The 57,671-nt window shown below is 52.1% G+C and carries 55 protein-coding genes and 1 tRNA gene; 27 read left to right on the forward strand and 29 right to left on the reverse strand.

Annotated elements, in window-relative coordinates; all coding sequences use genetic code 11:
• A partial coding sequence (locus tag VB741_RS06295; RefSeq protein WP_323364302.1) for a DUF6398 domain-containing protein occupies window positions 1–274 on the reverse strand: 274 nt, incomplete at its 3' end.
• A gap of 169 nt (window positions 275–443) precedes the next feature.
• On the reverse strand, window positions 444–1,010 hold the full coding sequence (locus VB741_RS06300) for a Uma2 family endonuclease (protein ID WP_323364303.1): 567 nt from the start codon (window positions 1,008–1,010) through the stop codon (window positions 444–446).
• Between the two features lie 246 nt (window positions 1,011–1,256).
• On the opposite strand from VB741_RS06300, the gene VB741_RS06305 reads away from it, so the two are divergent.
• The 3 genes from VB741_RS06305 to VB741_RS06315 all read left to right on the forward strand — a co-directional run bounded on the left by VB741_RS06305 (window position 1,257) and on the right by VB741_RS06315 (window position 4,485).
• Complete coding sequence (locus tag VB741_RS06305) at window positions 1,257–1,388, forward strand: hypothetical protein (protein WP_323364304.1); 132 nt, start codon at window positions 1,257–1,259, stop codon at window positions 1,386–1,388.
• Between the two features lie 190 nt (window positions 1,389–1,578).
• The gene (locus VB741_RS06310) at window positions 1,579–2,730 is read left to right on the forward strand and encodes an HNH endonuclease domain-containing protein (protein WP_323364305.1); all 1,152 of its coding nucleotides are present in this window, start codon (window positions 1,579–1,581) and stop codon (window positions 2,728–2,730) included.
• Between the two features lie 273 nt (window positions 2,731–3,003).
• A complete protein-coding gene (locus tag VB741_RS06315) occupies window positions 3,004–4,485 on the forward strand; it encodes a restriction endonuclease (RefSeq protein ID WP_323364306.1) in 1,482 nt (493 codons plus the stop codon).
• A gap of 28 nt (window positions 4,486–4,513) precedes the next feature.
• Here the strand turns inward: VB741_RS06315 and VB741_RS06320 are convergent, their stop codons facing one another.
• A complete protein-coding gene (locus tag VB741_RS06320; RefSeq protein ID WP_323364307.1) occupies window positions 4,514–4,999 on the reverse strand; it encodes a hypothetical protein in 486 nt (161 codons plus the stop codon).
• 709 nt (window positions 5,000–5,708) lie between these two features.
• Here VB741_RS06320 and VB741_RS06325 point away from each other — a divergent pair.
• On the forward strand, window positions 5,709–6,008 hold the full coding sequence (locus tag VB741_RS06325; protein ID WP_323364308.1) for a hypothetical protein: 300 nt from the start codon (window positions 5,709–5,711) through the stop codon (window positions 6,006–6,008).
• Window positions 6,009–6,131: 123 nt separating this feature from the next.
• Window positions 6,132–6,818 carry a Uma2 family endonuclease gene (locus tag VB741_RS06330; RefSeq protein ID WP_323364309.1) on the forward strand — a complete coding sequence of 229 codons (687 nt, stop codon included), beginning with the start codon at window positions 6,132–6,134 and terminating at the stop codon, window positions 6,816–6,818.
• A 345-nt stretch (window positions 6,819–7,163) separates the two neighbouring features.
• Here the strand turns inward: VB741_RS06330 and VB741_RS06335 are convergent, their stop codons facing one another.
• The 5 genes from VB741_RS06335 to VB741_RS06355 all read right to left on the reverse strand — a co-directional run bounded on the left by VB741_RS06335 (window position 7,164) and on the right by VB741_RS06355 (window position 10,670).
• Window positions 7,164–7,898, reverse strand: a complete 735-nt coding sequence (locus tag VB741_RS06335) for a hypothetical protein (protein WP_323364310.1) — start codon at window positions 7,896–7,898, stop codon at window positions 7,164–7,166.
• A 9-nt stretch (window positions 7,899–7,907) separates the two neighbouring features.
• On the reverse strand, window positions 7,908–8,321 hold the full coding sequence (locus VB741_RS06340) for a hypothetical protein (protein WP_323364311.1): 414 nt from the start codon (window positions 8,319–8,321) through the stop codon (window positions 7,908–7,910).
• A 576-nt stretch (window positions 8,322–8,897) separates the two neighbouring features.
• Entirely contained in the window at window positions 8,898–9,707 is an 810-nt protein-coding gene (locus VB741_RS06345) for a hypothetical protein (RefSeq protein ID WP_323364312.1), read from the reverse strand.
• Window positions 9,708–9,891: 184 nt separating this feature from the next.
• Window positions 9,892–10,221: a DUF4926 domain-containing protein gene (locus VB741_RS06350; RefSeq protein ID WP_323364313.1), complete on the reverse strand. Its 330-nt coding sequence runs from the start codon at window positions 10,219–10,221 to the stop codon at window positions 9,892–9,894.
• Window positions 10,222–10,597: 376 nt separating this feature from the next.
• Window positions 10,598–10,670 (reverse strand) — tRNA-Val (locus tag VB741_RS06355).
• Window positions 10,671–10,962: 292 nt separating this feature from the next.
• Here VB741_RS06355 and VB741_RS06360 point away from each other — a divergent pair.
• From VB741_RS06360 to VB741_RS06370, 3 genes are all read left to right on the forward strand, one after another.
• Window positions 10,963–11,487 carry a metal-binding protein gene (locus VB741_RS06360; RefSeq protein WP_323364314.1) on the forward strand — a complete coding sequence of 175 codons (525 nt, stop codon included), beginning with the start codon at window positions 10,963–10,965 and terminating at the stop codon, window positions 11,485–11,487.
• 98 nt (window positions 11,488–11,585) lie between these two features.
• Window positions 11,586–12,425 (forward strand): nucleoside triphosphate pyrophosphohydrolase, encoded by an 840-nt coding sequence (gene mazG / locus VB741_RS06365; protein WP_323364315.1) that lies wholly within the window; start codon window positions 11,586–11,588, stop codon window positions 12,423–12,425.
• A 90-nt stretch (window positions 12,426–12,515) separates the two neighbouring features.
• A complete protein-coding gene (locus tag VB741_RS06370; protein ID WP_323364316.1) occupies window positions 12,516–13,832 on the forward strand; it encodes a glutamate-5-semialdehyde dehydrogenase in 1,317 nt (438 codons plus the stop codon).
• A gap of 49 nt (window positions 13,833–13,881) precedes the next feature.
• Here VB741_RS06370 and VB741_RS06375 read toward each other — a convergent pair whose 3' ends face one another.
• Window positions 13,882–14,211 (reverse strand): hypothetical protein, encoded by a 330-nt coding sequence (locus VB741_RS06375; RefSeq protein ID WP_323364317.1) that lies wholly within the window; start codon window positions 14,209–14,211, stop codon window positions 13,882–13,884.
• Window positions 14,212–14,460: 249 nt separating this feature from the next.
• Between VB741_RS06375 and VB741_RS06380 the strand changes: the two genes are divergently transcribed.
• The 3 genes from VB741_RS06380 to VB741_RS06390 all read left to right on the forward strand — a co-directional run bounded on the left by VB741_RS06380 (window position 14,461) and on the right by VB741_RS06390 (window position 16,509).
• Window positions 14,461–14,925, forward strand: coding sequence for a 2-oxoglutarate and iron-dependent oxygenase domain-containing protein (locus VB741_RS06380; protein WP_323364318.1), 465 nt, complete (start codon window positions 14,461–14,463; stop codon window positions 14,923–14,925).
• Entirely contained in the window at window positions 14,876–15,415 is a 540-nt protein-coding gene (locus VB741_RS06385) for a 2OG-Fe(II) oxygenase family protein (RefSeq protein WP_323364319.1), read from the forward strand. Before VB741_RS06380 ends, VB741_RS06385 begins: the two co-directional genes overlap by 50 nt.
• Window positions 15,416–15,576: 161 nt before the next feature.
• The gene (locus VB741_RS06390) at window positions 15,577–16,509 is read left to right on the forward strand and encodes an FTR1 family iron permease (RefSeq protein WP_323364320.1); all 933 of its coding nucleotides are present in this window, start codon (window positions 15,577–15,579) and stop codon (window positions 16,507–16,509) included.
• Between the two features lie 153 nt (window positions 16,510–16,662).
• Here VB741_RS06390 and VB741_RS06395 read toward each other — a convergent pair whose 3' ends face one another.
• The 3 genes from VB741_RS06395 to efp form a co-directional block, all read right to left on the reverse strand.
• Window positions 16,663–17,043 (reverse strand): hypothetical protein, encoded by a 381-nt coding sequence (locus tag VB741_RS06395; protein ID WP_323364321.1) that lies wholly within the window; start codon window positions 17,041–17,043, stop codon window positions 16,663–16,665.
• 496 nt (window positions 17,044–17,539) lie between these two features.
• A complete protein-coding gene (gene accB / locus VB741_RS06400) occupies window positions 17,540–18,037 on the reverse strand; it encodes an acetyl-CoA carboxylase biotin carboxyl carrier protein (protein WP_323364322.1) in 498 nt (165 codons plus the stop codon).
• 134 nt (window positions 18,038–18,171) lie between these two features.
• A complete protein-coding gene (efp, locus tag VB741_RS06405) occupies window positions 18,172–18,729 on the reverse strand; it encodes an elongation factor P (protein ID WP_323364323.1) in 558 nt (185 codons plus the stop codon).
• A 238-nt stretch (window positions 18,730–18,967) separates the two neighbouring features.
• On the opposite strand from efp, the gene VB741_RS06410 reads away from it, so the two are divergent.
• Both VB741_RS06410 and thiL read left to right on the forward strand, forming a co-directional pair.
• Window positions 18,968–20,119, forward strand: coding sequence for a peptidylprolyl isomerase (locus VB741_RS06410; protein WP_323364324.1), 1,152 nt, complete (start codon window positions 18,968–18,970; stop codon window positions 20,117–20,119).
• A gap of 26 nt (window positions 20,120–20,145) precedes the next feature.
• Window positions 20,146–21,195, forward strand: a complete 1,050-nt coding sequence (gene thiL / locus VB741_RS06415; protein WP_323364325.1) for a thiamine-phosphate kinase — start codon at window positions 20,146–20,148, stop codon at window positions 21,193–21,195.
• Window positions 21,196–21,221: 26 nt separating this feature from the next.
• On the opposite strand, the gene VB741_RS06420 is transcribed toward thiL, so the two are convergent.
• Both VB741_RS06420 and VB741_RS06425 read right to left on the reverse strand, forming a co-directional pair.
• Window positions 21,222–22,151: a cobalamin-binding protein gene (locus VB741_RS06420; protein ID WP_323364326.1), complete on the reverse strand. Its 930-nt coding sequence runs from the start codon at window positions 22,149–22,151 to the stop codon at window positions 21,222–21,224.
• Window positions 22,152–22,459: 308 nt separating this feature from the next.
• The gene (locus VB741_RS06425; protein ID WP_323364327.1) at window positions 22,460–23,389 is read right to left on the reverse strand and encodes a retropepsin-like aspartic protease family protein; all 930 of its coding nucleotides are present in this window, start codon (window positions 23,387–23,389) and stop codon (window positions 22,460–22,462) included.
• Between the two features lie 94 nt (window positions 23,390–23,483).
• Between VB741_RS06425 and carA the strand changes: the two genes are divergently transcribed.
• From carA to VB741_RS06450, 5 genes are all read left to right on the forward strand, one after another.
• Window positions 23,484–24,653, forward strand: a complete 1,170-nt coding sequence (gene carA, locus VB741_RS06430; RefSeq protein WP_323364328.1) for a glutamine-hydrolyzing carbamoyl-phosphate synthase small subunit — start codon at window positions 23,484–23,486, stop codon at window positions 24,651–24,653.
• A gap of 165 nt (window positions 24,654–24,818) precedes the next feature.
• Window positions 24,819–25,211, forward strand: a complete 393-nt coding sequence (locus tag VB741_RS06435) for an STAS domain-containing protein (RefSeq protein WP_442786307.1) — start codon at window positions 24,819–24,821, stop codon at window positions 25,209–25,211.
• An 81-nt stretch (window positions 25,212–25,292) separates the two neighbouring features.
• Window positions 25,293–25,757, forward strand: a complete 465-nt coding sequence (locus VB741_RS06440; RefSeq protein WP_323364329.1) for a Mini-ribonuclease 3 — start codon at window positions 25,293–25,295, stop codon at window positions 25,755–25,757.
• Window positions 25,758–25,799: 42 nt separating this feature from the next.
• Window positions 25,800–26,807 carry a 23S rRNA (guanosine(2251)-2'-O)-methyltransferase RlmB gene (gene rlmB, locus VB741_RS06445; protein WP_323364330.1) on the forward strand — a complete coding sequence of 336 codons (1,008 nt, stop codon included), beginning with the start codon at window positions 25,800–25,802 and terminating at the stop codon, window positions 26,805–26,807.
• Window positions 26,808–26,872: 65 nt separating this feature from the next.
• Window positions 26,873–27,142 carry a DUF1816 domain-containing protein gene (locus VB741_RS06450; RefSeq protein WP_323364331.1) on the forward strand — a complete coding sequence of 90 codons (270 nt, stop codon included), beginning with the start codon at window positions 26,873–26,875 and terminating at the stop codon, window positions 27,140–27,142.
• Between the two features lie 146 nt (window positions 27,143–27,288).
• Here VB741_RS06450 and VB741_RS06455 read toward each other — a convergent pair whose 3' ends face one another.
• From VB741_RS06455 to VB741_RS06470, 4 genes are all read right to left on the reverse strand, one after another.
• Window positions 27,289–28,107 (reverse strand): alpha/beta fold hydrolase, encoded by an 819-nt coding sequence (locus tag VB741_RS06455; protein WP_323364332.1) that lies wholly within the window; start codon window positions 28,105–28,107, stop codon window positions 27,289–27,291.
• A gap of 27 nt (window positions 28,108–28,134) precedes the next feature.
• A complete protein-coding gene (msrB, locus tag VB741_RS06460) occupies window positions 28,135–28,539 on the reverse strand; it encodes a peptide-methionine (R)-S-oxide reductase MsrB (protein WP_323364333.1) in 405 nt (134 codons plus the stop codon).
• 65 nt (window positions 28,540–28,604) lie between these two features.
• On the reverse strand, window positions 28,605–30,725 hold the full coding sequence (locus VB741_RS06465) for a CHASE2 domain-containing protein (RefSeq protein ID WP_323364334.1): 2,121 nt from the start codon (window positions 30,723–30,725) through the stop codon (window positions 28,605–28,607).
• An 86-nt stretch (window positions 30,726–30,811) separates the two neighbouring features.
• Window positions 30,812–33,100, reverse strand: a complete 2,289-nt coding sequence (locus VB741_RS06470; RefSeq protein WP_323364335.1) for an ATP-binding protein — start codon at window positions 33,098–33,100, stop codon at window positions 30,812–30,814.
• A gap of 1,073 nt (window positions 33,101–34,173) precedes the next feature.
• Here VB741_RS06470 and VB741_RS06475 point away from each other — a divergent pair.
• A complete protein-coding gene (locus VB741_RS06475; RefSeq protein WP_323364336.1) occupies window positions 34,174–34,563 on the forward strand; it encodes an ArsR/SmtB family transcription factor in 390 nt (129 codons plus the stop codon).
• Between the two features lie 40 nt (window positions 34,564–34,603).
• Here the strand turns inward: VB741_RS06475 and VB741_RS06480 are convergent, their stop codons facing one another.
• Genes VB741_RS06480 through mnmA form a run of 3 tightly spaced genes read right to left on the reverse strand, consistent with a single transcriptional unit; the run spans window position 34,604 to window position 39,044 of the window.
• Window positions 34,604–36,751 carry a caspase family protein gene (locus tag VB741_RS06480; protein ID WP_323364337.1) on the reverse strand — a complete coding sequence of 716 codons (2,148 nt, stop codon included), beginning with the start codon at window positions 36,749–36,751 and terminating at the stop codon, window positions 34,604–34,606.
• Between the two features lie 19 nt (window positions 36,752–36,770).
• Window positions 36,771–37,943: a sulfate adenylyltransferase gene (sat, locus tag VB741_RS06485; protein WP_323364338.1), complete on the reverse strand. Its 1,173-nt coding sequence runs from the start codon at window positions 37,941–37,943 to the stop codon at window positions 36,771–36,773.
• Window positions 37,944–37,973: 30 nt separating this feature from the next.
• The gene (mnmA, locus tag VB741_RS06490; RefSeq protein WP_323364339.1) at window positions 37,974–39,044 is read right to left on the reverse strand and encodes a tRNA 2-thiouridine(34) synthase MnmA; all 1,071 of its coding nucleotides are present in this window, start codon (window positions 39,042–39,044) and stop codon (window positions 37,974–37,976) included.
• Window positions 39,045–39,322: 278 nt separating this feature from the next.
• Between mnmA and VB741_RS06495 the strand changes: the two genes are divergently transcribed.
• Window positions 39,323–40,882: an NAD(P)H-hydrate dehydratase gene (locus tag VB741_RS06495; RefSeq protein ID WP_323364340.1), complete on the forward strand. Its 1,560-nt coding sequence runs from the start codon at window positions 39,323–39,325 to the stop codon at window positions 40,880–40,882.
• Between the two features lie 104 nt (window positions 40,883–40,986).
• Here VB741_RS06495 and VB741_RS06500 read toward each other — a convergent pair whose 3' ends face one another.
• Window positions 40,987–42,075 (reverse strand): calcium/sodium antiporter, encoded by a 1,089-nt coding sequence (locus VB741_RS06500; RefSeq protein WP_323364341.1) that lies wholly within the window; start codon window positions 42,073–42,075, stop codon window positions 40,987–40,989.
• 290 nt (window positions 42,076–42,365) lie between these two features.
• Here VB741_RS06500 and VB741_RS06505 point away from each other — a divergent pair, with 290 nt between their 5' ends.
• Complete coding sequence (locus tag VB741_RS06505) at window positions 42,366–42,929, forward strand: Npun_F5749 family FMN-dependent PPOX-type flavoprotein (RefSeq protein WP_323364342.1); 564 nt, start codon at window positions 42,366–42,368, stop codon at window positions 42,927–42,929.
• Window positions 42,930–43,007: 78 nt separating this feature from the next.
• Here VB741_RS06505 and cysE read toward each other — a convergent pair whose 3' ends face one another.
• Window positions 43,008–43,781 (reverse strand): serine O-acetyltransferase, encoded by a 774-nt coding sequence (cysE, locus tag VB741_RS06510; RefSeq protein WP_323364343.1) that lies wholly within the window; start codon window positions 43,779–43,781, stop codon window positions 43,008–43,010.
• A gap of 403 nt (window positions 43,782–44,184) precedes the next feature.
• On the opposite strand from cysE, the gene VB741_RS06515 reads away from it, so the two are divergent.
• The 4 genes from VB741_RS06515 to VB741_RS06530 all read left to right on the forward strand — a co-directional run bounded on the left by VB741_RS06515 (window position 44,185) and on the right by VB741_RS06530 (window position 49,064).
• Window positions 44,185–45,222, forward strand: coding sequence for a serine aminopeptidase domain-containing protein (locus VB741_RS06515; RefSeq protein ID WP_323364344.1), 1,038 nt, complete (start codon window positions 44,185–44,187; stop codon window positions 45,220–45,222).
• Between the two features lie 163 nt (window positions 45,223–45,385).
• A complete protein-coding gene (locus VB741_RS06520) occupies window positions 45,386–46,459 on the forward strand; it encodes a glycosyltransferase family 2 protein (protein ID WP_323364345.1) in 1,074 nt (357 codons plus the stop codon).
• Window positions 46,460–46,646: 187 nt separating this feature from the next.
• Window positions 46,647–47,363: a TVP38/TMEM64 family protein gene (locus tag VB741_RS06525; RefSeq protein WP_323364346.1), complete on the forward strand. Its 717-nt coding sequence runs from the start codon at window positions 46,647–46,649 to the stop codon at window positions 47,361–47,363.
• A 12-nt stretch (window positions 47,364–47,375) separates the two neighbouring features.
• On the forward strand, window positions 47,376–49,064 hold the full coding sequence (locus tag VB741_RS06530; RefSeq protein ID WP_323364347.1) for a glycosyltransferase family 39 protein: 1,689 nt from the start codon (window positions 47,376–47,378) through the stop codon (window positions 49,062–49,064).
• Between the two features lie 31 nt (window positions 49,065–49,095).
• On the opposite strand, the gene VB741_RS06535 is transcribed toward VB741_RS06530, so the two are convergent.
• Entirely contained in the window at window positions 49,096–49,938 is an 843-nt protein-coding gene (locus VB741_RS06535; protein ID WP_323364348.1) for a 3'-5' exonuclease, read from the reverse strand.
• Between the two features lie 269 nt (window positions 49,939–50,207).
• Entirely contained in the window at window positions 50,208–50,915 is a 708-nt protein-coding gene (gene rpiA / locus VB741_RS06540; protein ID WP_323364349.1) for a ribose-5-phosphate isomerase RpiA, read from the reverse strand.
• 621 nt (window positions 50,916–51,536) lie between these two features.
• Between rpiA and VB741_RS06545 the strand changes: the two genes are divergently transcribed.
• The gene (locus VB741_RS06545) at window positions 51,537–52,880 is read left to right on the forward strand and encodes a CHAT domain-containing protein (RefSeq protein WP_323364350.1); all 1,344 of its coding nucleotides are present in this window, start codon (window positions 51,537–51,539) and stop codon (window positions 52,878–52,880) included.
• A 20-nt stretch (window positions 52,881–52,900) separates the two neighbouring features.
• On the opposite strand, the gene VB741_RS06550 is transcribed toward VB741_RS06545, so the two are convergent.
• The 4 genes from VB741_RS06550 to VB741_RS06565 all read right to left on the reverse strand — a co-directional run bounded on the left by VB741_RS06550 (window position 52,901) and on the right by VB741_RS06565 (window position 56,462).
• Complete coding sequence (locus tag VB741_RS06550) at window positions 52,901–53,548, reverse strand: DUF4033 domain-containing protein (RefSeq protein ID WP_442786308.1); 648 nt, start codon at window positions 53,546–53,548, stop codon at window positions 52,901–52,903.
• Window positions 53,549–53,597: 49 nt separating this feature from the next.
• Window positions 53,598–54,239 (reverse strand): hypothetical protein, encoded by a 642-nt coding sequence (locus tag VB741_RS06555; RefSeq protein WP_323364352.1) that lies wholly within the window; start codon window positions 54,237–54,239, stop codon window positions 53,598–53,600.
• Window positions 54,224–55,312: a chorismate synthase gene (gene aroC / locus VB741_RS06560; RefSeq protein ID WP_323364353.1), complete on the reverse strand. Its 1,089-nt coding sequence runs from the start codon at window positions 55,310–55,312 to the stop codon at window positions 54,224–54,226. Before aroC ends, VB741_RS06555 begins: the two co-directional genes overlap by 16 nt.
• Window positions 55,313–55,553: 241 nt before the next feature.
• Entirely contained in the window at window positions 55,554–56,462 is a 909-nt protein-coding gene (locus VB741_RS06565; protein WP_323364354.1) for a peptidoglycan DD-metalloendopeptidase family protein, read from the reverse strand.
• Between the two features lie 311 nt (window positions 56,463–56,773).
• On the opposite strand from VB741_RS06565, the gene VB741_RS06570 reads away from it, so the two are divergent.
• Window positions 56,774–57,559 carry an MBL fold metallo-hydrolase gene (locus VB741_RS06570; protein WP_323364355.1) on the forward strand — a complete coding sequence of 262 codons (786 nt, stop codon included), beginning with the start codon at window positions 56,774–56,776 and terminating at the stop codon, window positions 57,557–57,559.
• Window positions 57,560–57,671: the final 112 nt, after the last annotated feature.

Consider the following 57,671-nt stretch of genomic DNA (forward strand, 5'->3'; position numbering starts at 1 on the left):
GATCTTTGGCACTGACATGGGGCGTTTGCGAGCTGTCGAACAGAAAATTGACCATGCCGATCGCATGGGTGATCCCACAGGCCCAGGTCTTGGCCTGTCCCTTTTCCAGGGGTGAAGGACGCTTACGGCAGAGGGCAGCCGTCGCTTGACGAATCAGTTGGACGTACTCGTCATTGAGATGCTGCCGCGCAAATTCGTCGGTCAGTTCCACAATGCTATTAAACTTCGCTTCCATTGCCTTGGGGGCAGTTTCGGATTTTTTGGATTTAGCCATGCTCGTGAGAGTTTAGGGAGCCCGGTCGGGGAACAGGTGAGGATAAGACTATGCAATCATTGTCGAGAGAATTTAGCAAATCCGCTCAATAGCTAAAACTAAGTTTGCGGCTACACCCAGACTGGGTAACTCTGCTGGGGCTCACTATTACAAAATATCCGCCGCCACACTACCCAGCTTGGCCATCAAGACCACGATATAAGTTTGAGATCGCAAACCTCAAGTCAATGCTTTCAAGCAAAACATCATCACCAGCACCATAGATAACCGTTTCCCAGCTACCCGCCGATATGCGCCGACGACATTCCACTTGCTGAGTCTCCTGGAAAATCAAAACATATTCTTCTAGGGAGTCAAGCTGTTGATAATCCTCAAATTTATCACCCAAATCAAACGCTTTGGTACCAGGTGAACGCACTTCAACAACCAACTTAGGATATCGCTTAATGTAACGGTCAGTTTTATCTCTTGGATCACAGGTAACAAACGCATCGGGATAATAATAAAAATCATCCTGGTAGTTGACTTTCACATTACCAGAGTGAAATCGACAATTAGACGAGTCACCAAACTGATTGTCAATTAACTTGAGGAGATTGAATGCGATCCGATCGTGGTTATCCGTACCACCCGCCATTGCATACACCAATCCACGTCGATATTCATGACGGACTGGGCTATCCCGTTCAATGTCGAGATAGTCCTTAGGACTGATGTAGTGGGGGACAGCAATCATTGAATGATCCGATGGTTTAACCTTATTGGTCTATTTTAGCGAACTGGCCAGTTTGCGATCGCGTTATATAAACCGGGTAAGTGCAGAACTTAACGCATGGCACCTACGACCCTGCCAACCCATCGAACGTTTGTTTTGCAATTGGTTTGACGTAGTTTTTGTATGCGCGGTCTTGGATTCATGTGCCTGCACAGACGAATAAGGGGATTAGGGGGTGCGAATAAGGGGATTAGGGGGTGCGATCGCATGTTTACTTGGCTTGAGGGGTGCGATCGAGTGTTTACTTGGCTTGAGGGGTGCGATCGAGTGTTTACTTGGCTTAAGGGGTGCGATCGCATGTTTACTTGGCTTAAGGGGTGCGATCGCATGTTTACTTGACTTGAGGGGTGCGATCGCATATTTCCTAACCTATCAGGGGTAGCTTTGGGTAGTCACCTCACCAATAAATTCGCTTAAGGAAGAAAATTCCAGATAGCATAACCACAACCCAACAAGCAGCTCTGCACCTCCAGCACCTTAAAATTGCAGCCCTATAGCCATAGCCAGCAACCCTCTACCCCGTCGATCAATGCAGTCACAGCCATTGAACCTACCCCTTTCAGAAACGTTAAATATCTCAGCCCTATCCAGGCTTTTTGTAGACACCACGAACTCCTACAAATACCTGTTCTTCCTATCGTTGCTAGATATCCTATGCAGACGTCATTTTGACACCCAGGCCCCCATCAGTTTTCAAGAGCTAATTATCGAGATGCTGGCCAATGCCTGGTATCCCCACACATTTTTCAAACTATCCTTTGGTACCCAAGACAAAATCGCCAAAAAGCTAGACTCTCTGGACCTGGTGGTCACAGACAAAATCTTTCAGTTTCAGGACCCAGACAAAAAACTGCTCAGACAAACCATTGCCAATCAAAACCTCAAAGACGCCATCTCCCAACTGCGCCGATACGTTCCCTTTCGTTTGATTATCCCCTTCCTGGAAACAGAATTAGATGGCATCAGTCGCGGCAAAGGCAATCAAATCGATATGGCCATTCCCACCATTGCAGAACGATGTTTTGAGAGCTGTAAACCTCTTTATAAGTTTGACTCAGCCCAGCATAAAGATTGCCATGGGATTATTGTTCATCCCGATTGGGCCAGCTACCTGGAACAACACTACAAAGTAATCCGTGGGTGGGCAGCCTGGGAATGGCTGATTTACATGCAACGTCGTAATCCTTGTACGCCAGCAATTTCCAGCAAGCTATTTATGCCAGTCAAGCGCGATTCGCTGAATAAGCAAACGGCTTACTGGCGAACGGTGCTCAAGTCTCAGTCGCTATATTGCATTTATTCTGATCGCCCGATTGATACCAGTAAGTTCTCATTAGACCACTACCTACCCTGGTCGTTTGTGGCCCATGATCAGGGATGGAACTTGATTCCCACATTGCCAGAAGTAAATTCTTCAAAATCGAATAATCTACCTGCCGATCAGTATTTTAGAAAATTTGTGGAGCTACAGCATATTGGATTAACGGTTACCCATCAGACGCTCTCTGATGGGAAATGGACTCGTCAAATAGAGCCATATATTAATGATTTGGGTATTGGCTGTGAGAGCTATCTGCTGGATGTAGACAAGCTGCATAATGCCTATGAGAAAGTGATGATGCCACTGATCACGCTAGCGTCTAGCCAGGGGTTTGCAAAAAATTGGCTCTATTCAAGTTAGGAATTTTATGTGGGTAGGACGTCACCTCCTGGGGACTAATAAGATTAACCGGCAACCTTAGGCCGTACCTAACGGCCTAAATCTTGAGATCGCACCCACTCCCTTCATCTATCCACACTCGGCCCCTCCCCTCCACCCAAACTTGCCTACGCAGCATTGCTTAAAAAACACTAATTATTTCAATTTCTTTTGATTTTAAAGCTGACTATAAGGAACTGCTCGGGATACCTATTTAATAGACGAGCTAAACCAAATTACGGATCATAGCGCTGAATGGGCGAAGCAACTGACACCTTACAAGCACAATTCGCACCACTGCCGTTTGCGGATGCAGCTGCCAAGGTGCTGGAGTTGAGCAGTTGTCCTCTCCACTATCGAGACATCACTGAGCAGGCATTGACCCAAAACCTGATTCAGACAGATGGCAAAACCCCAGAAGCGTCACTTAATGCAGTCATCTCAGTAGATATCAAGCAAAAAGGTTCTCAGAGCCGGTTTGTCCGGGTGCGGCCTGGTGTCTTTGGCTTACAGATCTGGGGGCTGGAACCTTTGGCTGTGGTTTCACCGGGGACTGCGGACGAGGAAAATCGTCGGGTACGGATTCCCCATTTTCCATTCTATGATGAGCTGCGGCTGGTACTGCCTATCTGGAATGGACGGCCCAGGTCGCAAATTACAGGACTGCGGGCCACCATTGCCAAGCTGCGGGGTAGTCCGCAGGAGCCGGGAGATTGGACCAGGCCGGATGAATGGATTCCTGAGCGTTTGCAAGGGGATGATCGCAACTTAGCAGAGGCCATTTGGCAGAAGACCAAAGGTAGGGTGAACCCGCGTCATGTTTATGGTCATTGGTTGCTGGCCTGTGCCTATCGGTTGCTGGTTGAAGATAGCAGCGGCTACATGGTGCTGACTGAGCGGGGTCAGGATTTCGTAGATAATCCTTTTGGGGATGCGGTTTCCCTGGTGGATGAGCAGGAGGGGGTGCTGAAAATTCTGACCATTGCAGCGGAGAAAGGCACCGGACGACGGGCTGATTTTATTCCTGACTGGTCGGATTATCTAAAGCGCTACTCCCGCTATGGCACAGATAGCACCATCAAGGACACCCTGGGGCGCAGGCTACAGAGCCTTTTAGAGCGGGGGTTGCTGGCTAAAACGGGCACGACCTATGGCATTACGGATGAGGGCTTAGCCTATCTTAGGCAAACGGGCGGGGCAGAAGATGCGGATACCTCGGGTGAGCTACAGGAAATTTTGCAGCTGATTAAGCAGCAGAAGGCATCGGTGCGGGCTAGTATGCAGGAGTTGCTGGCAACGATGGACCCGATTGCCTTTGAGCATTTGATCAAGCAGCTGCTGGAAGCGATGAACTATCAGAATGTGACGGTGACGGCACCCTCGAATGATAAGGGGGTGGATGTAGTGGCTGACATTGAGCTGGGGATTACGTCGGTGCGGGAGGTGGTGCAGGCGAAGCGCCAGAAGAGCAATGTGCAGCGGACGGTACTGGATGCGTTGCGGGGATCGCTCTATCGGTTTCAGGCGGTGCGAGGCACGATTATTACGACGGCAAATTTTTCTAAAGGGGCGATGCAGGTGGCGTTTGAGCCGGGGGCTCCGCCGATTACGTTGATTAATGGCGATAAGCTGATTGATTTGCTGATTGAGTACGGAATTGGGGTGAGAACCCGCTCAGTGGAGGTATTGGAGTTAGATGCGGATGCTTTTGCCCAAATGGAAGATAGTGTAGATTAAAACTTCAAAACACCATATAGATCACAGCCTAACGTTCCATTCCCTGCGATTTCACCGTCCCTGTTGATATCTGCAACGACTGAATCGACTGCACCTGAGCCACCGTGCCCTTAGCATACTGATCCAACGACCCCGCATCCATCCCTTTCACCCCCTGCTGAAACTGAGCATACGGCCCCTGATACAACAAATGAGTCACCGCCTCAGCCGACTCCCCAGCCCTCAGCGCCGTCGCCATCACCTGTTGGTCCAACTGAATCGCCGCCAGGTCAATACTCACAGACTCCCGATACAAATCAGCATAGCTCTGAATTTTCCCAGTCACCGCATTTGCATATTCCGTATACCGCTGCTTCTGAGCCGTATCCACCTGAGTCTTAACATAGTACAGTAGCTTAGGCAGAGCCGCCTTCTTCTCCTCTGGCGATTGCCCCCTCGTCTCACACTGCACATAGGGTCCCTGGGCAACAAACTGAATCACCTGCCGGGGAGAATGCCCCGCCTGTAACGCCACCTGAGCAACCGTGCGGTCCAGCTGTTGAGCTGTCTGTTAATCCTAGTGTTTCCAGATGATTACGCGACTGCCAGGACGGCAAAGTCTAAAGACTTGTCCAAGGTTGCAGGCCTTGGCTAATTTTGCGGGAATTGATGTGGACCTGCTGACGTATCAGGGCAATTATGGACCTAGCAAGGTACAAGAGCGAGACCTGACTTTTCCTGCTAAGTTCTACAACCGCCAAATATCAAGGATCTAAAATCAGCTTTGCTCTCAATAAGGTTGAATTATTGAGAATAGATCACGAACTTATAGGGGTTCCAGGTAGCGAAAATCAGGTAGGTTTTTAGCGCCAAAAGATAACGGGAAAAGTCAGGAGCGAGACCTGTCTTCTGATGATTTAATTGCTCATTGGAGAGAGCAAATTCCAAATCGAAACTGGCAGTGGGTTTATGGGATGATGGCTTCCTATGGTATTCGTCCCCATGAGATTTTCTTTTGCGAGTTTACAGATGAAGGCTTACAGGTTCTTAAGGGAAAAACGGCTCCCCGTCTTGTTTATCAGGCCTTTTATCCAGAATGACAGGCCTTTTATCCAGAATGAGTGGAGCGGTGGCACCTGACTACGATGTGCAGGCCCAACGTAAATGCCGAATACTCATAGCAGTATCAGCATAGGGCGCATTGTAGACCTTGAAAATTGACCTGTCTGAGTAAAGCGATCAGCATGAATTCTAAATCCCTTGCCCTGGAGGGATATTGGCCAGATTTTCTATTCATAATTACCTGGCTAACAGGTCCCTTGACTCAGACGAAAGAGGAGCGTTCTCAGCAAGGCAAACGGATGATTGGGTTAGGGGCTACTGCGCTGTGGGAGCTGTGGCAACGCATGGCCGCCGCTAAACAGTCTTCAACCGAACGACTGGGTCGAAAGCGCCAAGCGGGTGGTGGTCGCAAAAAGGATGCCGAAGTCAGGCTCTTGGCCACTTTTGGTGATGTGTTAGCTGGAACACCAAATATTGCGTGAGTCCAAATCGCTGTCATGCCGAGTTTCACCAAAAGTGGCCAAGAGCCCGAAGTCAGGTGAATACACACGCCCTTGCGCTCTCAACTACAATAAAAGAAAGAAAGTCTACTGAAATCCTTCGCCGTGGTATCCACTCGTCCACCGGTTATACCTATCCTCGAAAATGGCGATCACCTAAGCCGTGATGAATTTGAACGGCGGTATGCTGCCATGTCCCAGCTTAAAAAGGCGGAGTTAATTGAAGGAGTTGTCTACGTGCCTGCTGCTCTGCGATACCGAAAACATGGCAAACCCCACAGTGACATCATGACCTGGCTCGGGGTGTATGCGGCACTGACTCCCGGTCTCGAAGCTGCTGATAATCCTACTGTACGTCTGGATCTTGATAATGAACCACAGCCCGATGCCCTTCTAAGAATTAAGACCGCTTACGGCGGCCAATCGTCCATTAGTGAAGACGACTATGTTGAAGGTGCCCCAGAGTTAATTGTCGAAATTGCCAGCAGCAGTGCGGCCTATGATCTCCATGAGAAAAAGACTGTCTATAGACGCAATGGGGTACGGGAGTACATTATTTGGCAGGTGATTGATCAACGGCTAAGCTGGTTTCAGTTAGAGGCTGGAGAGTATATATTGCTATCACCCGATGCTCAAGGCATTAGTCACAGTCGTTTGTTTCCAGGTTTAGATTTGTCGGTGACTGCATTATTAGCAGGCGATGTTGCTACGGTCCTGACGGTGGTGCAACAGGGAATTGCTAGTGCTGACCATATTGCCTATAGGGATTGGCTTCAGAGTCAGTGCGGATAAATGTGGCTCTGTTGCAAAAAGTTAACGAGGAGAGAATCTCCCTATCGACACCCCCCTGATTATACGGCTACTCCGAAGATTTCGTTTCAGCACCTTGGGATTGGCATCGGCTGCTTGATTGGCATCGGCAACGTTCTCGAGGATAGTCCCACAACTCGAAAAACTCGAACCAATACCTCCTAACCCTTCATCAGGACTTTGATTGAGGACTGGTTAGGACATTCGAATGTCCTAATTTTGGAATTTGGAATTGCTGTTATCCCAGTTTCTCCCTGTTGATGAAAAATAAAGTGGCTGTTGCACCGGGTATATAATCAACCGGGTGAGGCGATCCCACTTGTTTTTTTATGATCGATCCAGGGATTGCGATTTCCTACGCCCAACTCCACCCCTATCCCCCGATATCTGCAACGACTGAATCGACTGCACCTGAGCCACAGTCCCCTTAGCATACTGATCCAACGACCCCGCATCCATCCCCTTCACCCCCTGCTGAAACTGAGCATAGGGACCCTGATACAACAAATGAGTCACCGCCTCTGCCGACTCCCCAGCCCTCAGCGCCGCCGCCACCACCTGCTGGTCCAACTGAATCGCCGCCAGGTCACTACTCACAGACTCCCGATACAAATCAGCGTAGCTCTGAATTTTACCAGTCACCGCATTCGCATATTCCGTATACCGCTGCTTCTGAGCCGTATCTACCTGCGTTTTAGCATAGTACAGTAGCTTAGGCAGCGCCGCCTTCTTCTCCTCTGGCGATTGCCCCCTCGTCTCACACTGCACATAGGGTCCCTGAGCCACAAACTGAATCACCTGCCGGGGAGAATGCCCCGCCTGTAACGCCACCTGAGCAACCGTGCGGTCCAGCTGTTGAGCCGTTTGTTGATCCTCAGGATCCTCACTCGCATAAGCCTGAAATAACGTCTGATAATCCTCAAAATTCACTCTTAAAGCCGCCTTCGCTAGAACTAAATACTGCTCTCTCGCCTGCTTTCCCTTTTCCGTATCAGGTTCACGAGGCACCAATGGAGCCTCTTCTGAAGTCGTTTCTTTGTCACTTTTAGGAGACTTTGCCATGATCACTCCCTACAACACATCCGAAAAGTCGTTGAGTAGATCATCTTGAGCCAACAGAGAAATCTCTCCTGTCGGTACCGCCATCGGGCTAATTGCTGAAAATTCAGGCTGGTCAGATTCGCTCGACGGAGCCTCAATCCCAAACGTTTCCCGCAAATGCTGAATTTGCTCTTCCATCCGAATAATAGACTGACGGGCCAGGTCCTTTAACTCTGTCTCCGAATGCTTACCCGTATCCTGATAAGCAAAGGGAAGCCAGAAAGCACGAGCCGCAGTAGCCGCCTTTTCTTTACCCTTGTAAGTACGATGAATCAGCCAGCTGTAGGTGATGCCGTTGGGGGAGCTGCGGTCTGGCTCAAAAATAAAGCGCACCCTTGACTTGGTGGACTTATCCGGATCGTCATTGCTAGGTTTGCGAGGCATAGCTCATCCCTTAACTAACCAAACAGACTGAAGTAGCACCCTACAAAGGATAGCGGTTCAATCAAAGCCATGCTGACAAAATGTAAATTAATTTACATATAAACCCAAAACTTGAGATATACAGCGGACACGATGCTGAGCAATAGGGCATAAAGTCATCGTCAACAAGCCTATAGTTGATTCGACCTCAAGGCTTGTTGCCTCAACACATCCGTAATCGTCCACCCGTCTTTATCGCTGAGACTAGTCTGACGGAATAGTGGGCGATATACGGCATCATTTCAACCCGCTCACCTACGCCTTCAGCGTGGAAGTTCAACGAAATTTATGTCAATTTATGAGCTATCATTTAGATCAAAATTAGATCAGTTATATTTAGTTCGTTTGAAAGCCTTTCCTAGAGAGAGTTTTGAAGCTTGAGCGCCTGCCTTACAAGCATGCGCTTGAGATTAGTGCTGCCTCTCAATCAAATTTAAGTCACAGGCTCGATGCTGACAGTTTTTTTCACGGGCATAAAGATAGAGCTATTAGATAACAAGCATTTATAGTCTGACGAAACCTTGCCTAGACTAGGTTTCAGTGATTTTTCTTTTTCTTGCTCTTTTTTTCCTTGTTTTTGGATGAGCCAAATCCAGTTTTTGACTTAGAAAGTTTAGGCTGTCCAGCAGATGCAAGGTCACCCTTCCCAAATTGTGTCAGACGTGTAGGTTGTGCTGGTCTGGTCGGCAAAGCAATCGAGGCTCTAGCTTGACGCAGTTGCTGAATACTCTGGGCAACACGCTGAATAGATTCTATCCATTCCGGTACTTCATGCTGGAGTTCTTCAGGGATGAAATCTGATTCTGTGGCCAGCCCTAACTCTATTTGAACCTTGGCCCAGGTGCCACAAATCGTTTCATCCATGGGGCCTTCTCTATAGGCTTTCTCGATTACAGGAGCCGATTCTGTGGCTTTCAGTTCAAGTAAATTAGCAACTAAGCAGCCGTTCAAAGGCGCTGGCTGTTGACTATGGCAAGCAATGGCGTCTGACAAATGCTGAACACATTCGTCTCGATAGTCAGGATGGGCTTTTGCAATTTCTTCTAGCCCTTTAGCAGCTGATGTTTTGGACCATTTGCCAGGTTCCTGAATGGTCAGATAGGCCGCTAATGGAGTAATACACGTTGGCCCGATCATGGCAAAGACTTCGGGCAGTTCTTCCAGAAACCACTCATTGGCCTCATCACCTAGCAGCTTAATCAGTGGTTCAATGGCAGAGTTTGCCTTCAGTTGGCCAAGAGCACGATAGGCGTGGATGTAAGCATAGAGTTCTACTTCATCTTCATCTAGCTCTTGATCAGAAGCAAGGCGAATTAGTTCAGGGATATGGTCTGCTGTCAGTCCCAATTCATCGACATAGTTGATCCATTGGTCTGGATAGGTGATGCCAGGTCTACCGTAAGCGAGGAGTTGATCAATAGGGGGCTGGTAATCTTTGGCAGGCATGGTTTTGACTGAAGGAATAGACTCTATACTTGCCTAGGGCAAGCGTCTAATGACTGCAAAATGTCCATTACCAGGGCAACCTTAATCACACTGCTTCTGGCTCGACCTCTAACGTATCGTTTTTCATCTGCCTTTGTCGCAGGAACTCGGCAAAATCTCGTACTTCTGCTAGTAAATCTTCTGGCAAGTAATGGAGGAGTTCGATCACCTGAGCCTGGATGAGTTCCCTTTCTAACTGAATATCGGATCTTTCTAAAGTCAGCACATGGGCGTTATCACCAGCAGCATCCACAAACTCGACTTCGAAGCCTTGCCCATCACTGTAGCAATGCACAACTGCACCACGGCTACCCTTAACCAGTCCATGCGCTTGAATATCATGGGTGAGAGTGACAACATCGAGTTCCTTGATCATGAGCCTGTAATCCTTATCCTTTAGCCATCTTTATAGTGAGTTACCCCACACACGGACCTTTTGGGTAATCATGTTCAGAATTTAGAAAAGGTATGTGTATACGTTGAGCATACTCTTGGCGTAGTGGAATGTGCAGGAAAATTGAATGGTTGTGCCTGCTGCGATCTCAACCATTCTGATGGGCAGTGGATGCGATCTCAATAAAGCCCCAAACCTGCGCTGCAACCTGAGAGACGCAATGCCTGCTTCAGGAAACGTCTGAAAAGCCACAAATTTATGTCTGTATTTCAGGATCATGTGCTTGAAAACCTGACTGAACTGAGCATAAAATCTAGTTCACATCTAGTTCACGTTTTTTGCCGATCTCTGAAACCTATGGACGGTACTGGGCTCGAACCAGTGACATCCTGCTTGTAAGGCAGGCGCTCTACCAACTGAGCTAACCGTCCGCGAACTGTGCATTTGCACTGGAGTAGATATTAACAGATGGTTGCGGCCTAAGGCGATCTTTTTTTAAAGAAAATGAGCGCTGCTGAGCCGAACGATGATTTCATCCGCAAGATGCCGGTATAGGGTCCTTCTGACAGACTGGTTCATCCCCTAAATCAGTCGCGATGAAAATGTAGTAATTCATTTGTATTATTAAACCTGGGCAATAGGGATCTACCTGACGCCTGACCTTTGGACCGATGGCAACATTTGGAGGTCCCAAAGGTTCCCTGTCATGTCATTGAGGTGTCCATGCCATCTGGAAAAAGTCATGACCGAATTACGCTGTGGCTATTGCCTGGGGTACTGACCGGTGCTTTTATGCTGACCATTGATGTGCCGCTAACGATCATTGTCAGTATTAGCTTTTTAATCGGGGGTTTCATGATGGGGCCTGACCTGGATATTCAATCGATCCAGTATCGTCGGTGGGGTCCGGTGCGCTGGATTTGGTCTCCCTATCAGATGATGGTCAAGCATCGTTCTCCCTGGTCCCATGGTCCTGTCATCGGCACATTGGTGCGGGTGGTTTATTTGGGGATTTGGATTGGTTTGTTTATGGTACTTGGAGTGTTGGCCGTTAATCATTTTTGGCAAGCCCAGCTGTCATGGTCCATGCTAGAAACTACTTTGATGAGCTTGTTTGCTCGCTATGGGAAGCAGTGGCTAGCCTTGTTAGCGGGGTTAGAACTGGGTGCTCTGAGCCATTACACCAGTGACTGGTTGGCTTCGATGATTAAAAAGAAAAAGCGTAAGCGACGGCATCAGAAAAAATAGGCCACCCCAAGCAGACGCGTTTTTACAGGAAATATTTGCCCTATTTGCCCAGGTCGTATCTGTGGAAAAATTTGTCACACTATCCATCGCTAAAACCCATGAGTGAAAATCTGCAATCTAAGACGTTAGAGGCGCTACAGCACCTGATTGAGGTGGTGGCCCAGTTACGGAACCCGGATGGAGGCTGTCCATGGGATTTGGCCCAGACGCCGGAGAGCCTGACCCCCTATGTGCTGGAGGAGGCCTATGAGGTGGTGGATGCGATTCAGCAGGGGGACCGGAAGCATATTGCTGAGGAGCTGGGGGATCTGTTGCTGCAGGTGGTACTGCAGTCGCAGATTTTTAGTGAGACGGATGGGTTTGATTTGGGTGATGTGGCCCAGGGCATTGCGGATAAGCTGATCCGCCGGCATCCCCATGTGTTTGGGGATGGCTCGGCGGCGACACCGGAGGATGTGCGGGTGAGCTGGGAGGCGATTAAGGCCGAGGAGAAGGGCCAGCAGGAGCCTACGCTGACTGCGAAGCTGGCCCGCTATGGTCGGTCATTGCCTCCCATGGTGGCGACGATGAAAATTTCTAAAAAAGCGGCTAAGGCTGGGTTTGAGTGGGAAACCCTGGAGGGGGTGTGGGAAAAGGTGGAGGAGGAGCTGGGAGAGTTTCGCCATGCCCTGGCCCATGAAAGTGCGGCAAACCAGGCGGCGGAGTTTGGGGATGTGCTGTTTAGTTTGATGCAGGTGGCTCGCTGGTGTGATATTGACCCGGTGGCTGCGCTCCAGGGGACAAATCGTCGCTTTGTGCAGCGGTTTGGGTTGCTGGAACAGGCGGCGGATAAGCCGATTGAGGAGCATAGCATAGAGGAGCTAGAGGCTTTGTGGCAGCGGGCGAAGCTGGCAATTGCTCAGGGCAGAGTGGCTGCAGGCAGAGTGGCTGCAGAGTGACGCGTAGAACGTGAAAGGTCAATGGTTTGCGCAGGTCCCGAAAGCTTTATTCTGGATACACTAGATTATTGACGAATACCCACGGAACCCATGTCTGTATCTTCGGTTGCTGCTGTTGAGAATCCTTTGGTTGCGATCGCAACCAGCACTCGTCAAGCCGCCCGCACCCTGGCCAGCCTCTCCACCGAGCAAAAGAATGAGGCCATTGAGGCCATTGCCCAGGCGTTGACAGCGGCGGCCCCTGATATTGTTGCGGCCAATGCTCTAGACCTGCAAGCAGCCGTGGAGGATAACCTGGCCAAGCCCCTCTACGAACGGCTAAAGCTGGATGCGATGAAGCTGCAGGGGGCGATTAAGGGGGTGCGGGATGTGGCGCAGCTGCCGGACCCGGCGGGGGCGGTGCAGATTCACCGTGAGTTAGACGATGGCCTGGTACTGAAGCGCATTGCCTGCCCCCTGGGGGTGCTGGGCATTATCTTTGAATCTCGACCCGACGCGGTGATGCAGATTTCTACCCTGGCGGTGAAGTCGGGCAATGGTGTCATTCTTAAGGGGGGTCGGGAAGCTGTGCGGTCTTGCCAAGCCCTGGTTAAGGCCATTCGCCAGGGTTTGACCAATGCCGGGGTGGACCCCAATGCGGTGCAGCTGCTCACCACGCGGGAAGAAACACGGGCCATGCTGGCCTTAGACAACTATGTGGATCTGATCATCCCCCGAGGCTCCAATGCCTTTGTGCGGTTTGTCCAGGAGAATACCCGGATTCCGGTATTGGGTCATGCGGACGGTGTGTGTCACTTATATGTGGATGCGGCGGCGGACCTGGAAAAGACGGTCAACATTGCTGTTGATGCCAAGGTGGGCTATCCATCCGCCTGTAATGCCATTGAAACCCTGCTAGTGCATCGGGACATCGCCCCTAGGGCTTTGCCGGTACTGGCCAGTGCCCTGCAACAGGCGGGGGTGAAACTACTGGGGGATGAGGCGACACGGCAGGTGCTCACGGATATTCAAGCGGCCACCGAAGATGACTGGTCTACGGAGTATAGCGATCTGATTTTGGCCATTCGGGTGGTGGATTCGGTCGATGGGGCGATTGACCATATCAATACCTATGGGTCGCGTCATACGGATGCGATCGCAACAGAAGACCAGGCCACCGCTGCTCAATTTATGGCCCAGGTGGATGCCGCTGGGGTTTACCACAACTGCTCCACCCGCTTTGCCGATGGTTTCCGCTACGGCTTTGGGGCTGAAGTGGGCATCAGCACCCAGAAAATGCCCCCTCGCGGCCCCGTTGGCTTAGAAGGATTAGTCACCTACAAGTATCAAGTAGTGGGTAACGGCCATGTTGTGGCTACCTACTCAGGAGAAAATGCAAGACCCTTTACCCATCGTGATTTGTCCTAAATGCGCTGGTTTATGCATCGGCTCTCCCCCTAGGTAGCCCATGCTGACCTCAATTCGCTAGGCCTTGTGTATCTAATACCGTCACCTCATCCAGCAGTTCTCTCATGAATTTTTCAGGATCTCTGAGATTCATTTCCGATAACGCTATCATCTCCTCAACACTATAGAGATCATCACTATCGACAACTTCTAAAATCCAAGTAGATATGGTGTCAGGGTGCTGTAGTAGCTCTTCAGCAAACTCGAGGGGACTTTTACCTGATCTTTTTCCATCTACTTTGGAGGCCAAACATAGCTGCAGTAACTTACCTAAGGTAGTGTCAGGTGTGGTACATAAGAGAAACGCCATTGTTTGACTCAAAAGCTGTTTCTTCTCCATCAGAAAATTTCCTGTACTGAATATGTTGGGGTGATTTTAAGGTACTACAGTTCACTGTGCATAAACAATAACACAACCATTCAGCTACCAATTGTATAAAACAAGCAAAATCGCCCAGAAAGCCGTCCAAATATCTGCTAAACCTCAAAATTACGGCATTGGTTGCCGTTCGCACCCAAATAATTTCATCAGTTTCCTGGAACTTCCTACGACCGCTTTTTGCAGCCTGCTGTGACCTTTATGACCGCCATGAACTCCTCCTCTCTCCCCACCTTAAACCTACAGACATTTCTGCATGGTGCAACGGACCAACGACAACAGTTTGTCCTTACCCTAGGCCAAGCCTTGGAAACGGTTGGTTTTTTTGCCCTAGAAAATCACGACATTGACTCTGACCTCATTCGGTCGGCTTATGGGGCGGCAGCCGACTTTTTTACGTTGCCGGAGGCCATTAAACAGAACTACGAACGACCCGATATTCATCGGCAACGGGGGTTTACCTGCTTTGGACAAGAACACGCCAAGGACAGTGATGCCCCAGATCTCAAGGAGTTTTGGCACGTGGGGCGAGAAGATGAATTTGCCAATCCTTGGCCCCAGGAGGTGCCGCAATTTCAGCTGGCCGGCAGAACTCTATCAGCAGTTAGAGCTGTGTGCGGCCCATTTGCTAAAGGCCTGTGCCCTCTATTTGGACCTACCGGAAACGTTCTTTGATGCTGAAGCTGCGGAAGGTAAAAGCATTCTGCGGGTGTTACATTACCCACCCCTAGGGTCGGCACTGCAACCCGTCCTGGGGTCAGCATTACGGGCTGCCCCCCACGAGGATATTAATCTGATTACCCTATTGTGCGAATCCACCGGGCCGGGCCTCGAACTGCTCCAGGCAGATGGTAGCTGGCTGGCCATTGAGTCCTTACCGGGTCAGATTATTGTGGATACGGGGGATATGCTACAGGCCCTGAGTAATGGGGTGTTTAAAAGTACCACCCATCGCGTGGTTAATCCTGATGCTGGGGGTGTTGGCGCAGCCTCCCTGGGGGAGAATCGCAGATTTTCCCTGCCGTTTTTTATGCATCCCCGTCCCGACTTTGACCTGACGCCCCTACCCAGTTGCGTAGAGCGCACGGGGGGGCAGCCCAAGTTTCCTACTCAAACGGCCCAACAATATTTGCACCAGCGGCTCCAGGAAATTGGTTTAGCCTAAAACCTGGACCATAGGGCGACCATGGCACGGCATAATGGAAAAATCAATCGAGTAGCTGGGCGTATGGTTCATCCCACTAAGCCCCATATAGCCGTTGTTTTGCAATGGCTCTAGCCGTTACTCATGTCGTACATTATGGGCGCAAAGCTATATTTTGACCTATGGATATTGCCGCCGCCTTACCCACTGCCATTGTCACCCTCCGGGAGGGGGTGGAAGCATCACTGGTAGTGGGCATTGTGCTGGCCTGCTTAAATAAAGCCGAGAAACCCCAGCTGAATCAATCGGTATTTGGCGGGGTCGTGGCGGGCTTAGCGGGCAGTGTTCTGATTGGCTCATTTTTGGGGCTAGGGCTGGAGCAATTGCAATATGCCATGCCCAATGCCCAGGGGCTGCTAAAGCCCATCCTGGGCATTCTCTTTGGCAGCGTTGCCATCATTATGCTGAGCTGGATGCTCCTGTGGATGACCCGTCAGGCCAGATCTTTAAAATCTGAAATCAATCAAACGGTTAGCAGTGCCCTGACCAGTGAGGCGGCTGGTCTGAGTATTTTTAGCCTGGTGTGTATTGCTGTGCTTAGGGAAGGGTTTGAAACCGTTCTGTTTCTATTTACCCAACCTCAAACTTTGGCTAGCAGCCTGTTAGGGGTGGGGATGGGATTGCTCGGAGCCACCGTGATCGGCTTTGGATTATTTAGGTGGGGTATTCGGATTAACTTGGGGTTGTTTTTTCAAGTGATGGGGGTGCTGCTGCTGCTCATTATTGCTGGGCTAGTGGTGTCGTTATGCCGCAACATCGACATTGCTTTTGCGGCCCTCAGTCAGCTCAGTAGCTTGCCCCTAGACCTCTGCTTTGGCTTTGGCCAGTCCTGTGTATTGGGTCCCCTCATCTGGGATGCTAGCCAGAGTTTGCCTGACAAAAAGCTGCCAGGGGTGATTTTAAAGGTGCTGCTGGGCTATCGCGATCGCATCTACCTAGTACAGCTACTGGCCTATGCCCTGTTTTGGCTAGTCATTGGCGGTCGATATTTCCGCACCCTCAACCAACCAACACCCCCAAAGGAAAAGACTACATCGGTCTCTTCAACCGTTTAAGCAGATAGTTAGACAGATAGATTAGATAGCTAGAAAATAACTAAAGTAACAATCTTTAGTCCGTTCTTAGATAAGTATAAAACCTTGGCTTTGAGCTTTGAGTAACAAGTTTGCTGACCCAAAGCTCAAAATCAAAAAACTACGTCAATGGACTTAAGTATCAATGGGGCTACTATCAGAATCACTCTGATCCAGTAAGCGCTCAAATCTATCTTTTGACCAACGATCCGTTGCGTAGGAAATAGCACTGATTTCAGCTAATCGAATTAGCCACACCGTGCGCTGATAAGGATCATCCGGCAACTCATCATCCTCGTATCCCTCAGCCACGTCCACATCCACCACTTCTACGTAGTCGCCATCCAGATATATGGGGATACCAACTAATCTTGTTCCTGGCATACGAAACCAAACTTCGCTACCGGTGTGGAGAGCTTCTTCTAAACGTTTGTAGAGCCGTGTATGTTTTGGAACTACTCTGCAGGTGGGGGACTCTGGTTCACGTTGAATGACGGGTCGGGGGGTATTTTGCATGCTTCTCTCCTTTTGGTCAATACACAATGCCGTACACATGCCACTTGCTGGTTGAGCCGTTACTGATTTAGGGATGAACTAATCTGAAAGCATTGCATTAAGCCAAGACCTTGCAGATGAAATGATAGTTCGGAGCAGCAACGCCCTGATTTACCAATGGATGGTCAAATCTACTAAAGCAAGGGGGTTTAGAGCTGGACATCTGGCATATCTCTACCTAAGGGACACCTCCTTGTTAAAACTGGAACGATAAATCGACTGGTTGAAGCTAGTCTAACGTCTTGCCTAGGGCATTAACTCAATACCCATAGGAAACATTCCCACAAAGAATGCCCAAGTCTGCTGAAGGCAAAACCTTTCTAGGTAGTCTACATCATCCTAATCTAGACGAGTAACCGTAAAATGCAAAAGATTAACCTATATGGCTTAAGGAATTCAGCCGTATATCGCGAAAAGCTCTTTCAGCCACATCAGGGGCGGACCAAACTCAAAACAGCTAACTCTGCTTCACCCGCATCAAGGGCTGACCAAACTCAACCGGTTCAGCATTTTGGACCAAAATTTCGACAATTTCACCAGAGACCTCAGCCTCAAGCTCATTCATCAGCTTCATCGCCTCGATAATGCAGACGGTTTGTCCAGATTTAATCCGATCACCCGTATTTACAAACGGAGATTCATCGGGGGCTGGGGACCGATAGAACGTACCTACCATCGGTGAGGTAATCTCGTACAGATCGGATACGGCGGCCACCGGTGGTGCGGCGGCCATCGGTGGTGCGACGGCCATCGGTGGTGCGGCGGTTGTTGCCAATGCCTGGGGAGCCGCTGCAGACTGTAACGTAGCATCTGAAGCGAACATCACAGCTTGACCGGGAGCGGTAGCCTTGCGCAATGTGAGCTCAAAATTAGGATTTTTAAGCGTCAGCTCAGCAATATCTGTTTGATCAAGAGCTGCAACTAGCTGACGAAGCTCACTAAAATCCAAATCCACTGTCTACAACTCCAAATTAACAATTAGTGACACCTACCAACAGGGTCTGCTTAGAGCAGTCTACTCCAGTAGAGGACTGCACAAAAACCGACCGTAGGGAGCCAAAACCAACTCTTCATCTACGTTGATAAGAATCACTCTCTACCGAGGTAGGAGTCATTCCGGGTGTCGATTTTAATCCTTTCACCGATCGAGATAAATAAGGGCACCATCACCTGGGCCCCTGTTTCTACGGTGGCTGGCTTGGTTCCACCGGTGGCCGTATCGCCTTTTACCCCAGGGTCGGTCTCAGTCACTTCCAACACCACCGAGTTAGGTAAATCGACCTCTAGCACTTGCTCATTCCACTTGAGGACCGTCACCTCCATTTCCTCCTTTAAATATTTGACCTGGGGTCCGATCTCCTTTGCAGAAAGCTGGGACTCGTCATAGGTTTCCATATTCATGAATACATACTGGTCACCATCGCGATAAGTGTATTGCATCACGCTCTTTTCTACGACTGCTTGGGGAAGAGTTTCCCCAGCGCGAAATGTGCGATCAACAACGCTACCGGTTTGGACGTTCTTTAATTTAGTCCGGACGAAGGCTGCCCCTTTTCCAGGTTTTACATGGAGAAACTCCACTACTCGCCACACGGAGCCATCAATTTCAATGCTAGTACCGGTGCGAAAATCATTGCTAGAAATCATGGTGCTGGCAGGCTGTAGATTGATAGTCGATGGTTAATATTCGGCCCTTATTGTACAGCTCAGCGGTCATTTACCCGTACGGTTATGAATTAATCCCTGGTGATCACCTGGTGATCACTGACCCCATGCAGTGATTTATACAAGATATCTAGAACCGCATGGGGTCAATGTCTGAGACGCTCCACACTATGGCAAGATCGTAAAGGTTTGTCACGCCGTTGTCGTTATATTTCCAACTATGGCTCGTTTCCAATCCTGCTTTCAGACTGCCCTTGCGGGTCTTTTGAGCATCAGTTTTAGTTTTATCCTCAGCTTTGGTTGGTTTTCGGTGCCATCGGCCCAGGCAGCTGTGCTTCCCTTTGCTATGCCGGTGGCCTATCTGCCAGTGGCCTATTTACCCCCTGGGGATGCCATTACTGACCCTAGGGCACTACTGCGCTATTCCCTCCCCATCGATAGTCCAGAAATTCGTCAGATTCAGGATAATTTGGAGGGGCTGAACTATGCCCTGCGCACGAAACAGTGGGGACGGGCAAAGCGGGAAATCAATCAGTCGACAAAACTTCTGACCCGGAAGCGTCCAGCCATTTTAGAGGCGATTCCAGAGGAGCGGCGGGCCATGGCTGAGCCCCTGTTTGGGAAAATTGATGCTCAGCTAGAAGCCATGCAAACGGCGTTGTCAACCAAGGATGTGGATAGCCTGTGGAGTGGGCGACGGACGACCCTGGGCCTGATTGGCGAACTGGAGTATTTGATGGTTAAGGGGTTTCCCTATGAGGTGCCCGCAGAGTATGACCACCTGCCCCAGCTGAAGGGACGGGCCACGATTGAGTTCAAAACCAATGAAGGCCCCGTAACGGTGGTGGTGGATGGGTATAGTGCCCCAGTCACGGCGGGCAACTTTGTGGACCTGGTTAAACGGGGTTTTTATGATGGCATGACCTTTGACCGGGCTGAGGAAAATTATGTACTGCAAACGGGGGATCCCGCTGGTCCAGAAGTGGGGTTTATTGATCCGAAGACCAAGCAGTATCGGGCTATTCCTTTGGAAATTTTAGTGTCCGGTGATGACGCCCCCACCTATGGGGCCACCTTAGAAGAACTGGGGCGGTTTCTAGAAAAGCCCGTACTTCCGTTCAATTCCTTTGGGGCCCTAGCCATGGCCCGGCCAGAGTCTGATCCGGATGGGGCCTCGTCCCAATTCTTTTTCTTCCTATTTGAACCAGAATTGACCCCGGCGGGGTTAAATCTGCTGGATGGCCGCTACTCCGTATTTGGCTACACCATTGAGGGGAAAGAAGCCCTGGATAGGATGGGACATCAGGGGGGCAAAATCCTCTCTGCTAAGGTAGTTGACGGGTTGGATAATTTGGTGACACCGCAGGCGTGAGCAGTCCTGGTCCTGCGTCTGGCTCCATGTCTGGGTCTACAGCTAGGTCCACCATTGCCGAGCTAGGGGAGCATGAAGTGCTGCGACGGTTGCACCGCTTTTGTGGGGCGATGGTGGGGGACGATGGGGCGTTGCAGGCCTTGCCCCCCGGTGAGCAGTTGGTGGTGACCACCGATGTTCTGGTGGATGGGGTGCATTTTTGCGATCGCACCCTCCCCCCTCTGGACCTGGGCTGGCGCGCCGCCGCCGTCAACCTATCGGACTTGGCCGCCATGGGGGCAAAACCCCTGGGGCTAACCATTGGCCTCACCCTACCAGCCCACACCAGTTGGCCCTGGCTAGAAACGGTTTACCAGGGCCTCACCGACTGCTTAGGTCAGTATGGAGGAGCCATCCTCGGCGGCGATCTCTGTCGGGGGGATCACCGCAGTTTGGCCATTACGGCCCTGGGCTCCGTTCAGCCCCACCAGGCCCTGTATCGCCATCGGGCCCAGCCAGGACAAGTCTTAGTCACCACGGGGGTACATGGAGCCTCCCGGGCGGGCTTAGCCCTGCTGTTGGGTGAACTGGATGGCGCGCTGGATGAGACTTGGGAGCAGAGCAATCCCTCCTCCATCACCCGCCAGACCTGGATTACGGCCCATCAACGACCCATACCGCAGTTTGAGGCCATCGCCACCCTGCGTCGGCTCCACACCCAAACCGAAAATGCCCCAGCTGATGCCCCAGCTTGTATGGACACCAGCGATGGCCTTGCCGATGCCGTGATCCAAATTTGCCGCCAGAGTCAGGTGGGGGCAACCCTACTGCGCTCCCAGTTACCCATTCCCCCCGGTCTAGTCGATGCCGTTGGTACCACCACCGCCGCACAATGGACCCTTTACGGCGGGGAAGACTTTGAACTGGTGCTCAGTCTGTCTCCGGCCATGGCGGAGGCGTTTGTGCAACAGCACCCTGGCAGCCAAATCATTGGGCACACCACTAGGGCACACCAAATTCGCTTAAGGGATGATCTGACCCAAGGCCCTGACGTGGCGTTGGACCAGGGGCAGGGGTATCAACATTTTGGCGAGTAGCGGGTGGTTTCCTCGCTAGTGATTTTCTAGTAGATTTTCCAAGCCTTCATGGCATAGCCAAACTCACATTCATTCGGGTGCAAAATTTCGGCCAATATCTCCAGGGAATCCACTAATCGGGGGCCGGGGCGATTGAAATATTGGTTGCCATCGACGATAAAAATACGACAGTCTTTAACTGCTTTTAGGGATTGCCAAGACGGCTGCTGCACCAGCTGATCCACAGACTGACGTCCCTGTTCTAGGTCATAGCCACAGGGCATGATCACCAACAAATCTGGGTCGGCGGCGGTAATATCGTCCCAGCCGATCCAAGGGGAATGGCGACCCACCTGGCCAAATAGGGGATGCCCCCCCGCCATAGACACCAGCTCAGGCACCCAGTTGCCCGCCCCCATCAGGGGATCGGTCCATTCTAAACAGGCCACCGTGGGCTGGGGCAGTTTGGCCGGTACTTTTTTCAGACAGTCTTGGAGTCGGCCCTGGAGTTGGGCAATGGTTAGCTCTGCGATCGCAGCTCCATTCAGCGGATCCAGGGCCGTTGATACCTGCAGCAAATCATCCCATAGGTGGGACAGCACCTGGGGTTTGAGGGAAATCACCTCGGGTTGAGGCTGAATAATTTGAGCCACCGCCTTTTGGACATCCACCAGACTGGCGGCACACACCTCACATTGATCCTGGGTCAAAATGTGGGTAGGGCGTAGTTCCTGAAGCATGGCCACATCGACGCTATAAACGCTGAGGCCCCGATGGAGCAGCTCACTCACCCGATCATGAATTTCCTTGCTTTTGCCATTGGGGTCAAAGCTAGGGGCGGTACAAACCGGCAACTTCTGCACCTCAGGGGGAAAATCACAGGAGTGGGAGCGCCCCACCAATGAATCCCCAAACCCGAGTTGGATGACTATTTCAGTGGCGCTGGGAATTAGGGAAACGATGCGAAGCTCAGACATGCCAGCGCTTTGGGAAGAAATTACGTTTAGTAAAATACTGTCAGAAGCTACAACGATAACTGACGTGCCAGGCGGTTAATGCCCATCATCATCGGAGCTTAAGGATTTTCAGGTGAAATTCTTTGCCCTACATCATAGAGCTTCCGTACACTTCTAATGAGTAATCATTAGTAATCAGATCCTAAATCGCGGATTCTAAATCGGCCTACTAGATCTGTCTAACCGTATCCAAACTAGGTTGGGGTATGCCGTTAAGCTAGGAAATCCTGACGGGATGAGGAGTCAGGCACTAGAATTCTGACTTCTAGTTAGCGGGGACGGAACTCCACCGAGTTCACCTGGAGGATCACATCAAAGTTTTCATAGACATCGTTGCCCAAAAGGCCAATGGGAACCTCATCGCCAATGCTAATGGGCATACGGGTCCGGGCAATATTACCCACGCGAATCGAGTCGACATAGCCCACATCCACCAGGGTTTGACGACTGCTGGCGGTGGCCACGGGCACTTGCCCCACCACTTGAATGCCCAATTCGTTAGCCATGGCTCGGGTAATGTGGGTGTGGCTAGCGCCTGTGTCCAAAATCATCGGGTAACGGCTACCGTTGATCGTCACTTCCACCACTGGGGTACCCCCACGCCGCTCAACTATTGGGATAGATGCATTTGAGATGGATGTATTCCTAGGGGTAGGGGCCTTGGGTGGATTGGATGTAGCAGTAGCGGGTGCTGCGCCAGTCTTGACAAACGGTTTCGACAAGGGAACCTCAGCGGTCGGTCGCTGGAGCTGGGCCAACTGTTTTTGGGCTTGGGCTAAGTTACGGCCATAGTCCTTGAGCTTGGTTTGGGCCGTGGCATAGTGCTCATGGTCCACTGGCACCTGCTTGAGTTTTTCCATCGCCTGCTCCCAACGCCCCACAATTAAATCCCAATCATCCGGCGAGGTGGCCTGTTGACCTAAGGTAACGGCACTGGCGGCTAGGTTAAGGGCGTCTTGATAGGCGGTTTTTGAGGCATCTGGAGTGGCGTCTGCCGGGGTGGTGGGTGCCACCCCAGGGGTATTACTGACCTTAGAGTCTGGTATCCCAGCCTCGGTCGCCGCCGCGATCTTTGGGGGGGCAGAGTCCAGGGGCGCGGCCTCCCCCACATTTTCCGTTTGGACTGGAACGGATTGACAGGCGGCTAGGGTTCCTAGGCACAGAATTTGAATAAGTCTGATTTGTTTTTTCCTAAGCATTGTTCAAATGTGCCCCATGGCCTCTAGGATAGTACCGGTCCCCATAGTTTTTTCTATGGGCATAGCCCCTACATACGTCCCTCTGTTGTAACCCATGTCTATTTTTTCCACTAACTCCCAGCCCGCGTTGCTGGTGTTGGCTGACGGCTCAGTGTTCCGGGGCTGGTCCTTTGGAGCCACCGGTACCGTCGTGGGTGAAATTGTCTTTAACACTGGGATGACGGGGTATCAAGAGGTCTTGACCGATCCGAGCTATCGCGGGCAGATTGTTACCTTCACCTATCCTGAACTGGGCAATACGGGGGTGAACGAGGCGGATGAGGAATCGGCCGCGCCCCAGGTGAACGGTGCGATCGCAAAAAATATCTGTGAGCGGCCCAGTAACTGGCGTTCCACCTCCTCCCTGCCCGACTATCTCCAACAGCACAATATTCCTGGCATCTACGGCATTGACACCCGCCAATTAACCCGCAAACTCCGGACAGTAGGGGCCATGAACGGAGCGATTTCCAGCACAATTTTAGACCCGGACCAGCTGCTCCAGCAGCTAGAACAACTGCCCAACATGGAAGGGCTAAATCTGGTCAAGGACGTCAGTACCCCCACTCCCTATGAATGGACAGAGCCAACCGATGCAAATTGGGAGTTTGCCCCAGGCACCCAACCCTCCCCGGCGACCACACCTCACCTCACCGTGGTCGCCATTGACTTTGGCATCAAACGCAACATCCTACGCCGGTTGGCCAGCTATGGCTGTCGCGTCGTCGTCGTTCCCATCGATAGCAGCCCAGAGGACATTCTCAGCTACAAGCCCGATGGCATTTTCCTGTCTAACGGCCCTGGGGACCCAGCCGCCGTTGAGTCAGCCCCAGCGTTAGTCAAAGCGCTCCTAGAAAGTGGACTCCCCACCTTTGGCATTTGCATGGGCCATCAAATCCTTGGGTTATCTTTTGGCGCTCAAACATTCAAACTCAAATTTGGCCATCGGGGTCTGAACCAACCCTGCGGCCTCACTGAGCAGGTGGAAATTACCAGTCAAAACCATGGCTTTGCCATTGATGTTGACACCATTCCCACGGCGGATGTCGAAGTCACCCATTTCAACCTCAACGATCACACCGTGGCGGGGCTGCAACATAAAAAACTACCAGTATTCTCGGTGCAGTACCATCCAGAGGCAAGTCCTGGCCCCCATGATGCCGATTACCTATTTGAAAAATTTATCACTCTCATGCGTGATCACCGCAATACTGGGGTGGGGTAATCTATGGTTCTATTACAGGAAAAACAGGAGAAAACCGTGGCTGAGAAACCACAAATACGCTACAAATAGCCCTAGATTAGCCCTAGATCAATGCATTTAAGTTTCGCTTATTTTTCTTGCAGGCAGAAGCATCCTGACCTAGAATTAAACGTCTAATTTTGCCGTATCTATGACCTTGAGGAGGTTATTATCGCTGAGTCACTGACCCTAACCGTAAGTTTAAGAGGCACCCGAGATGTTAGGGGGAAATGCCAAATATTTCGCCTCACTGGCCTCCTGGATGCATTTTCAGAACCTACATTTCGTAAGGTTTTGAATCGGTACATTGAGGAAGGTCCCACCCACATTATTCTCGATCTATCGGCGATTGACTTTGTCGATAGCTCTGGTCTTGGTGCGTTGGTTCAACTGGTGAAAAAAGCCAAGGGCGAAAGCGGCAGTTTGCAAGTGGTAACCAATGCCCGCGTTACCCAGACGGTCAAACTTGTCCGTCTAGAAAAATTTCTTTCCCTACAGCCGACCGTGGATGCTGCCCTTGAAAGCCTAAAGGATTCTTGATTGCACTGGTGGACTGGCCGTGGAAAGTCATGGATCACTGGAGTGCTCACTCGTCAGGGTGTTTGAGCATGTGGTTTTCCTATGGATAACCAGGATCAAACAGGTGTGGAACCGCTACCGATTCAACTGCCTGATGGGCTCCCCCTCAGTTGTCTCCAACCCCATCAGGTGCAATCTGTTCCTCCCATCGCCTTGGCTTACATTGGGGATGCGGTGTTCGAGCTTTACATTCGGCTACAGTTTTTATGGCCCCCCCAGCGGATCCAGGCATTTCACCAGCAGGTGGTGAGCCAGGTCAAAGCTGAGCAACAGGCTGATTTTTTGGCCCAGTTGATGCCCCATTTAGATGAAGCGGAAGCTGAGATTGTGCGCCGGGGCCGTAACGCTACGTCTAAGTCACCCCGGCGTCTATCGGCAAAAATATATCGACAGGCAACGGCTTTTGAGGCATTGGTTGGCTATCTCTACATTACTAACCAAGAACGCTTGTTTGAGCTCTTGCCTCGACTAACTATTTCGCCGTCGGTTCATCCGAAAAGTACCTAAGCGGTATGAGGTATGATGTGACTTCGCTTCTACTCCTGATCCATGGTTAAACCTTCCGACCATCGGCCCCGTCTAGCTAAGGGTAAGTCTCGTCCCCAGCCTAAGGGCCCTGCTAAACCCGTGCTCAAGCCGGGTGCAAAAAAAACGTTCAAAAAACGTCTGCCTTCACCCCACAGTGCAGGTCAGCCCCATAGTGCAGGTCAGCCGCCGAGCCGACCTGATCGGCTACAGCCCCTGAATCCTGAAGACACCCTGCAGGAGGAGCGTCCGGACCTGGTGTATGGTCGCCATTCGGTGGAAGCTGCGATCGCAAATCAACGCCCCATCAATCGTCTATGGGTAAATGAGCGCCTGGTATTTGATGGCCGGTTTAGGCCCTTGATTTTAGATGCCAAATCCAACGGTGCAGTGATTGACGAAGTCAACACCCAACGATTAAACCAGCTGACCCAGGGAGCCAACCACCAGGGCATCGTCGCCCAAATTGCTTCCCATGACTATGTGGAGCTGGGGGATCTGATCACAGCCGCCAAAGCCGCCTGTCGCCAGCCTGTCATTATTGCCGCCGACAGCATTACCGATCCCCATAATTTGGGAGCCATCATTCGGACTGCCGAAGCCTTGGGTGCCCAAGGGGTAGTGATCCCTCAACGCCGAGCCGTCGGCATCACTCCAACGGTGGCAAAAGTGGCCGCCGGAGCCCTAGAAACATTGTCCGTGTCACGGGTTGTTAACCTAGGTCGAGCCCTAGAACAACTGAAAGAGGATGGATTTTGGATCTATGGTATGGCCTCTGAAGGGGGACAACCGCTCCACACCACCCAGTTTGATCGACCCATTGTGCTGGTAATTGGCTCAGAGGGCACGGGTCTCAGTCTATCCATTCAAAATCTTTGTGATGTTTTAGTATCGATCCCCCTGACCGGGAAAACACCTAGTCTAAATGCCTCGGTTGCCACGGGTATGGCGTTGTATGAGATTTACCGACAACGGTGGCTGAACAAATTACCTCCAATTAGGCTTGGCGGGGATCAAAATCAGGCTGTATAAATGTTATAGGCGCTATCTTAGGCTGCTCAAACGGTCAGATTTTTAACAACGACAGGCATGAATTTATGAAAAACTTTTTGAGTAATCTTTTTAGCTCATTCACGAAGTCTTGGTGGGTAGAGATATCAACATCCCAACCCCGCTGTCTCTACTATTTTGGTCCATTTGATACTGAAGGTGAGGCAGACCTACATAAGGCGGGCTACATAGAAGACTTAGAACAGGAAGGGGCTAAAGAGATTCAGGTTGACGTTAAGTGCTGCGCTGAACCCGCACTCCTGACAGTGGAGTATACGGAGCCTAGCAACGTAACCCCTGCATACAGCAGTAACTAGAGCGGTTAGCTGGATGCCCCCCAGGCTTCGGCAACTAGCAACAGGCATTCTGGTTATTCCTAGCTAAAGATTGCTCGAGCAACTCAAGACAAAAGGGATTTGGTTTTACCGCCAAGTCCCTTTTGTTTTTTCTGCCATTCGACGGGCTAACGGTCTAGCCTTAAAAACCCATATCGCTCCAACCAATCCCCCAGGTCATGGCACAGCTGTGGACCAATTTCCCAGGGCATCAGATGGGCAACATTCTCATATAGCCGCCATTCACAGTTAGGTAGGGTGTTGGCGGTCTCCTGGCTCGATTCCGGTGTGATGTGTACATCATTCACCGCCGCTAGCATGAGGCAGGGCTGATGGATCCGATGCAGTTCCCCTAGGCGGTTATAGCCCTGCCTCAGAGCCGTCATTAAAGCCCGGTTAGCCAAGGAAGAGGTTTGCAGAAATGCAGGGGTGCCCTCCTGGGCAATGTGACAGTAGGCCTGGGCACTGTGTTGGGAGATGAGATAGCGAAATAATGACCGCTGTCCCAGGGTGGCAATATTCCATGGCCAGCCTGGAATGAGCCAGTTGATCACACCGGCCAACCCCGTCAGTAAATTGTCCTGCCAGGTAATGGCCGGATGACGGCCCCTGGGCCTAGCCGCTGTCCCTACTAAAATTATTCCGGCTATTTTTTCAGGATGCAGGAGCGCTAGCTCCAGGGCCAAAATTCCCCCGAGGGACCAACCCAACAGTAGACAGGGTTGGTCCAACTGCTGGAGCAAGGCGGACAAATCCCCTAGGTGCTGGTCCATGGCAAAGGGTTGGTTAGTACGGCTGCGACCGTAGCCCCGCAAATCTGGTGCAATGGTGCGGAAGTGGGGGGATAGGTAGTCGGTAAATACCGCCATGCAGCGGCCCGTCCCTGGATGGCCATGGAGACACAGAATGGGCATGCCCTGCCCACGATACTCAACCGATAGCTCCATGGAGAATCAAAGGGGACCTCAGCAATCCTAGACGTTTTCTTTGGGAATAAAATCTAGCGCTGCTGAGTTCATGCAGTAGCGTTGTCCGGTGGGCTGGGGACCATCGGAGAAGACATGTCCTAAATGGGCGTCACAGACAGCACACAGGACTTCGGTGCGGATCATAAAGAGGCTGACATCCCGTTTTGTGGCAATGTTCTCAGGTTTACTGGGGGCCCAAAAACTAGGCCAGCCCGTACCCGAATCAAACTTGGTCGCAGAGGAGAAGAGTTCTGAGCCACAACCAATGCAGTTGTAGATGCCGGTTGCTTTGTTGTTGTGGTATTTACCGGTAAACGCCCGTTCGGTACCGTGCTTACGGGTGACTTGATATTGCTCGGGGGTAAGCTGTGCTTGCCATTCTGCGTCTGTTTTTTGAATTTTTTCCACCATAGTTTTGCTCAGAAAGTTTGCTCAGAAAGTTTGCTCAGAAAGTCAGTTACAGCGACTTGCCGATCCTAACGCAGATTCGGCTTGGTCAGGGACGGCGGTCTTTGGCGGTAGCGCCGATAACCCAGTAGGCTGCCGCTGGCTAGGGTAAAGGCGGCTAGGGGCGCTACTACTGGCACCCAAGCGTTGACTAAAAAAAACACGCCGGTGGTGGTGGCGATTGCCCCGAGACCGATGCCATAGGCGATGGCCCAATATCGACGTTTTCGCAGCTGCCACGTGATCAGACTGCCGCTGCTGGCCCAGATCACAATCCAGGCAACTTCCCCCCAGTCGGGCCAGGCCCACGGCAGGGGATAGCCATCCAACACCGCAGTGAGAAACTGGCTCACCATGTGTAAATGGACTTCCACCCCCGACATCTGATAGTTGTCGTCGCTGAGGCCGCTGCGTAGGGTGTAGGGGGTAAAAAACTTGTCGGTGCTGGTATAGGCTGTCGTGCCAATCAACACCACCTTATTCCTAATCAGCTCAGGATCAACCTGATTGCTAAGAATGTCCGTTAGGGAAACTCGCTCTGCTAGCTGGGTGGGAGAGCGATAGGTAATGGGGATTTGATATCCCGCCGCATCGACGGATTGATAGCCGCCAAAGGTGGATCCCATCAGCTCAAATCCGGCGTCCCCCAACCCCATAAATTCATTGGCTCCTTTCCCTTCCGAGGGCAGTAAGCCATGGTGCTTCTCTAGATAGTGCAGGGCCACCATCAGGCCAAAGGAGGTATAGACGTCAGCCTCGACATCGGTACTAGCGCTGGCAAATAGGAGATTACGCCGAATTTTACCGTCGGGGTCGAGGGGGAAATCGTTAAAGCTCACTCGGGCCGGATCTAACTCCGGTGGCGGCGGAATCCTCTCCCCTTCAAAATCCCCTAGTTTGGTAATGCCAATGATGTTGTCGGCGGCCAGACTTTGGGCTAAGGCGGCCCGGCCATCTCCCACCGGAAAGTTCCGATGGAGATCGAGGCCAATAGTCGTCGGGTTGTGGCTTTGGATAATCTCAAGGGCGTCGGCAATCGATTGGTCAGAGGGGCTGTCACTTTGTTGATTGCTGAGGTCTTGCTCGTCGATTCCCACTAACAAAATGCGGGGATCGGGGCCTAAATCCCGCTGATAGGCGACGAGCCCATCGTAAACGGCCAGTTCTAGGGGGACAAATGTGCCCAGCTGCCGGAGGCCCAGGGTGAGGGTGCTGACTAGGGTGGTTGCGATCGCAACCGCCCAAATACTCTCTTTCCGCGTTGGCTGCCACACCGTTGCCAGGGGCAACATCGTCTCCGCCATGGTCAGCTGATCCGCTTCTTCCGCCAGTTCATCCAAGCGACCCAGATCGTGCAGCACCTCAGATGCACTCTGGTAACGCTGGTAGAAATAATGGCGTACCATCTTTTTCAACAAATACCGCAGACCGGGGCTAATGTTGACATACTCCTCCCAAAGCAGCTCTAGGGACGACATATCCTCCGGCAAATCCGTGGGCGTCCGCCCCGTTAACCCATGGATTGCCGTCATCCCCAAGGCAAAAATATCGCTACTCAACCGGGGTTTACCCGCCAGCTGCTCACTGGGGGTATAGCCCTGGGTACCCACCCCCACCGTCAGGCCAGTCAACTCGCTGTTGACAACCTGGGTACGGATTTCCTTAACCGCCCCAAAGTCAATCAAACAAAGCTTGCCATCCTCCCTGCGCCGAATCAGATTGTCAGGCTTGAGATCGCGGTGAATCACCCGATTATCATGGACAAACTTTAAAATACTTAATGTTTCCTGCAGCAGCGTTATCACCTGATCTTCTGTCAGTCGCCCCGCCCGACGAATTTCATCCCCCAGGGACTCCCCATCAATCAGCTCCTGAACCAGATAAAACTCCTGCTTTTCCTCAAATGAGTCCAGCAGCTTGGGAATACAGCTGTGGTTCCCCAAACGTTTGAGGGTAGAGACCTCCGTTTCAAATAATCGTCGCGCAATCTTCAAAAATGTGACATTGGTGCTGGCCGGTTTCAGCTGCTTGACCACACACTCAAAGTTTTTCGCCTGAAACAAGTCTCGGGCCACATAGGTTTGACCAAACCCCCCTGACCCCAGCACTCGAATTAATTGGTAGCGTTCCTTAAGAACCTGACCTAGCATCGGCATTAACGGCCCCTGAACAGCTTGCTATAGCAAACATTTTGATGCATAAAAACGTTTGCCTGCCCCATCCTTGAGCGCTTCAATTAGCTGGTGGGTAGCATTTGAATTTTACTCAACAGTGTCGCCGGATCAATCGGCTTCACCAAGTAGTCATCAAATTCCTCGATAAACCCATCGGTGGATGGCTCATTAATGGTTTCCATCTCCTCCGCATCCATCAGGGAAATCACCTTGATACCAGAGTTGTCCACATAGTGTTTCAGGTCTTCCACAATATAGTGACTGTTGCCACTAACCAAATGGTGATTGAGAATAATGGCCACGGGCTGTAAAATTTCTACCTGGTGAACAATCCGTGAGCCCTCAATCACCCAAATCACTTGGTAGTTAGCCGCCGTCAGTAAATCACAAATCAAACTGGCGCTGTTCTCATCGTCTTCCAATAAAATAATCCGACCGGTAATCGGTTCAACACTTTCAAAGGAGCTGACTGCGACGTCCGAATGCTGGAGGGGAATCCGCACCGTAAACATGGACCCTTTACCCGGTGTAGACACCACCTGAATCGCCCCGTTGTGCAGTTCCACTAGCTGCTTAGTTAGGGCCAATCCCAAGCCCGCCCCCGGATACTGCCGCTGGCGCACGGCTTCCAGCTGTTTAAACGTCTCAAATAATGAAGCTTGTTGGGCCTCAGGAATACCGATGCCCGTATCCTCCACCTGAAACATCGCATTCTGTGCATCGCGCCAAACCCTTAAACTGACGCGCCCTTCCCTGTCGGTAAACTTGACAGCATTGCTCAATAAGTTAGCTAAAATCTGACGTATGCGGCGAGGATCGGCCCGAAAAGTATCTTCGGCCTCCGACAATCGCAAATTTATCCGTAAATCCAACTCTTTGGCCTGGGCCTCTTCTCGAAAACTTTCTAAGCTACTACGGGCCAGGTTTGACAATGAAAAATCATTGACTTCAAGCACGGTACGCCCCGCCTCAATTTTGGCCACTTCTAAAATGTCATTAATAATATCTAGCAGCTGTTCCCCACTACTGTGGATGGTGTTGAGGTAATCCCGCTGTCGGGGGCTAAGATCCCCAAACGACCACCGGAGTAGCGTTGCTGACATGCCAATAATGTAGGTTAATGGCGTCCGCAGTTCATGGCTCATGGTGGCCAAAAACTCACTTTTGGTCTTGTTGGCCGCTTCGGCCGCCATCAGCGCATCCTTCAGACTCTGGGTCCGATCCTCCACCTGCACCTTTAGCATCAACTTTTGATACTGCAACTCCCGTTGTAAATCTTCCTGGCGGATGGCAATGGTTAGATGCTCTGCAATCTGGGCCAGGAAATTACCTTCCCAAGCCTGCCATTGGCGAAGCTTAGGGGAAGATTCCTCCTTAAGACAGTGATGACCAATCAGCAGTCCCCACAGGGTGTCGTCCAGCCATATGGGCGCGACCAATTGAGAGCCTACACCGGCCTGCTGTAATTGGTTTAACAAGTCAGGATGCTGCCGATAGTGATGGGCTATATTTTCAACGGCCTCATATCGATTGTCCGGGGATGCTGGGTCATAGTGCTGGGGCCAAATGCCCTGGGGGACAAAGTGAATATCCGATTGGGTCCCAGAGGGGGCATCAAGATGGGACAGGACAGAGCCAATGGCAGGATGGCCCAGGACTTCGTAAGCAATAGTGGAGAATCCATCATCCTTTCTCCGGTGCTCTGGCTGACTGGGGTAGGGCGGAGGATTGGCCACCCGATAGACCAACAATCGATCCAGACGCAACCAGGCACAAACCTCATCTAGGGTGGCTTGCATCAATAACGATAGCGGTTCTGACCGATGTAACCGATTCACTAAATGCTGCAGAATTGTCGCCGCCGATAAGGGCTGCTGCTCTGGGGAAGAGGGTTCTAGACCACTCACCTCCAACATCAACTGATGGGTCAATTTAATCAGGGTCTGATTGTCTAAGGGAACATCCTGGTTAGCTGGTTGGTTGGTTGGCTGGCTGGCTGGTGTGATCCGCTGCTGCAGCTCGGTCCATGCGGCATGACTGTCCCCTTTCAAGCTATTAACCAACCATGGCAGTGCCAAAAAGCGCTCTATCACCTTTAGATCGGTACAAAGGCTGACTAGATAGCTACAGGCCCCATCATGCTGGGCTAGGAGCAAAAGACTGATCTGGTCCGTTGACAAGAGGGTAAATTTTTCAATCCGAGCTTCTGCAGATAGCTGACCATCCCCCAAATCCGTCTCAGACAGGTGGGAAACGTCCCCTGTTAGCAAACTAGAGAGACTCCTCCGCATCTGCTCAAACACCTGACACGGAACGCTTTGATATTCTAAAGCTGAGGCGAAGCTAGACATGGCGGCGGAACATCTCTTAGAAGTGACAAACAAAGTGACAACCCGGGAGCTACCGCAATGGTAAAAAAACGAATAAAGCAGAATCAGCTAGGGTGGCATCCTGCATGAATCTCACCGCTATAGCTATGGTGGCCATGGTGCTGTAATGGGCTGAATATCTTCTGAATATCTGAATACAGTTCTAAGCTGTCCCTATCCTCCTTAAAGATTTGCCAGGTTTGCTTAATCTTTCTGGTTAAACCAGTTAACTATTCTTGAGAAAATATTGAGAAAAATAATAACTATAGGTAGGCTCAAAACCATAGACTGCTTTGGCTAAAGTTTTTATGGTTTAAAGAAGTTCAAAAAGTTTATCACTCGCGTTTCAAACCACTCGATTCCTTAACGATAAAACCAGCATTAGGGTTCGGGGATATTAACTCGGTAGTATTTACTTAATCAGTTTCGAAAATATCCTGATAACAAAAAAAATGCATAGTAAGCCCAGATAGTCTAGCGCTCTGAGCGCTGGAGATTGGCCATAGTGAACAATTTCAAGAACTTATTTAAATTCAAGGCATAGCTGATCTTTGGGATAATTTAATCTAAAAAAATTAGCATGGTGCCTTTTTTTGCATCCGTTCATTCACCAGGTTAGCTATGACCAATTCAAACTCTAAGTAATTGCCGAGAGCACAATATTTAGGCGTAAGACTGTGCAGATGGCATCATCCTAGCGCTGCTATTTTAAGTTGAGATGGAAACCCCATACTTCTTTCATAATCTCCGCAAGGATTGTAAGCGACTAGACCCGTGGGACCCTGGTTATCCATGGCAGGAAGGATGATAAACTCCTGCACCGGGGGAGGCTGGTTATTAATGGCAGGGAAGGAATTATGTTGGCAAAAAAATGGGCAAAAAATGGGCTGCGTGGCCTCACCTAGGCTGAAGGAACTAGATGTGATTTGAGTTTTGATTTAAAAACTACATCACTCTATTGTTATTGATGAATATATTGCTAAAATGCTCATCAGGTTTTGAGCTGACTAATTTGACTGATGTGCCTGTTTCCTTAGGGTCTTGGAGGTCCCGCAATGGAACCTATCTCCGCTGAAGTAATTCAGCAGGTGGCCGATTATTTTAGTGTCCTGAGTGAGCCCATGCGCCTCAAGATTTTGAACCTGCTCAGAAATGGCGAGAAATGTGTTCAGGAGCTGGTGGATGATACGGACACCAGCCAAGCAAATGTATCTAAACATCTGAAGGTAATGCTACAGGCGGGCATGTTGGCCCGGCGTACGGAGGGGACATCGTCCTTCTACCGAGTCGCTGATGATCTGAGTTTTCAGCTGTGTAGTCTGGTATGCGATCGCATCGCCTGTCGCATTGAAGAACAGGCCAAACATTTCCGCGCCTTTAGTTTCTCAAGCCCAGACCACGCCTACCATGGGAACGGTGTGGCTGAAGTGACTGAATTGCCCTAAACAGACTGGCCTAGCCAAAACTGGCCCAGACAATACTGGCCTAAACAATACTGTAGTGGCACCCAATCGTGGCCCATTGGGTCGTATCCAAGGCGTAGCTATCGGGTGCAGCCTCCTCTTTATGGGCATCCCTACTTAAATCATGGAGCAGGGCCTGGATGAGGGGTAATGCATTATTTTCTAAGGTTACCCGTTGGTTGCTGACGGCATCGGCCATGGACAACAGTTCTTGCCAACAGCGGGTTAGAGGGGTACTGCTACACACCAGATAGGTTTCCACCCGGCCCTCTGAGTCATCCACCACCCAGGTATTTTGTCCCACTGGCAAATTGAGCGCGTTGCCAGGTTCTAGGGTCAAGGCAGCTTGCAATGACTCCAGGGAGTAGGGTTGGCCATCGCTCGGGGGGCAAAAGGCCAGCATGCGATCGCGGGCATCAAACCCCAACAGCACGGTATACACGGGAGCATCCCCAAAATTGAGGGCCTGATAACGCACCTGGGCCCCCTTAGAAAACTCCACGGGACGATTTTGGCGACTGACGGCATCGGCCACACGACTTTTCGAGGCCTGACCCGAGGCGCGACGGGTCTCTTGCTGCAGCACCAGTTTTTCGGTTTCCCCTGCCAACAGCAGATTCAGGCGAACGGCTAGTTGGGATGACGCCTGGTTTTCACTCAGACGTAGTAGCTTCATGGCCAACATCGTTTTAAGCTTAGGGGCCAGACGACCCACGGCCATTTTGACCGCTTCATCCTGCTTGGCCAAGGTGCCGACCACCAAATTGTGGGTGGGGGTAAACAAGCCGTAGCCTTGCTTGACCACGGGCACCACCTTCGTTTCTAAGTCATTGTCATCCCCTGGGGCTGGCTGAAACTTACCCAACATACAATCGGCCGGGCGGGCGTCATCGGTGGCCTCCACAAAGGACAGGGCGGCTAGGGCACTCGTGGCATCTACCCGCTCAATTCTTTCTAGGTTCCCATCTAAGGCCACCACCAGGGAAATGTTCCTGGGTAAAACTCGCATTACCTCGTAGAGGGGCTGGCCCACAGACCAGGTGGCCTCATCGGTTAACTGCAGACGACCGGTCAAACCCGATTGCGATCGCATAACGATGGACGCGGCCCCATCATCGGCCTGGGGAGAAAAGCCAAAGCGTTCACTATACTGCACCACATCCGGCGGTAATCCCCCCAGCCAAAGGGTGGCCGAACGCCCCTCCACAGCCGTAACCACCGCATCTAAGCTGGCATCATTCCCCTCGCCATAGACGGCGTGCTCATCCGCAGTTTGGGTCGTCCAGTAGGGGGTTTGGTTGGGCACCAATGGCAAAATCGCCTCCTGGGCCCCCCGCATGGTGGCCGATAACTGAGCCGGCAACTGGGCCGCCCAAAGATAACGGGTCAGACCATAGGTAAATAAGCCCGCCCCAAAATCAGGCCACTGCCGCTCAATCACCGGCTGACCATCGCGGGCGGCCATCAGTACATCACCCGGAAAAAATGCGGGCTCCGCCGCGGCTTGCACCTTCCCCAAGTCTGCCAGCACCTCCTCCGCTAAGGTAGTCGGCAGTCGCATGGCCTCCACTGTCGGCATCCCTTGCCGGGAACGGGAGCGGTATCCCCCAGATAGGGGCTCCTCAAGCTGACTATACCCAGCATCCACCACCGTAAATATCTGTTTAGTTTTTAACCTGGCCAAAATTTGCTTGACCCAGGACACCGGCACATCCCTTGATAGGGGTTCAGCTGCCGTTGGCCAATGGCCATCCACCGGTACCCAAGTTTTAATCTGCTGATCCCCCAGCATCACCTGGCCCCCACAGCCGCTGAAGTGAACAACGACAAAATCGTTGGCACTGGAGGTTTGAGTGAGTTGGTAAAGGGCGCTTAAAATACCGACTTGGGTGGCCTGGGCGTCCACCAGGGTGACAATATTATTTGGGTCAAACCCAAAGCGATAGACTAGGAGGTGGCGCTGTAGCTCTACATCTGTCCCACAGCCCCGGAGGGGCTTGAGATTTTTCCCTAGGACGCTGGCGGGATATTGATTAATCCCAATCAGTAGGGCTAGCTTGCGACGGGATGGATCGGCCAGGGCCTGTTGCCAACCCAAAAGCTGGGACTGGCTAAGACCTAAGGTGCCTAAAATGGCCCCCGTTGCCGACAAAAAATCCCGTCGCTTCACTGCCCTACTCCATTACGCGTTAGCTTTGGGTTTGCATGGCCCGAGACAGCTCAGCCGCCACTTCTGGACGAGAAAACTCCGGTGGGGGCAGCTCGCCACGACGCAGCATTTCACGCACCTTTGTCCCCGACAAATGAATCCGCTCTTCCTTGCTACTGGGACTAGTCTTGCTAGTGGCCATGGTACTCGTGCGAGTGCAGTAGAAGGCGTGCTCAAATTTCATCGGCGTAATCCCCAGTTCACCCGGCTCAAACTGGTCAAAGATATGCTGGGCATCGTAAGTTCCATAGTAATCCCCGACACCGGCATGGTCACGACCCACAATGAAGTGGGTGCAGCCATAGTTCTTACGAATCAGGGCGTGGAAAATAGCCTCGCGAGGACCAGCGTAGCGCATAGCCGATGGATTAATCGCCAAAATTACCCGATCTTGCGGGAAATAGCGATCCATCATAATTTCGTAACACCGCATCCGCACATCCGCTGGGATGTCGTCCTCTTTAGTAGCCCCCACCAATGGGTGCAAAAACAGACCGTCTACGGTCTCTAGAGCACACTTCTGAATATATTCATGGGCCCGGTGAATGGGATTGCGAGTTTGGAACCCGACGACTGTTTTCCAGCCTCGCTCACGGAACATGGCCCGAGCAGCGGCGGGATCAATCTGATACTTGGGAAACAGGGGATGCTCATCCCGCTCTAGTAGCCAAATGGGACCCGCTAAGTTAATCTCCCCCTGATCGTAAACCACCTTCACTCCAGGATGCAGATCTTCATCCGTGCAGTAAACGTTAACGGCTTCCTTTTCCTTATCGTAGGTGTACTTCTCCGTCAGTTCGAGGACGCCCACATAGCGACCTGTCTGATCATTCAGACAAATCAGCATCCCTTCATTTAGGGGAGATGCCACTTCCTCGGAAACCGATAGGGTGACGGGTACGGACCAGGGCAAGCCATTGGCCAGGCGCATGTCAGTCACAACGGGCTCATAGTCAGCCTTACCCATGAACCCAGTCAGGGGGCTAAAGCCACCGATGGCAATCATGACCAAATCTGACAGGGCCCGATCATCCAGGGTGACCTGGGGTAAAAATTCCGCTTTACTTAAAAATTCTGCTTTCTGCTCGTCGGAAACTAAGCGATTAATTAATGTCCCACCGTGGGGAGCAATACCATCATTAGTTAATGTCAAAATGTCCTCTTTTCTTCTATATAGACAGGGCTAATGTTCATCTGGGGCATAAGGCCGAATCAGGCCGCCCCCCAGCACCCGGTTGTCATCGTCGTACCATACTGCAGCCTGGCCTGGGGAAACACTAAACTGAGGCTCGGCAAAGACAAGCTTTACAGAACCGTCGTCGAGAGGCACCACAGTGGCAGCTACCGCAGGGGAACGATAACGGATTTGCACTTGCACCGCGATGGGAGCATCGGCAGTCTGGATTGATACCCAATTGACCCGATCGACAATGCAGTGGGCTTGATGAACACTGTCTCGTTCACCCACAATCACCCGATTGCGAGCAACGTCCAAGGCCACAACGTAAAGGGGAGCTGGAGCGGAAACGCCTAACCCCTTACGCTGGCCAATGGTGTAATGGTGGATACCGGTGTGCTGTCCCAAAACCTGACCGTTGGTATCGACAATGTCGCCCGGTTTCGGCGCTAAATATTTATCCAGGAACGCTTGCATGGAGCCATGTTGCTCAATCAGGCAGAGGTCCTGACTCTCGGGTTTTTCAGCCGTATGAAGGCCGAGTTGAGAGGCCACGGCCCGAGTCTGCGCCTTGGTTTGCTCCCCTAGGGGAAACTGGGTGGCGGCCAACTGCTCCTGGGTGAGATCGTAGAGAAAGTAGGACTGATCCTTCGTCCGATCCACAGCCCGACGAAGCTCATAGCGTCCTGTCTGGGGATTGTGGGTAATGCGGGCGTAGTGACCTGTGGCAATGGTTTCGGCTCCCAACTCCCGACGGGCATAGTCCAGCATCGGGCCGAACTTTACGCTGCGGTTACACTGGGAGCAAGGTAGGGGGGTGATACCTTGGCTATAGCCTTCGACTAGATAGTTGATGATTTTTTCTTCAAACAGGTCACGGGTATCCACAACGTGATACGGAATTTCCAACTCTTCACAAAGTTGGGCCGCATCCACCATGCCCTCAGAGCAGCATTGGCCTTTGCCTTTCATCAGCCATAGGGTCAAACCAATGACATCATGTCCTTGTTTGTGTAAAGTCGCTGCCGCAACTGAACTATCTACCCCCCCAGAAAGACCGACAACAACTTTGGCCATAACTAATTGAACGTACCAAATACCAACTATTAGGCTAACATCCCATCCACAAATCTGTGATTGTCTTGGCCATTTCTGGAAACGGAAATGGCCAAGCATTGGTGTCGCAGACTACAAATAATTGCCCTTGCTTTTCCAGAGATACGGTCATAGATCGCTCAAATCCCGATGAAATGTAGATACTTTAGGGATAGATCGCTCAAATCCCGATGAAATGCAGATATTTTAGGGACAGATAAAAAATAGAGCACTATGGGATTTCCATGGTGGGGCCAGGTATGAGCAGATCCATGATTCAAACCGTCTGTGTCACAGCGGCTCAGATGCAGGAAATCGAAACTTTGCTCTTTGACGCAGGATTTCCGGTGGCGGCACTGATGGAAAAGGTGGCGGGGCGGATTGGGGATTATTGGCTGCAGCGGTGGGATCGGAGCCAGCAAGTTGGAGTGCTGGTGGGACCGGGACACAACGGTGGAGATGCCCTAGTGGTGGCTCGGGAGCTGCATTTGCATGGCTATGACGTGGGTATCTATGGTCCCTTTGAACGGAGCAAACCGTTGACAGCAGACCATGGTCGCTACTGTCGCAGCCTGGGGATTCCCTGGTATCGGACGTGGGATGAGTTAGCAAGTAGCTTAGGCCAGGCCAATTGCCAGAACAGCCTGCTCTTGGATGGTCTCTTTGGCTTCGGTCTCGATCGTCCCCTGGTGGGGGACATTGCCACCACCGTGGAGCGGATTAACCAAAGCAAGATCCCTGTCGTCAGTATTGATTTACCCTCCGGCATTCACACCGACAGTGGTGCGGTCCTGGGTACCGCCATTAGGGCAGACACCACCCTTTGCCTAGGGCTATGGAAACGGGCCTGTTTGCAGGAGGCAGCCCAGCCCTATTTGGGGCAGGTGAATCTGATTGATTTTGATATTCCCTGGGCCAATATCGTCGCTGTGTTAGGTCAACCACCTCCAGTGCAGCGGTTGACCCCTGGGCGGGCATTGCAGGGTCTACCCCTGAAGCGCTCCCCGGTGGCCCACAAATATACCGTGGGGCAGCTGTTGATCATCGCTGGCTCTAGGCAATATGTGGGGGCAGCCCTGCTGGCTGGGCATGGGGCGGTGGCCAGTGGGGTGGGGATGGTGACCCTGGTGGTGCCGGAGAGTATCCGCTCTCTGGTGGTGGCGCAGCTGCCGGGGGCCTTGGTGATGGGAGCGGAGGAAACTGAGGGGGGGGCGATCGCAACTCTACCGCCTGACCTCTCCCTAGATCGATACAACGCGGTGGCCTGTGGACCGGGACTAGCCCAGGTGGACTGGCTACCCCAGGTGTTGGCCACGACCGCACCCTTATTGTTAGATGCCGATGGCCTCAATGGCATCACGGCTAGGCAGCTGAAAAATCGTCCGGGGATAACGGTGATCACCCCCCACCCAGGGGAGTTTCGACGGTTATTTCCAGACCTAACCGGGGGCCATGACGGGGCTCTTGGGGCAGCCCAGGCCACCGGAGCGATCGTGGTGCTGAAGGGTTCAAAGGTGGCGGTGGCGGTGGGGGAGCACCTGTGGCTGAATCCCGACAGTACGCCAGCCCTGGCCAGGGGGGGCAGCGGTGATGTGCTGACCGGACTCATGGGTGGGTTGATGGCACAGGCTGCGGCCCAGCAAAATAGCGAAGGACTGGAGCCTATGACAACAGCCGTTACCGATGCAGTGTTGGGGGCTGTTTGGTGGCATGCCCAGGCGGGGTTATATGGCCACCAGCGGCGCACGGTACTGGGGGTGGATCCGCTGGAGTTGGCCCGCTGTTTGGATCCTGCCTTGGCTGATTATCTGGCTGGATAATTGGGGGTTGGTGGTGGTGGGCAAGGCCCACCTGCCGGGGTTGGATGGTGGATTGGGTGATGGACACCTGCCGGGGTTGGGATGATGGGCGGTGCTGCCCTCCCTTAGGACTTGGATTTGCTTGTCTTGAAGTGCGATCGCAACATAAGGGCCGCCAGTCCCAAAATTGTCAGCGGCACAATCACAAACTTGAAAGTGGACCCAAACATCACCGTACTGTCATGCTGAGTTGTTGCCAACACCAGGTACAGGGTATAGGCCACATAGTAAGCCAGCAGCAGCAGACCTTTCCAGCGGCTGATTAAATTGTTGTGAAAACAAATCGGGAAACAGATAATCGCCACCGCAATCATCACCGGAATATCAAAGGTCATCAACGACGGAGCAATGGCAATCCCATCGGGGGACAGGGCACTGCTGGCCCCTAAAACAACCAAAATATTAAAAATATTGCTGCCCACCACATTGCCCACGGCAATATCTCGCTCACCCCGAATACTGGCCATCACCGATGTGGCAAACTCAGGTAACGATGTCCCCACGGCCACCACGGTTAAACCAATGATCAGAGAGCTAATTCCTAGGGCTTCGGCAATGGAGATCGCCCCGTTGACCAGGAGCTGTGACCCAACCACCAAAAGGACCAGACCCCCCACAACAGCCAGTAGGTCTATACCCAACTTATTCCAGGCAAACTGTTTGGGACCATACTCTTGAGCATACTCACTTTGCACCTCGGGGTTGGTCTCACGACGGCTTTGATATACCAGAAACAGGGTGTAGACCACCCCCCCTAAAAATAGAATAATGCCGTCGGAGACACCGAGAGAACCATCAATCCCAAAGAAAAAGACGAGGCCAGATACCCCAATCATAATGGGTATATCTAGTCGCAACAGCTGTTGCGCGACCATGAGTGGGGCCACCATGGCGGACACCCCCAAAATCAACAGAACATTACAGATATTGCTACCGACAACATTGCCAAGGGCCAGATCGGCTTGATTATTCAACGCGGAATGTAAACTGACAGAAAGTTCGGGGGCACTGGTGCCAAAAGCAACTACCGTCAAACCGATCACCAAAGGGGAAACCCGGGCCATGGCTGCCAAGTTGGAGGCACCTTTAACTAAAAAATCAGCTCCAACAACGAGCAAAACTATTCCTAGAATGATGTATATGGTGGCGATCATAGTCCTGAATGCAGGGTATCAACTTAAGCTGGGAAATCCTGTCTAGGTGGGGCGTTAGGAGTCAGGAGTCAGGGCCTCACTGGCCTCTGACTTCTGACTTCTGACTTCTGACTTCTGACTCCTGACTCCTGACTCCTGACGCTTATCCTTGGGAAAACGTCCCGCTTTGAGTCGGTACCTTAAATGCAATCTCCTGTCATAGGGTTTATCTGTTTATCGTGCAATTTATGGTGCAATACGGTTCTGAGTACTCGCTACCCTGGCATTCATGGGAGCCAGAAAATAAGTTTATGACCCTAGCCCCTTGGCGACCTGCATTAGCCCGTCCGCTACATCGCAATCGGGCGCGAGTCTACTGTCGGTACTTACAGCTCGCAACCATTAATGTCTACGGCAAACCCTCCAATCGTACCGTGGTTTTTCGAGGTTTTGTGGGGGAAGCGCTGCAAATGGTCACCGATGGCCGCAGTGAGAAAGTACACCAGGTTCAAATAACTCCCTGGGCCGAGGCCTGTTGGTACTTTACCGTCACCCGCGAACAGTTTCGCATTGCTGGAAAACTCACCCTGCTGAATGGGGATAATGATGGGGACAGTATTCGTCTCAAGGCGTGGCAGGCCCTATCGGCCAATGGACGTCAACAGTTTTATTGGCCTGCCCCAGGCCAGAGCAAGGACAAGACAATAGCCTCTACCAACTCAATTGAATCGACGGAGCAGCCTCCAGATAGTTTCAATGTACTGTTGCTAGTCCCTGACCGGGTGGATCATTTAGCTCTAAGGGGCCAGCCCCATGCCCGTTGCATTTATGAATACACCCCCCATGAATGGACCGTGCAGGAGGTTAACCCTTAAATAGATTCATGAGATCAATGGATAGCTTCCCCTGAGTGGAGTTGTTAGCATAGCCTGCCCAGGGGCAATAGGGAGCGCCTACTGTTGGCAGCCGTCCAAAAATTCTTCAATCGCCCGATTCTTTAACTGGCAACAGTTCCCGTCCTCAGGTTGTGCTGCCTGTCCGGCGGCGGCAAATAGGCCCACCGAAACAGAGACGGGAACCGAGGCGGGAACCGACGGTTGATGCTGCAGTTGGGCAATTTGCCGCTCTAGGACTTCGATCCGATCCACCAGGGTGCGAATGACCGCCGCTTCAGAGTCGGGTAGCTGACCATGATCAAGGGGACCAGGCTGACTGGAACGATGGACAACTCGGCCGGGCACACCGACCACGGTGCAGTCAGAGGGAACGTCTCTGAGCACTACGGAACCGGCCCCGACGCGAGCGTTGTCACCAATTTGAATATTGCCTAGAACTTTGGCTCCGGCCCCGATCACCACCTGGGTACCGACGGTGGGGTGCCGCTTGCCGATTTCTTTGCCGGTGCCCCCCAGGGTGACCCCCTGATAAATCAAGGCATAATCGCCCACAATGGCGGTTTCACCAATCACCACCCCCATGCCATGGTCAATAAATACCCCCTGACCGATGGTGGCCCCTGGATGGATTTCAATGCCGGTAATGATTCTGGCTACGTGGGAGATGAACCGGGGGATGAAGGGTAATCCCAAATTCCATAGATTATGGGCTAGGCGATAGAGCAGCAGTGCATGGAGGCCTGGATAGCAGAACAGGACTTCTAGCGCATTGCGGGCAGCTGGGTCCCGTTCAAAAACTACTTTGAAATCAGCAAGAAAGGTTCGAAACACGTAGACGTCCTCAAGGGTAGTAGAGCGTTGCTGATGGTTAGGTTGAAATCAGCCCAGGGATGGAATAGGTGTCACAGTAGGCCAGCATGATCACAAAATGATTGAATAAAATCAACAGCAGCCTAATCTATCAAGTCTTTGGCGGGCCAAGTGCAATGTGGAGAAACACTCCCCAATTAGCATACCTCAGGGATAGGGGTTCAATCTGAGGGTAGCCTTAATTCCAGACTAGCTGATGGATGACTAGGACGGGAGTGGGGCGGAGGATCGGCTTTTTCGACTCCACCGTAACCGCCGCTAAATACCAACTAGTGCCGCCCAGTACTGGTGCTGTGCCGGTGCGATCGCACCGGCACAGCCAATACAGGTTTGTGAATAATTTTGTCGTCCAAAAAACTCAGCCATGGTGGATATTGCTGCGTCTCCCTACATTCTGTTTGTGCAACACGGTTGGCATGATACCAATCGGCGGATTCACCGCTTGGGGCATGCCCTGGCAGATGAACAGGCGGAGGTGATTGCCCCCAATTTGGGGCTAATTAAAACCTGGTGGCGGATGGAACCTTTGATTGCCGAGGTGGAACGGGTTGCGATCGCAACCCAACAGCGCCACCCCGATCGCCCCTGGCGCATTGTCGGCCATTCCATGGGCGGCCTAATTTGGCTAGAGCTGCTGCAGCGTCACCCCGAATGGTGGGACCACATTACCTCCGTCAGCTTAGTCAGTTCCCCCGTGGGAGGAGCTGACCTGGGCCGCATGATCGACCCATTTCGCTGGGGCATCGGCATTGCCCGAGATCTAGGCACCGACCGTCGTTCCATCGCTGAACAGCTGGCCCGCTACCTGCCGATACAGACCATTGCCAGCGACTACGATGGCGGCAGCGACGGCACCGTCCCGATCCAATGCTCCCAATTTCGCCATGCCCGCTATATCCAGCTCAGGGGCATTCGCCACGACAATACCAAAGATCACCCGGAGGTCACCGCCGCCATTCGGCAGTTTTGGAGCAGCCTGGTGGAAAAACGACCTGAGAACTTGCCTGAAACCCAGCCCGACAGCTGGCGCGAAAACCAGCCCGACAGTGGGTGCGATCGCTTAGCCCCTGAAGTTGACTATCTAGAAGACACCATCATCGGTAAACTGCAAGCCGTCGACTATCTAGAAGACACCATCATCGGTAAACTGCAAGCAATTGTCGGCATGACTGACGCCCACCGCCGAGACTTTCACCGAGCCACCCTATGGGCCAACCTAGACTACGGTTTGACCCTCCGTACCTGGCGTCATCCCCTGGGCATTCACCATGTGTTTTTAGCCGATGCCCAGCACCGCTGCCGGTATGCTGGATTTGTCGGTTGGCCCGACACCCAGGGGCTATATGCCAACCTGGAGGAGATCTGTCGCCACCATGGCTCGGCCGCCACAGCCCAAGCCTAGCAGGGAGTAACAGCCATTGTTAGCTAAGGCTTTCAGCCCTCCCCTAGGTTGTGAACCATGGGCGAAAAGCTATATTATGCGCTGAGGCTAGATCGAAGTTTATACCGGCTTTCAGTCCCTTCGTTTCTATCCATTTCATTGCTGCCGTATCGCTGTCATTGCCATGTCTCCCATTCAGAGTGCGTCTGGCATAGTCTCCATCCCATCGGTGGAACAGCCTGCTGCCAGTGCGTCTGGCATAGCTTCCATCCCATCGACCGAACGGCCTGCTGCCCCTGAATACCAGACAGCTCCTGAACCAGTTCCGGAGCTGTCCATTGTAGTACCCATGTACTGCGAGGAGTCCAATGTTGACCATTTATTTGAGCGACTAGAAACCGTCGTCGGTGAGTTGGGGGTGACCTACGAAATTATCTGCGTTGATGATGGCAGCAAAGATAGTACACTCCTGCGGCTAATTAGCCACCACCATCGCAATCCTGCCATTAAAGTCGTGGCCCTAGCCCGCAACTTTGGCAAGGAACTGGCCCTCACCGCCGGTTTGGACCATAGCCGAGGGCAGGCGGTGGTGCCCATCGATGCCGACTTACAGGACCCGCCCGAATATATTCAGGCCCTGATGGAACAATGGCGGGCCGGCTACGACGTGGTCTATGCCAAACGCAACAGTCGGTTAGGGGAAACCTGGTTTAAGACATTTTCAGCCAACGGATTTTATCGGGTGATTGGCCGCATGAGTCAAGTGCCCATCCCCCAAGATACGGGCGATTTTCGGCTGATGGACCGGCGGGTGGTAGATGCCCTGAAACAGCTCCCGGAGCGCACCCGATTTATGAAGGGGTTATTTGCCTGGGTGGGCTACCGACAAACCTTTATCACCTATGATCGCGACCCGCGCCACAGTGGCCAAACCAAGTGGAACTACTGGAAGCTCTGGAATTTTGCCCTGGATGGCATCGTATCCTTTAGCTCTACGCCCTTGCGGGTGTGGAGCTATTTAGGATTGATGATTTCTGCTATCTCTTTCGTATATGCGTCGTTTTTAGTGATTCGTACGCTGGTCCTGGGCATTGATCTACCGGGCTATGCATCCCTGATGGTAGCTATTTTATTTTTGGGCGGTATTCAGCTAGTGAGCCTTGGCATCATAGGTGAATATTTGGGTCGGGTCTATGAGGAAGTCAAGCAACGACCGCTGTACTTAGTGCGGGAGTTTTATGGGGGCCAGGCAAAATAATGCAGATGAGTCTTCTTCCCCCTTCCCCCAGGGGGGCTGGGGGGAATCTACAATCCATGGAGTTATGGAATCATCCCCCTCGGTCCCCTTTTAAAAAGGGGGATGATTCCATGGAGTTGGATTTTATTTACGCTAAAAAGCTGGGGAAGTCTTCGATCCTTTTGCCCATGGGGGATTCCCTCGATACATGGCTAAGATAAAGCGCTCCATTTTCATCATTGTTCTGGGGGGGATTGTTGCCACGGCCATCGCCATGGTCTCTCTGGGGGGCATTGACCCAGGGTGGTTGCAGACTACCCTAGACCGGGCAGGCATTTGGGGACCGCTGATCTATATTGGAATTTACACAGTGGCGACGGTGTTGGTGCTGCCGTCAACGGTGTTAAACCTGGCGGGGGGTGCCCTGTTTGGCCCTTGGCTCGGGTCGTTGTGGACCACGATTGGAGCCCTAGTGGCTGCCATTGTCGCCTTTGGGTTTACCCGCACCATTGGTCGGGAGCTAGTGGCTAAGCGGTTGGCGGGTCATTGGCAAACCCTCGATGCGGAAATTCGCCAGGGCGGCATGGTGTATATCTTCTCCATTCGCCTGTTGCCGGTGATTCCCTATGGACTGGTCAATTTTGCCGCCGGTCTTACGGCCATTAGTTGGAAAGACTATGTGGTGGGGACCGCCCTGGGCACACTCCCAGGGGTATTACCTTTTGTGCTGTTGGGTAGTTCTGGCCTCACCCTGTCCCAAACGGGGGACCTGCTGCCTCTGGTGGTGGCCTTGACCTTAATTGGTCTGTTGGTGGGTGGGGCCACCTGGTATCGACGGCGGCACTCTCTGCCAGACAGCCTGCCTGACAGCCTGTCTGACGGCCTACCTATCCCCCCAGACCGCGACGAAAACCGCATCCCTTGAAGGAGATTTCCTGTGTTACCACCTCCCAATGCTACTAGCCCCATGGGCACACCGCCAAAGCCCTTTGCCTCGATGCGGCTGGAATGGATATTGTTGGCGGCGGTTGCGATCGCAGGTTTCATCCGCATGCTCTACATCGGCGTAAGAGAGCTATGGTACGACGAAGTCTTGTCCCTATTACTATCCACCACTCTCCGCACCGGCTATGTGGATCCCCCCGACACCCCCATTGCTCTAGCCAGCTACGGTGCGCTGTTACAGCTGCCCCCCTTCAGCGGCGTCACCGACTTTATCGCCGCCATCAAACCTTTGCTCCAGGGCCTGGTGGGTCGAGAACCCCATCCCCCCCTGTTCTTCCTTTCCCAATACCTGTGGTTACTCCTCACTGGTAACCAGGAAATCTCCTTGCGCAGCCTAAACCTGTTGCTCAGCCTCGGGGCCATCCTCGGAGCCTATGGCATGGGCAAGGCCCTCTTCCACCATCGGGGCGGACTTTTATTAGCTGCCCTATTGGGCCTAAATCCCTTCTTCTGGTTTCATTCCCTCAACATGCGCATGTATTGTCCAACTGTTTTGTGGGTCACCCTGGGGGGGTGGGCCGTATTACAGCTATGCTATCAGCGTCCGTCTCGCCCCATGCGACTGCTGTGGTATCTGCTCTTAACCCTCGCCATCACAGGGGGGATATTAACCTACTATCTCTCTGCCCTATGGTTTTTTGCCCTCGGGGGCGTGATTTTAATCAAAGACCGCAAGCACTGGTGGCACTATGGCCTCTTGGCCCTCGGGGCCGCCGGATTAGCCGCCCCCTGGTTTTATTGGGGACTGCCCCAACAGCTCAGAAATGTTGATCTAAAACGCTTCGCAACCGACAAGAGTTTCCTAGAAACCATCCCCCACCATATCCAAGGTGTACTGGAAGTATTAGGCATTCAGCTACTGGTGGGAGATTGGGCAACCAGCCTCCCACCAGGGATTGTGTTGGCCATAGGAGCATTGGTGTTCCTGGGGCTAGCTGCTATCATCTGGCATCTGGGATGTTTGTTGCGCCAAGAGTCTCCTGCACTGCTAGTAACGGTTCTAGTGTTGGCGTGTTTACCCCTGTTGTTAATGCTGGCTTACGATATCTTTTCAGGTAAGTCCACCCTAGCCTGGGGCTTTGGCCGCAGTGCAGTTTTTATCTTGCCGGGGCTGTTGTTATTGGTCACCGCCTGGGTGATGAACCTATCTATCACCTGGCAGAAGCCCATGGTACTAGCCATATTGTTACTGTACCTTGGGTTGAATATGGCCGATATGGCTGGCCGCAATCGCCAGATGTTCCACCAGATTGCAGCGGCCAGTGCCGCGTCAGATTCCACCCTAATTGCCATGAACTCCAAAGCCTGGGGCCATGTGCTGCGGCTGGTGTATTACTTGCCCCAGGATACTCCGGTAAAGTTGTTGGCAACAAACCCGACCATGTTACCAAAAGCATTGGAGACTCTATTGTCTGATCCGAGTGAATCCTATGATCAGGTGCTGTGGTTAGAGGCGGAAAGGCCAGTTTGGAAAGCTCCAACGGAGTCTGAGGCAAAGACAATTCGGGATGATGTTGAGCGGCTTTTAACTGCCCAGTATGGGTCGGTGGAGCAGCGTCAATTGGTAGGCACCATGGATTTGGATCGATTTAGGTTAGGTATTTATCAGAAAGGGGCGTAGCAGCTGGATTTTGAAAGGGTTATGGTCAACCCTAAACATCTTCTAACATCGAAAGCTGTTCTCCCTGTTGTCGTTCATAGAACACTTCTTCCACATCACCCCGCCGAAATAACGGTTGCTGCTGGCGCTTCGACAACCGATGTTCCAAACCAGCTTTAATCAACAGATCCAACACATCCTTCTTCCGCTGGCCAAACATTGTCGCCGCATCCTGGAGACGAATCCACTGCTGACGGAACAGGTCCAAAATTTTCTCCTCCGGCTCTTGCTGAATGCGGGTCAGCAGAAGCTTAGCCAAAAGCCAGCAAGCCTTAGTATCCGCCTCCGCCCGGTGGGACACCCCCACATCAAAGTTAAAATGCTTCACCAGGTTAGGCAAACTGCGGGACGGCAGATCCGCCAACATTAACCGGGACAGCAGCACCGTACAAAACCGATGGCTGGGGGGACGATAGTAATGCACATCCAGCCGCTTATACTCAGACTGAAGAAAGCCGTAGTCAAAATCCAGGTTGTGGGCCGTGAGGATATCTTGACGTAGCAGGGGTTCATAGTCGGCCCAAATATCCTCAGGGTAGGGGGCCTGACTCACCATGGCGGTGGTAATACCCGTGATTTTAGTAATGAAGGGGGGGACCTTACCCATGGGGTTCAGCAGGGAGGTTTTTTGCTGCAAAATACCCTCAGCCAGGTTGGCCTTGATGACGGAAACCTCTATGACGCTTGACTTATAGGCGATGGAACCGGTAGTTTCAACATCCACAACGGTGAGGGTAGACTCGCTCACCCGCTGGTAAAAGGCCAGCAGCTGTTTAGATAAAAGGGAAGATTGGCCCTGATATTTTTTCCCCGGTGGGTTGTGGACAGTGGCCATGGTGGGTGGCAAGGACAGCGTCGTTATTGTAGCGCTTGGCGTTCAGCAAATTCGCGTTAGGCAATACTCTTCACTTGATACAGCGCTTCAATCGGTATCTGTAAACCAATGCTGTGGAACGTGACTTGGAATTTATCACCTTGGTCAAGAGCTGCCGTAGTGGGAAACAAGGGTGCCAAAAAATTAGGGGCACCCCCAAGGGATGCCCCTACATTGCGATCATTTAACCAACATATTGCCCAATCCTGGCATCCCCCAAGGGGATGCTTCTACATGGTGCGAACAGACGCCTTCCCATCAATCACTTCGCCGATGAGCACTTCATCCACCACACCTACAAACAACCCATTCTCCAGCACCCCTGGAATGTTGTTAATAGTCTTCTCCAGCTCAGCTGGATCATCAATCCCCGCCATGGTCACATCCAGCACCATGTTCCCCTGATCTGTAATCACCGGACCATCCTTCTTAATCCCCATGCGCAGCTCAGGTTTTCCGCCCAACGCCTCAAGGGCACGGGTCACCGGAGTCACCGCCATGGGCAGCACTTCCACCGGCAACGCAAAGGTAGACCCCAGCTTATCCACCAGCTTGGAGCTATCCACCACCACAATAAAGCGCGCAGCCAAACTATCTACCACCTTCTCGCGAGTGTGGGCCGCACCACCACCCTTAATCAAATTCTGCTGAGGATCCACTTCATCCGCACCATCAATGGCAATGTCAATGCGGGGCGCTTCATCCAGTGTGGTTAGCGGAATACCATGTTTTTTCGCCAATACAGACGCCTGAAATGACGTGGGAATTCCCACAACGTCAGTAATTTCGCCAGCGGCCAACCGCTCGCCAATAAACTGAATCGCAAAAGCTGTGGTGGAACCCGTGCCCAGACCCACAATCGAGCCAGACTTTACCTGGGCGGCGGCGGCGCGACCCACTTCCTGCTTCATTAACTTAACCGGGTCCATATCTGCCATGGTGTGGATAACTCCTCTAATCGTCTTATATAAAGCAGCATTGCTGAGACCTGCCTAAACCAGCCTGAAAAGGATCAACCCCGATCTCAAGCAATAGCTTATGGCTCCATCAGCAACAGCTCATCTTCGGTATCTAGCATGACGGATATCGGGTCAGCTGCATAGATAACAGGGTGAACAAATACGGTCATTGTCCATTGAGAGGATAAATCGATCTGACCAAAGAACCATAATTCGTTGGCGTTCTCTATTCCCTCTGGGAAGGCTATGCCAACGACTCCGCTCAGCTAACACCTACCATAGTCCAGGATCTTTTAGATGCATTTATCCGGATAATGATCATTGTCAAAGTAAACTACAAACTTGGTTGATAAATGTCAGTAAGTGCCTAGAATTATGGCAATTTAATTATCATTAAAAAACTCAGGGATGCTCGCTGTTTATAGGATTTACGCCTTTGAATTCTAGAATTAAGTAGAACAGACGTGCTTGAATATGGCCCTTCAGGGTACGTCCGTTAGGCGTCAGATTCGCTTCCATATAGTTAGCATTTAGTTAAATAATCGTAGTTCGAACGACCTACATTCACCCCTAGATGCGCCGACACAATTAGGTAGCACCATGATTTTTTTACTTGATTCCCTAACCCTTCCCCGTCGATTACTACGCTGGGTTTTAGCTCCCTTGGCCTGCTTGCTCGTCGTCGTTCCCACCTATGCCATGCCTCAGGAACTCACCCTGAGTCAAAAAGTTGTCATTATGGAACAGAGGCTGGAAGCAGACTACGAAACCTATTTTGGTGAAGACCTGGCTGAGGTGACCCAAACTTCTGAAGAAATGGCAGCAACCTTGGCTCGTCTGAGTGAAGAAACTGGCACGACCCCCGCAATTTTATGGGCCATTCCCCGCTCGGACCATCTGCACTTAGTATTGCTGACCCCCAATGGTGAGCCCATTGTCCGGGACCTGTATGATGTGCCAAAGGACCTGTTAGAGAAAACCACCGAACAGTTTCATCGCCACATTAGCCGTCCCTCGAATAACGCCTATATGCCTGCCGCTCGCCAGCTGCACGATTGGCTGATTGCCCCCTATGAAGACGAGTTTCTAAAACCGGCCGGGATTGACACCCTCCTGGTCTGTGCCGGTGATGGTCTCAGGGGTCTGGCCCTACCCGCCCTCCATGACGGTGAGCAGTTTTTGGTGGAAAAATATAGCCTAACCAGCATTCCAGCTTTTAACTTGATCGATGCCAACTATGAGGCCATTGAGCTAAGTAAATTGCTAGCCGTGGGGGCTTCTGAGTTTACGGATCTGGCTCCCTTGCCTGCGGTCCCGGTGGAGCTGTCGAATATTGCTTGGCAGTTGAGAACCGCTGAGGAGACGGACCGCGATTGGGAAGGTCGCTCTCTGCTTAACCAAACCTTTACCTTAGAAAATTTCAATGCCCTCCTAGGTCGCCAGTCCTATGACATCGTGCATTTGGCCACCCATGCCGAGTTCAAACCCGGTAGGCCAGACAATTCCTACATTCAGTTCTGGGACCAGCGGCTTACCCTGGCAGAGATGCATACGCTCGATTGGCAACTGCCGAACCTGGAGCTACTGGTGCTGAGTGCCTGTGAAACAGCCGTGGGAGACAGCAATGCCGAACTCGGTTTTGCTGGATTGGCCTTGAGGGCGGGGGTTAAATCCGCCGTGGCCAGTCTATGGGATGTGAGTGATGGGGGCACCCTGGCCCTGATGAGCGAGTTTTATCACCAGCTGCCCCAAACTACCACCAAGGCTGCAGCTCTCCGCCAGGCCCAGCTAAATCTGCTCAGAGATGATACCCAGGCCATTGATCTCAGTCAATGGCAAAAGTCAGTTGGCACTGATCTGGGCGCCCAGATTGGCACCGATATTGACTCCCTATCCCATCCCTTCTACTGGGCCGGATTTACCCTGCTCAGTAGCCCATGGTAATTTTGGCAGTGCCCTAGGGCTCAATTCCTCACCTTGGGGCAGGCCGGGGCCGCACTGGTCACCGCACAGTCCTGGAGACAGGGCTGTCGGTAAGCATCTTCTGTTTCCAAGGGCGGGGGCACCTGGCCAAACACCATGTCGCAGCTGAGATCTTCAAAGTTGGGCGTCATGGTCAGGGGAATGCCAAACTTTTCTGTAAAAAACTCCTGGGTGGGAAGTTTGCACATGTTGATGCACATGCCTACACAGCCACTTTGTTCTAAGTAGCGACACTTTTTAATGTGGACATTACTCTTCTGCTGGCGGGTTTCCCCAGTGGAGGTGGTGATTTCAGTGGACTGTACTTCACAGGGGCCCACCAGCCATTCAAATAGCTGGCTGGCAAACCAGGCGTTGAGTTCACACACCAGCTGGGTGGGAGAGAAAAACGTGCGGATGCCCCACAGGACAGGGGCTGGCACCAGGGATTGTAAAACGACGGCCACCAGCTGTTGCTGTTGTTGGGAGTTGCGCCCTCGCATAATCTTTTCTGAGAGTTCCACAAAGCCGTCATAGCCAGGTCGGTTGCTGCGTTCGCCGACGGCATGGGACATTTTGGAGGCAAACAGACGGATAAATAGCTGGTCAAAAAAGGAATCGTGATAGGTCGTTTTTTCCACCGTTGGCAGTTGAGGATCGGATAGGTGTGTCTAGTAGTAAGCCTAATATAAACCCTGGTCATAATGAGTTTTTGCCCTGATCTGTCGATGTGGCAACCGATGGGGCAACCTCTACCACTGGGCCAACATCGACAGATGGGGCCCCTGGATTATTGACCACGAGGTACTTCACCCCCAGGTAAATGACCACCATGGCCAGCCATAGGGTGGATGTAAGCTGACGCATCTGATTGGCCTGCCATAGGGTAATCAGACCGAGGGCAATGCCATTGGCCAGCAAGACGGGCCAGCGGGCTTGAAAGGGAAACGGTCTAATGGGTTCTGGGCTCTGGGGATAGAGTTGACTTTGGGCGGTGGTGTTGAAAAATAGCTGACTGATGAGAAATATCACCATGCCTAGGGCCAGGTTTTGCCAGACTAGGTAAAACCCCACCAGCTCAATCACGATGGTGATTAAGGTAATGCTATAGAACTTCACCACCCGGCGGTCCGCCAGGGAAAGTTGATGGACATGGTCTAAATCAACCCAGGCCATACGTCCCTGGTCGATGCACACCAGGATCAGGGCGATCGCAACCCTGGCACTCCCCGTCAGGTTGGCCGTTGGAAACAGCAGATAGTGCCAACCGATGCCCCCAGCGGCTAGCCCAAACAGGGCCATGATCGCTCGGGTGGGCCAGGGTCCTAGAGCAGTGTGCATTGCCCTTGGTGACGTAGGAGATGATCGCACAGTACCAGGGCCATCATGGCCTCCACCATGGGTACCGCTCTGGGCAACACGCAGGGGTCATGGCGGCCACGTCCGGACAGGGTGGTTTCATTGCCCTGCTGGTCTACGGTTTTTTGTTCTTTGAGGATGGTGGCGGTGGGTTTAAAGGCCACCCGGATAATAATATTCTCGCCGTTGGAGATGCCCCCCTGGGTGCCGCCGGAACGGTTGGTGCGGGTGCGGATGTTGCCGCTTTCGTCGGTGTAAAACTCGTCGTTGTGCTGGCTGCCGGTGAGGAAGGTACCGGCAAAGCCGGAGCCCAGTTCAAAGCCCTTACTGGCGGGTAAGGACATCATGCCCTTGGCCAGGTCGGCTTCTAGTTTATCAAACACGGGGGAGCCTAATCCTTTGGGTACTTTGCGGGCTACGCATTCCACCACACCGCCAATGGAGTCGCCATCTTTGCGCACCTGGTCGATGCGGGCGATCATTTCGTCGGCAAAGTCGGGGTTGGGACACCGGACGATGGTGCTTTCTACCTGTTCCAGGGTGACGCTATCGGGGTCGATGGGGGCTTCCATGTCCTGGATGCGTTTGACGTAGCCAATGATTTCAACACCGGCGACCTGGTGGAGGATTTTTTTTGCGATCGCACCCGCCGCTACCCGACCAATGGTTTCCCGCGCCGAGGACCGGCCACCGCCCTGGTAGTTGCGAATGCCATACTTCGCATCGTAGGTGGCATCCGCATGGGAAGGTCGATACTTGGTGGCCATTTCCCCATAGTCTTGGGGCCGCTGATCCTGATTGCGCACCAGAATCGTAATGGGTGTTCCCAGGGTCTTACCCTGGAATACCCCCGATACAATTTCGCAGGTATCCGTTTCCTTGCGCGGCGTCGTAATCTTGCTCTGCCCCGGTCGCCGTCGGTCCAAATCCACCTGGATCTCCTCAGCAGAAATATCTAATTGCGGTGGACATCCATCAATCACAACACCAACACCACCGCCGTGGGATTCGCCAAACGTAGTAATGCGGAATAAGTGGCCGAAGGTATTGCCCATAGGTTTTGCGTAAGGGTGGTGGAGAGCTTTCCAATCCTACCGTAGGACGTGGGCAAAGGGGAGCGGAGGGAGTAGGGACAGGGGGCAGGGGAGCCATAAACCCACAAAAGCCTTCTGGCGTGAAACACCCAGAAGGCTTTTGTGCTTAATCTAATTCACTGATATCAAAGAGTGATGCAGGTGCGCTGGGGCATATGCCTAATAGCTCCCTTGCCCCCTAACCCGGGGACAAAGCCCAAAATTAACGCAATCGCCAATAATCCACCACATTCATATCGTGGGTCATTTTCATGTGGTTGCGGGGGTTAACGGCCTCGCCCCTGTAGTAAATGCCGTAATGCAGATGGGGGCCGGAGGAACGACCGGTGTTACCTAAGTAACCAATCACATCGCCGCGCTTGACCTTGACTCCAGACTCCACAGCCAGCTTTGACATGTGGGCGTATAGAGTTTCATAGCCATAACCATGCTTGATAGTGACGGAGTTGCCATAACCACCGTAATATTCGGCACGGTCCACTAAACCATCGGCGGTAGCAAAAATTGGTGACCCGTAGGGACCGGCAAAATCAGTACCTTCGTGGGTCTCATAGGCGTAGCCCCCAAACGGGTTGCGCCTGATGCCAAACTCTGACGAAATATCCAGAGGTCCCCCAACGGGTAATCCATCCGGATAAGCCGCAACCTCTGCTTCCTCAGCGGCCAAGGTTTGCTCTAGGGCGGGCTTAATACTGGCGTCTACCACTTCACTTAACTGGGGTAGTTTGGTCTTGGCCTTTTCATATAGCTCCAGACCGCTGGCCACCACCGCCTCACCACCCTGGGGAACATTGTTATCTAGATCAACATTTTGCTGATCCTGGTTATCCGGCAAACCAGCCCGTTCCTTTAGATTCTCAATTTCTGAATCGAGGGTATTGAGTTCGGTGAGGACTTCATGGGCCTGATCCGTTAGCTGACGGTTTTCATCGGCCAGTTGAACATTACTCTGAAACAGGGAGAAGATGACTGCCCCTAGCCAACCCAGCGGTACACCGAGAAGAACAACCGCAGCGATTACTCCAGCAAGGGGGCTAAAAGTAACGGTGACCGGGGTTTGGCCAGAACGCGTAACTAGAACTGTGTAACTTTTCAGCAATCGCCGACGCATAGACACCAAGCTTAAGCGCTTAACCCAATCAACATCAGCTATTTAACCAATGTCGTGGGACGCTAACCCAATCCGTATATTAGACAGCCTGATTATACGGGGATCACATCGAACAAATGAGAAATAATTTGAAGAAACGTATAAAGTTCGCCAAAAACATAAGTAAAACTTAATTGTTAATCGTATGAACATAACTTTATTTGTCCGGACTAACGTTCATTGTCTTGGGGAATCCGGGCACCCTAAAGTTTTTTGCGATACCGTAAGTACTCAGTCACAATGTCAAGGGTTACTAGTATTTTTACGGATAAATGTCAGACACCATCACTTGGTTGGACGTAAACAGTTGGCAATTTAACCTGGCCGGACGCTGCATTTTGGTAGATCCATGGCTGGTGGGGGACTTGGTGTTTGGCAATGCTAGCTGGCTCATTCGCGGTATTAGACCCCAGCCCGTAGCCATTCCCCCCCAGATCGACCTGTTGCTCCTCTCCCAGGGCTTAGCGGACCATGCCAACCCAGCAACCTTGGAGAGCTTGGACAAATCCATTCCCGTGGTTGCTTCAGCCGCTGGGGCCAAGGTTGCCACGGACAAAGGATTCACTGACGTTACCCAGCTAGTACCGGGTCAGAGCCATCGGCTCGGGGACGACCTGCTCATCGAAGCCTTGCCAGGGGCTCCCGTTGGTCCCCTCGCCAAGGAGAATGCTTACATTGTGACGGTGTTAACTACGGGCCTAAGGCTCTACTATGAACCCCACGGCTATCCCGACAGCGACCTAGCTAGTCGTCCTCCGGTGGATGTGGCGATTACCCCCTGCGTCAGTCTGGTGTTGCCGGTTCTCGGTCCTGTCATTCGTGGTGGTGAGGGCGCGTTAGAACTGGCCCAAAAGTCTAAGCCCCAATGGCTGTTACCCACCGCCGATGGTGGAGATGTCACCTATGACGGCCTGATTGCTAAATTCTTGACCGCCACGGGAGGCGTGGATGCGGTGCGATCGCAACTAACCCAAGCCAACCTCCCCACCCAAGTCAAAACCCTCCGCCCCATGGAAACCCTCACCCTGGACCTACAACCCCAAACCATTCCCACTTAAACAACTCCCCCTTTCTCTCTCTTCCCCCCCTGCCTCTTAAATCCCCGTCTCTCCTTCTCTTTACCCATCTCCTGTCTCCCCTTCCCCCTTTCTCCCTTTCCCTCCTGCTCCC

Origin of the sequence: Leptothoe sp. PORK10 BA2 (genome assembly GCF_034932105.1) — a bacterium.
In the GTDB taxonomy this organism is placed as follows: domain Bacteria; phylum Cyanobacteriota; class Cyanobacteriia; order Phormidesmidales; family Phormidesmidaceae; genus Leptothoe.

Bases quoted from the DNA above. Each gene is read 5' to 3' on its own strand.
- VB741_RS06300 (WP_323364303.1), bottom strand. From the start codon at position 1,010: ATGATTGCTGTCCCCCACTACATCAGTCCTAAGGACTATCTCGACATT.
- VB741_RS06305 (WP_323364304.1), top strand. From the start codon at position 1,257: ATGTTTACTTGGCTTGAGGGGTGCGATCGAGTGTTTACTTGGCTTGAG.
- VB741_RS06310 (WP_323364305.1), top strand. From the start codon at position 1,579: ATGCAGTCACAGCCATTGAACCTACCCCTTTCAGAAACGTTAAATATC.
- VB741_RS06315 (WP_323364306.1), top strand. From the start codon at position 3,004: ATGGGCGAAGCAACTGACACCTTACAAGCACAATTCGCACCACTGCCG.
- VB741_RS06325 (WP_323364308.1), top strand. From the start codon at position 5,709: ATGAATTCTAAATCCCTTGCCCTGGAGGGATATTGGCCAGATTTTCTA.
- VB741_RS06335 (WP_323364310.1), bottom strand. From the start codon at position 7,898: ATGGCAAAGTCTCCTAAAAGTGACAAAGAAACGACTTCAGAAGAGGCT.
- VB741_RS06340 (WP_323364311.1), bottom strand. From the start codon at position 8,321: ATGCCTCGCAAACCTAGCAATGACGATCCGGATAAGTCCACCAAGTCA.
- VB741_RS06350 (WP_323364313.1), bottom strand. From the start codon at position 10,221: ATGATCAAGGAACTCGATGTTGTCACTCTCACCCATGATATTCAAGCG.
- VB741_RS06360 (WP_323364314.1), top strand. From the start codon at position 10,963: ATGCCATCTGGAAAAAGTCATGACCGAATTACGCTGTGGCTATTGCCT.
- mazG (WP_323364315.1), top strand. From the start codon at position 11,586: ATGAGTGAAAATCTGCAATCTAAGACGTTAGAGGCGCTACAGCACCTG.
- VB741_RS06370 (WP_323364316.1), top strand. From the start codon at position 12,516: ATGTCTGTATCTTCGGTTGCTGCTGTTGAGAATCCTTTGGTTGCGATC.
- VB741_RS06375 (WP_323364317.1), bottom strand. From the start codon at position 14,211: ATGGAGAAGAAACAGCTTTTGAGTCAAACAATGGCGTTTCTCTTATGT.
- VB741_RS06380 (WP_323364318.1), top strand. From the start codon at position 14,461: ATGAACTCCTCCTCTCTCCCCACCTTAAACCTACAGACATTTCTGCAT.
- VB741_RS06390 (WP_323364320.1), top strand. From the start codon at position 15,577: ATGGATATTGCCGCCGCCTTACCCACTGCCATTGTCACCCTCCGGGAG.
- VB741_RS06395 (WP_323364321.1), bottom strand. From the start codon at position 17,043: ATGCAAAATACCCCCCGACCCGTCATTCAACGTGAACCAGAGTCCCCC.
- efp (WP_323364323.1), bottom strand. From the start codon at position 18,729: ATGATTTCTAGCAATGATTTTCGCACCGGTACTAGCATTGAAATTGAT.
- VB741_RS06410 (WP_323364324.1), top strand. From the start codon at position 18,968: ATGGCTCGTTTCCAATCCTGCTTTCAGACTGCCCTTGCGGGTCTTTTG.
- thiL (WP_323364325.1), top strand. From the start codon at position 20,146: ATGTCTGGGTCTACAGCTAGGTCCACCATTGCCGAGCTAGGGGAGCAT.
- VB741_RS06420 (WP_323364326.1), bottom strand. From the start codon at position 22,151: ATGTCTGAGCTTCGCATCGTTTCCCTAATTCCCAGCGCCACTGAAATA.
- VB741_RS06425 (WP_323364327.1), bottom strand. From the start codon at position 23,389: ATGCTTAGGAAAAAACAAATCAGACTTATTCAAATTCTGTGCCTAGGA.
- carA (WP_323364328.1), top strand. From the start codon at position 23,484: ATGTCTATTTTTTCCACTAACTCCCAGCCCGCGTTGCTGGTGTTGGCT.
- VB741_RS06440 (WP_323364329.1), top strand. From the start codon at position 25,293: ATGGATAACCAGGATCAAACAGGTGTGGAACCGCTACCGATTCAACTG.
- rlmB (WP_323364330.1), top strand. From the start codon at position 25,800: ATGGTTAAACCTTCCGACCATCGGCCCCGTCTAGCTAAGGGTAAGTCT.
- VB741_RS06450 (WP_323364331.1), top strand. From the start codon at position 26,873: ATGAAAAACTTTTTGAGTAATCTTTTTAGCTCATTCACGAAGTCTTGG.
- VB741_RS06455 (WP_323364332.1), bottom strand. From the start codon at position 28,107: ATGGAGCTATCGGTTGAGTATCGTGGGCAGGGCATGCCCATTCTGTGT.
- msrB (WP_323364333.1), bottom strand. From the start codon at position 28,539: ATGGTGGAAAAAATTCAAAAAACAGACGCAGAATGGCAAGCACAGCTT.
- VB741_RS06465 (WP_323364334.1), bottom strand. From the start codon at position 30,725: ATGCTAGGTCAGGTTCTTAAGGAACGCTACCAATTAATTCGAGTGCTG.
- VB741_RS06470 (WP_323364335.1), bottom strand. From the start codon at position 33,100: ATGTCTAGCTTCGCCTCAGCTTTAGAATATCAAAGCGTTCCGTGTCAG.
- VB741_RS06475 (WP_323364336.1), top strand. From the start codon at position 34,174: ATGGAACCTATCTCCGCTGAAGTAATTCAGCAGGTGGCCGATTATTTT.
- mnmA (WP_323364339.1), bottom strand. From the start codon at position 39,044: ATGGCCAAAGTTGTTGTCGGTCTTTCTGGGGGGGTAGATAGTTCAGTT.
- VB741_RS06495 (WP_323364340.1), top strand. From the start codon at position 39,323: ATGAGCAGATCCATGATTCAAACCGTCTGTGTCACAGCGGCTCAGATG.
- VB741_RS06500 (WP_323364341.1), bottom strand. From the start codon at position 42,075: ATGATCGCCACCATATACATCATTCTAGGAATAGTTTTGCTCGTTGTT.
- VB741_RS06505 (WP_323364342.1), top strand. From the start codon at position 42,366: ATGACCCTAGCCCCTTGGCGACCTGCATTAGCCCGTCCGCTACATCGC.
- VB741_RS06515 (WP_323364344.1), top strand. From the start codon at position 44,185: ATGGTGGATATTGCTGCGTCTCCCTACATTCTGTTTGTGCAACACGGT.
- VB741_RS06520 (WP_323364345.1), top strand. From the start codon at position 45,386: ATGTCTCCCATTCAGAGTGCGTCTGGCATAGTCTCCATCCCATCGGTG.
- VB741_RS06525 (WP_323364346.1), top strand. From the start codon at position 46,647: ATGGCTAAGATAAAGCGCTCCATTTTCATCATTGTTCTGGGGGGGATT.
- VB741_RS06535 (WP_323364348.1), bottom strand. From the start codon at position 49,938: ATGGCCACTGTCCACAACCCACCGGGGAAAAAATATCAGGGCCAATCT.
- rpiA (WP_323364349.1), bottom strand. From the start codon at position 50,915: ATGGCAGATATGGACCCGGTTAAGTTAATGAAGCAGGAAGTGGGTCGC.
- VB741_RS06545 (WP_323364350.1), top strand. From the start codon at position 51,537: ATGATTTTTTTACTTGATTCCCTAACCCTTCCCCGTCGATTACTACGC.
- VB741_RS06555 (WP_323364352.1), bottom strand. From the start codon at position 54,239: ATGCACACTGCTCTAGGACCCTGGCCCACCCGAGCGATCATGGCCCTG.
- aroC (WP_323364353.1), bottom strand. From the start codon at position 55,312: ATGGGCAATACCTTCGGCCACTTATTCCGCATTACTACGTTTGGCGAA.
- VB741_RS06565 (WP_323364354.1), bottom strand. From the start codon at position 56,462: ATGCGTCGGCGATTGCTGAAAAGTTACACAGTTCTAGTTACGCGTTCT.
- VB741_RS06570 (WP_323364355.1), top strand. From the start codon at position 56,774: ATGTCAGACACCATCACTTGGTTGGACGTAAACAGTTGGCAATTTAAC.